At 60.3% G+C, this 55,072-nt stretch carries 58 protein-coding genes (2 of these 58 cut by a window edge); 37 read left to right on the top strand and 21 right to left on the bottom strand.

Going from position 1 to position 55,072, the window contains the following annotated elements:
- From K5K89_RS23145 to rluB, 5 genes are all read left to right on the top strand, one after another.
- On the top strand, window positions 1-442 hold the 3' portion of the coding sequence (locus tag K5K89_RS23145) for a PHP domain-containing protein (RefSeq protein WP_071489419.1). It extends 422 nt beyond the left edge of the window; only the last 442 of its 864 coding nucleotides appear in the window; its start codon lies off the left edge, out of view; the stop codon is at window positions 440-442.
- A 13-nt stretch (window positions 443-455) separates the two neighbouring features.
- Window positions 456-1,085: an L-threonylcarbamoyladenylate synthase gene (locus K5K89_RS23140; RefSeq protein ID WP_016975422.1), complete on the top strand. Its 630-nt coding sequence runs from the start codon at window positions 456-458 to the stop codon at window positions 1,083-1,085.
- A 120-nt stretch (window positions 1,086-1,205) separates the two neighbouring features.
- The gene (locus K5K89_RS23135; RefSeq protein ID WP_173668612.1) at window positions 1,206-1,904 is read left to right on the top strand and encodes a segregation and condensation protein A; all 699 of its coding nucleotides are present in this window, start codon (window positions 1,206-1,208) and stop codon (window positions 1,902-1,904) included.
- A gap of 12 nt (window positions 1,905-1,916) precedes the next feature.
- Window positions 1,917-2,834, top strand: coding sequence for an SMC-Scp complex subunit ScpB (scpB, locus tag K5K89_RS23130; RefSeq protein WP_071489421.1), 918 nt, complete (start codon window positions 1,917-1,919; stop codon window positions 2,832-2,834).
- Between the two features lie 187 nt (window positions 2,835-3,021).
- A complete protein-coding gene (rluB, locus tag K5K89_RS23125; protein WP_010208149.1) occupies window positions 3,022-4,233 on the top strand; it encodes a 23S rRNA pseudouridine(2605) synthase RluB in 1,212 nt (403 codons plus the stop codon).
- Window positions 4,234-4,427: 194 nt separating this feature from the next.
- Here the strand turns inward: rluB and K5K89_RS23120 are convergent, their stop codons facing one another.
- Complete coding sequence (locus tag K5K89_RS23120; protein ID WP_071489422.1) at window positions 4,428-5,387, bottom strand: leucyl aminopeptidase; 960 nt, start codon at window positions 5,385-5,387, stop codon at window positions 4,428-4,430.
- A 73-nt stretch (window positions 5,388-5,460) separates the two neighbouring features.
- On the bottom strand, window positions 5,461-5,598 hold the full coding sequence (locus K5K89_RS23115; RefSeq protein WP_003175756.1) for a hypothetical protein: 138 nt from the start codon (window positions 5,596-5,598) through the stop codon (window positions 5,461-5,463).
- A 638-nt stretch (window positions 5,599-6,236) separates the two neighbouring features.
- Between K5K89_RS23115 and K5K89_RS23110 the strand changes: the two genes are divergently transcribed.
- From K5K89_RS23110 to arfB, 3 genes are all read left to right on the top strand, one after another.
- A complete protein-coding gene (locus tag K5K89_RS23110) occupies window positions 6,237-7,658 on the top strand; it encodes an amino acid permease (RefSeq protein ID WP_222540337.1) in 1,422 nt (473 codons plus the stop codon).
- Window positions 7,659-7,759: 101 nt separating this feature from the next.
- Window positions 7,760-8,443 carry a pentapeptide repeat-containing protein gene (locus K5K89_RS23105; protein WP_071489424.1) on the top strand — a complete coding sequence of 228 codons (684 nt, stop codon included), beginning with the start codon at window positions 7,760-7,762 and terminating at the stop codon, window positions 8,441-8,443.
- Window positions 8,444-8,455: 12 nt separating this feature from the next.
- Window positions 8,456-8,869 (top strand): alternative ribosome rescue aminoacyl-tRNA hydrolase ArfB, encoded by a 414-nt coding sequence (gene arfB, locus K5K89_RS23100; RefSeq protein ID WP_222540336.1) that lies wholly within the window; start codon window positions 8,456-8,458, stop codon window positions 8,867-8,869.
- On the opposite strand, the gene K5K89_RS23095 is transcribed toward arfB, so the two are convergent.
- The 3 genes from K5K89_RS23095 to K5K89_RS23085 all read right to left on the bottom strand — a co-directional run bounded on the left by K5K89_RS23095 (window position 8,866) and on the right by K5K89_RS23085 (window position 11,013).
- Window positions 8,866-10,062: an MFS transporter gene (locus tag K5K89_RS23095; protein ID WP_071489426.1), complete on the bottom strand. Its 1,197-nt coding sequence runs from the start codon at window positions 10,060-10,062 to the stop codon at window positions 8,866-8,868. The genes arfB and K5K89_RS23095 overlap by 4 nt on opposite strands.
- Window positions 10,063-10,166: 104 nt before the next feature.
- Window positions 10,167-10,349, bottom strand: a complete 183-nt coding sequence (locus K5K89_RS23090) for a hypothetical protein (protein ID WP_222540335.1) — start codon at window positions 10,347-10,349, stop codon at window positions 10,167-10,169.
- A 352-nt stretch (window positions 10,350-10,701) separates the two neighbouring features.
- Window positions 10,702-11,013, bottom strand: coding sequence for a DUF962 domain-containing protein (locus K5K89_RS23085; RefSeq protein WP_071489429.1), 312 nt, complete (start codon window positions 11,011-11,013; stop codon window positions 10,702-10,704).
- A 160-nt stretch (window positions 11,014-11,173) separates the two neighbouring features.
- On the opposite strand from K5K89_RS23085, the gene K5K89_RS23080 reads away from it, so the two are divergent.
- Window positions 11,174-12,232, top strand: coding sequence for an AraC family transcriptional regulator (locus K5K89_RS23080; protein WP_071489430.1), 1,059 nt, complete (start codon window positions 11,174-11,176; stop codon window positions 12,230-12,232).
- Here K5K89_RS23080 and K5K89_RS23075 read toward each other — a convergent pair.
- From K5K89_RS23075 to K5K89_RS23045, 7 genes are all read right to left on the bottom strand, one after another.
- Window positions 12,189-13,643 carry a TrkH family potassium uptake protein gene (locus K5K89_RS23075; RefSeq protein ID WP_071489431.1) on the bottom strand — a complete coding sequence of 485 codons (1,455 nt, stop codon included), beginning with the start codon at window positions 13,641-13,643 and terminating at the stop codon, window positions 12,189-12,191. The two genes, K5K89_RS23080 and K5K89_RS23075, sit on opposite strands and share 44 nt — an antisense overlap.
- A gap of 175 nt (window positions 13,644-13,818) precedes the next feature.
- Entirely contained in the window at window positions 13,819-15,162 is a 1,344-nt protein-coding gene (locus K5K89_RS23070; protein WP_071489432.1) for an imelysin family protein, read from the bottom strand.
- 128 nt (window positions 15,163-15,290) lie between these two features.
- The gene (locus K5K89_RS23065) at window positions 15,291-17,342 is read right to left on the bottom strand and encodes a putative bifunctional diguanylate cyclase/phosphodiesterase (protein ID WP_222540334.1); all 2,052 of its coding nucleotides are present in this window, start codon (window positions 17,340-17,342) and stop codon (window positions 15,291-15,293) included.
- A 160-nt stretch (window positions 17,343-17,502) separates the two neighbouring features.
- Complete coding sequence (locus K5K89_RS23060; RefSeq protein ID WP_071489434.1) at window positions 17,503-17,718, bottom strand: hypothetical protein; 216 nt, start codon at window positions 17,716-17,718, stop codon at window positions 17,503-17,505.
- 129 nt (window positions 17,719-17,847) lie between these two features.
- Window positions 17,848-18,444: a superoxide dismutase gene (locus K5K89_RS23055; protein ID WP_003212997.1), complete on the bottom strand. Its 597-nt coding sequence runs from the start codon at window positions 18,442-18,444 to the stop codon at window positions 17,848-17,850.
- A gap of 178 nt (window positions 18,445-18,622) precedes the next feature.
- Entirely contained in the window at window positions 18,623-19,222 is a 600-nt protein-coding gene (locus tag K5K89_RS23050; RefSeq protein ID WP_092246970.1) for a LysE/ArgO family amino acid transporter, read from the bottom strand.
- 5 nt (window positions 19,223-19,227) lie between these two features.
- A complete protein-coding gene (locus tag K5K89_RS23045) occupies window positions 19,228-19,629 on the bottom strand; it encodes an ACT domain-containing protein (RefSeq protein ID WP_071489436.1) in 402 nt (133 codons plus the stop codon).
- A gap of 98 nt (window positions 19,630-19,727) precedes the next feature.
- Here K5K89_RS23045 and K5K89_RS23040 point away from each other — a divergent pair, with 98 nt between their 5' ends.
- The 10 genes from K5K89_RS23040 to K5K89_RS22995 all read left to right on the top strand — a co-directional run bounded on the left by K5K89_RS23040 (window position 19,728) and on the right by K5K89_RS22995 (window position 30,768).
- Window positions 19,728-20,621 carry a LysR family transcriptional regulator ArgP gene (locus K5K89_RS23040; RefSeq protein ID WP_071489437.1) on the top strand — a complete coding sequence of 298 codons (894 nt, stop codon included), beginning with the start codon at window positions 19,728-19,730 and terminating at the stop codon, window positions 20,619-20,621.
- 52 nt (window positions 20,622-20,673) lie between these two features.
- Window positions 20,674-21,672: an NAD-dependent epimerase/dehydratase family protein gene (locus K5K89_RS23035; protein ID WP_071489438.1), complete on the top strand. Its 999-nt coding sequence runs from the start codon at window positions 20,674-20,676 to the stop codon at window positions 21,670-21,672.
- Window positions 21,673-21,786: 114 nt separating this feature from the next.
- On the top strand, window positions 21,787-22,632 hold the full coding sequence (locus K5K89_RS23030; protein ID WP_071489439.1) for an ATPase: 846 nt from the start codon (window positions 21,787-21,789) through the stop codon (window positions 22,630-22,632).
- A gap of 115 nt (window positions 22,633-22,747) precedes the next feature.
- Window positions 22,748-24,007, top strand: a complete 1,260-nt coding sequence (locus K5K89_RS23025) for an AGE family epimerase/isomerase (RefSeq protein WP_222540333.1) — start codon at window positions 22,748-22,750, stop codon at window positions 24,005-24,007.
- A gap of 104 nt (window positions 24,008-24,111) precedes the next feature.
- Window positions 24,112-25,398: an ABC transporter substrate-binding protein gene (locus K5K89_RS23020; RefSeq protein ID WP_222540332.1), complete on the top strand. Its 1,287-nt coding sequence runs from the start codon at window positions 24,112-24,114 to the stop codon at window positions 25,396-25,398.
- A gap of 81 nt (window positions 25,399-25,479) precedes the next feature.
- Window positions 25,480-26,388 carry a carbohydrate ABC transporter permease gene (locus K5K89_RS23015; protein ID WP_071489442.1) on the top strand — a complete coding sequence of 303 codons (909 nt, stop codon included), beginning with the start codon at window positions 25,480-25,482 and terminating at the stop codon, window positions 26,386-26,388.
- On the top strand, window positions 26,381-27,226 hold the full coding sequence (locus K5K89_RS23010) for a carbohydrate ABC transporter permease (protein WP_071489443.1): 846 nt from the start codon (window positions 26,381-26,383) through the stop codon (window positions 27,224-27,226). Before K5K89_RS23015 ends, K5K89_RS23010 begins: the two co-directional genes overlap by 8 nt.
- 2 nt (window positions 27,227-27,228) lie before the next feature.
- On the top strand, window positions 27,229-28,389 hold the full coding sequence (locus K5K89_RS23005) for an ABC transporter ATP-binding protein (protein WP_071489444.1): 1,161 nt from the start codon (window positions 27,229-27,231) through the stop codon (window positions 28,387-28,389).
- Window positions 28,390-28,473: 84 nt separating this feature from the next.
- Window positions 28,474-29,820, top strand: a complete 1,347-nt coding sequence (locus tag K5K89_RS23000) for a carbohydrate porin (protein WP_222540331.1) — start codon at window positions 28,474-28,476, stop codon at window positions 29,818-29,820.
- 102 nt (window positions 29,821-29,922) lie between these two features.
- A complete protein-coding gene (locus tag K5K89_RS22995; RefSeq protein ID WP_071489446.1) occupies window positions 29,923-30,768 on the top strand; it encodes a D-hexose-6-phosphate mutarotase in 846 nt (281 codons plus the stop codon).
- 122 nt (window positions 30,769-30,890) lie between these two features.
- Here the strand turns inward: K5K89_RS22995 and K5K89_RS22990 are convergent, their stop codons facing one another.
- Window positions 30,891-31,751: a MurR/RpiR family transcriptional regulator gene (locus K5K89_RS22990; RefSeq protein WP_170856097.1), complete on the bottom strand. Its 861-nt coding sequence runs from the start codon at window positions 31,749-31,751 to the stop codon at window positions 30,891-30,893.
- 218 nt (window positions 31,752-31,969) lie between these two features.
- On the opposite strand from K5K89_RS22990, the gene zwf reads away from it, so the two are divergent.
- From zwf to K5K89_RS22975, 3 genes are read left to right on the top strand one after another with little or no spacing between them, the layout of a single operon-like run.
- The gene (zwf, locus tag K5K89_RS22985) at window positions 31,970-33,436 is read left to right on the top strand and encodes a glucose-6-phosphate dehydrogenase (protein WP_071489447.1); all 1,467 of its coding nucleotides are present in this window, start codon (window positions 31,970-31,972) and stop codon (window positions 33,434-33,436) included.
- Window positions 33,423-34,136 carry a 6-phosphogluconolactonase gene (gene pgl, locus K5K89_RS22980; protein WP_222540330.1) on the top strand — a complete coding sequence of 238 codons (714 nt, stop codon included), beginning with the start codon at window positions 33,423-33,425 and terminating at the stop codon, window positions 34,134-34,136. The genes zwf and pgl overlap by 14 nt, the downstream gene beginning before the upstream one ends.
- A gap of 17 nt (window positions 34,137-34,153) precedes the next feature.
- Complete coding sequence (locus tag K5K89_RS22975; RefSeq protein ID WP_026013852.1) at window positions 34,154-34,819, top strand: bifunctional 4-hydroxy-2-oxoglutarate aldolase/2-dehydro-3-deoxy-phosphogluconate aldolase; 666 nt, start codon at window positions 34,154-34,156, stop codon at window positions 34,817-34,819.
- 94 nt (window positions 34,820-34,913) lie between these two features.
- Here the strand turns inward: K5K89_RS22975 and K5K89_RS22970 are convergent, their stop codons facing one another.
- Both K5K89_RS22970 and K5K89_RS22965 read right to left on the bottom strand, forming a co-directional pair.
- Window positions 34,914-36,089 (bottom strand): aminotransferase class V-fold PLP-dependent enzyme, encoded by a 1,176-nt coding sequence (locus tag K5K89_RS22970; protein ID WP_222540329.1) that lies wholly within the window; start codon window positions 36,087-36,089, stop codon window positions 34,914-34,916.
- A gap of 9 nt (window positions 36,090-36,098) precedes the next feature.
- A complete protein-coding gene (locus tag K5K89_RS22965; protein WP_010208204.1) occupies window positions 36,099-36,335 on the bottom strand; it encodes a DUF3820 family protein in 237 nt (78 codons plus the stop codon).
- 205 nt (window positions 36,336-36,540) lie between these two features.
- On the opposite strand from K5K89_RS22965, the gene K5K89_RS22960 reads away from it, so the two are divergent.
- Complete coding sequence (locus K5K89_RS22960) at window positions 36,541-37,008, top strand: ferritin-like domain-containing protein (protein WP_010208206.1); 468 nt, start codon at window positions 36,541-36,543, stop codon at window positions 37,006-37,008.
- Window positions 37,009-37,070: 62 nt separating this feature from the next.
- Here the strand turns inward: K5K89_RS22960 and K5K89_RS22955 are convergent, their stop codons facing one another.
- Together K5K89_RS22955 and K5K89_RS22950 are read right to left on the bottom strand one after the other, a co-directional pair.
- A complete protein-coding gene (locus K5K89_RS22955; RefSeq protein ID WP_010208208.1) occupies window positions 37,071-37,541 on the bottom strand; it encodes a MaoC family dehydratase in 471 nt (156 codons plus the stop codon).
- 57 nt (window positions 37,542-37,598) lie between these two features.
- Window positions 37,599-38,543 (bottom strand): alpha/beta hydrolase, encoded by a 945-nt coding sequence (locus K5K89_RS22950; protein ID WP_222540328.1) that lies wholly within the window; start codon window positions 38,541-38,543, stop codon window positions 37,599-37,601.
- A 232-nt stretch (window positions 38,544-38,775) separates the two neighbouring features.
- Between K5K89_RS22950 and fadD2 the strand changes: the two genes are divergently transcribed.
- The 10 genes from fadD2 to K5K89_RS22900 all read left to right on the top strand — a co-directional run bounded on the left by fadD2 (window position 38,776) and on the right by K5K89_RS22900 (window position 49,836).
- Window positions 38,776-40,464 (top strand): long-chain-fatty-acid--CoA ligase FadD2, encoded by a 1,689-nt coding sequence (gene fadD2 / locus K5K89_RS22945; RefSeq protein ID WP_071489451.1) that lies wholly within the window; start codon window positions 38,776-38,778, stop codon window positions 40,462-40,464.
- A 395-nt stretch (window positions 40,465-40,859) separates the two neighbouring features.
- Window positions 40,860-42,551, top strand: a complete 1,692-nt coding sequence (gene fadD1 / locus K5K89_RS22940; RefSeq protein ID WP_071489452.1) for a long-chain-fatty-acid--CoA ligase FadD1 — start codon at window positions 40,860-40,862, stop codon at window positions 42,549-42,551.
- A 388-nt stretch (window positions 42,552-42,939) separates the two neighbouring features.
- Window positions 42,940-43,095, top strand: a complete 156-nt coding sequence (locus tag K5K89_RS22935; protein ID WP_156792150.1) for a hypothetical protein — start codon at window positions 42,940-42,942, stop codon at window positions 43,093-43,095.
- A gap of 68 nt (window positions 43,096-43,163) precedes the next feature.
- Complete coding sequence (locus K5K89_RS22930; RefSeq protein WP_315901965.1) at window positions 43,164-44,372, top strand: YcaO-like family protein; 1,209 nt, start codon at window positions 43,164-43,166, stop codon at window positions 44,370-44,372.
- Between the two features lie 13 nt (window positions 44,373-44,385).
- A complete protein-coding gene (locus K5K89_RS22925) occupies window positions 44,386-45,054 on the top strand; it encodes a TfuA-like protein (protein ID WP_222540326.1) in 669 nt (222 codons plus the stop codon).
- 7 nt (window positions 45,055-45,061) lie between these two features.
- Window positions 45,062-45,868 (top strand): aKG-HExxH-type peptide beta-hydroxylase, encoded by an 807-nt coding sequence (locus K5K89_RS22920; RefSeq protein ID WP_071489456.1) that lies wholly within the window; start codon window positions 45,062-45,064, stop codon window positions 45,866-45,868.
- The gene (locus K5K89_RS22915; RefSeq protein ID WP_222540325.1) at window positions 45,829-46,104 is read left to right on the top strand and encodes a MoaD/ThiS family protein; all 276 of its coding nucleotides are present in this window, start codon (window positions 45,829-45,831) and stop codon (window positions 46,102-46,104) included. The genes K5K89_RS22920 and K5K89_RS22915 overlap by 40 nt, the downstream gene beginning before the upstream one ends.
- A 1-nt stretch (window position 46,105) precedes the next feature.
- Window positions 46,106-47,269 (top strand): ThiF family adenylyltransferase, encoded by a 1,164-nt coding sequence (locus tag K5K89_RS22910; RefSeq protein ID WP_071489458.1) that lies wholly within the window; start codon window positions 46,106-46,108, stop codon window positions 47,267-47,269.
- Window positions 47,266-48,585, top strand: coding sequence for an MFS transporter (locus tag K5K89_RS22905; protein ID WP_222540324.1), 1,320 nt, complete (start codon window positions 47,266-47,268; stop codon window positions 48,583-48,585). Before K5K89_RS22910 ends, K5K89_RS22905 begins: the two co-directional genes overlap by 4 nt.
- A gap of 12 nt (window positions 48,586-48,597) precedes the next feature.
- On the top strand, window positions 48,598-49,836 hold the full coding sequence (locus K5K89_RS22900) for a cupin-like domain-containing protein (RefSeq protein ID WP_222540323.1): 1,239 nt from the start codon (window positions 48,598-48,600) through the stop codon (window positions 49,834-49,836).
- Window positions 49,837-49,880: 44 nt separating this feature from the next.
- Here K5K89_RS22900 and K5K89_RS22895 read toward each other — a convergent pair whose 3' ends face one another.
- Window positions 49,881-50,597, bottom strand: coding sequence for an autoinducer binding domain-containing protein (locus K5K89_RS22895; RefSeq protein ID WP_222540322.1), 717 nt, complete (start codon window positions 50,595-50,597; stop codon window positions 49,881-49,883).
- Window positions 50,598-50,745: 148 nt separating this feature from the next.
- Window positions 50,746-51,123, bottom strand: a complete 378-nt coding sequence (locus tag K5K89_RS22890; protein WP_016973105.1) for a hypothetical protein — start codon at window positions 51,121-51,123, stop codon at window positions 50,746-50,748.
- Window positions 51,124-51,323: 200 nt separating this feature from the next.
- Here K5K89_RS22890 and K5K89_RS22885 point away from each other — a divergent pair, with 200 nt between their 5' ends.
- The 3 genes from K5K89_RS22885 to def all read left to right on the top strand — a co-directional run bounded on the left by K5K89_RS22885 (window position 51,324) and on the right by def (window position 53,175).
- A complete protein-coding gene (locus K5K89_RS22885) occupies window positions 51,324-51,509 on the top strand; it encodes a CsbD family protein (protein ID WP_016973106.1) in 186 nt (61 codons plus the stop codon).
- A gap of 169 nt (window positions 51,510-51,678) precedes the next feature.
- Window positions 51,679-52,632: a YihY/virulence factor BrkB family protein gene (locus K5K89_RS22880; protein WP_058423207.1), complete on the top strand. Its 954-nt coding sequence runs from the start codon at window positions 51,679-51,681 to the stop codon at window positions 52,630-52,632.
- Window positions 52,633-52,635: 3 nt separating this feature from the next.
- Window positions 52,636-53,175 (top strand): peptide deformylase, encoded by a 540-nt coding sequence (gene def, locus K5K89_RS22875; RefSeq protein ID WP_092247002.1) that lies wholly within the window; start codon window positions 52,636-52,638, stop codon window positions 53,173-53,175.
- A 76-nt stretch (window positions 53,176-53,251) separates the two neighbouring features.
- Here the strand turns inward: def and K5K89_RS22870 are convergent, their stop codons facing one another.
- Window positions 53,252-54,070 (bottom strand): class I SAM-dependent methyltransferase, encoded by an 819-nt coding sequence (locus K5K89_RS22870; protein ID WP_102592894.1) that lies wholly within the window; start codon window positions 54,068-54,070, stop codon window positions 53,252-53,254.
- A 59-nt stretch (window positions 54,071-54,129) separates the two neighbouring features.
- Window positions 54,130-54,567 carry a GNAT family N-acetyltransferase gene (locus K5K89_RS22865; RefSeq protein WP_071489464.1) on the bottom strand — a complete coding sequence of 146 codons (438 nt, stop codon included), beginning with the start codon at window positions 54,565-54,567 and terminating at the stop codon, window positions 54,130-54,132.
- Window positions 54,568-54,868: 301 nt separating this feature from the next.
- Between K5K89_RS22865 and K5K89_RS22860 the strand changes: the two genes are divergently transcribed.
- Window positions 54,869-55,072, top strand: the beginning of a protein-coding gene (locus tag K5K89_RS22860) for a fatty acid desaturase (protein ID WP_093125349.1). 726 nt of this gene lie beyond the right edge of the window; only the first 204 of its 930 coding nucleotides appear in the window; its start codon is at window positions 54,869-54,871; its stop codon lies off the right edge, out of view.

The raw sequence follows: 55,072 nt of genomic DNA, 5'->3' as shown, positions 1-55,072 counted from the left end.
CGACTGGATGGTACGTGAAGGTTTTGTAAAGGACCGCGCCGAAGCGTTCCGCAAATGGCTGGGCGCCGGCAAGTTGGGGGATGTGAAGCAACACTGGCCGACCCTGGAAGACACCGTCGAGACCCTGCGGGCCTCCGGGGCCTGGGTCAGCCTGGCCCATCCCTGGCACTACGATTTCACCCGCAGCAAGCGCCGCAAGCTGATTGCCGACTATATTGGAGCGGGCGGCCACGCAATCGAAGTGGTCAACGGGCATCAACCCGCCGAACAGGTCGGCAGCCTGGCGATTCTTGCCCGCGAATTTGGTCTGCTGGTCAGCGCCGGCAGTGATTTTCATGGCCCAGGCGGCTGGTCCGAGATCGGCGAGTATCGCCCCGTCCCGGAAGATTTGCCGCTCTTGTGGGGGCGATTCAAGCATGACCCCATTATTGCCACCGTCTGAACAGGTAGAACACGTGAGTCAATTCTTCCAGATTCATCCGGAAAACCCCCAGGCGCGCCTGATCAAACAGGCCGTCGAGATCATCCGCGCCGGCGGCGTGGTGATCTACCCCACCGACTCGTCCTACGCCATCGGTTGCCAGATCGGCGACAAGGGTGCGGTCGAGCGGGTAAGACGCCTGCGTCAGCTGGACGACAAGCACAACTTCGCGCTGATCTGCAGCGACCTGTCCCAGTTGGGGCTGTTTGCCAAGGTCGACACCGGCACCTTTCGCCTGCTCAAGGCGCACACGCCGGGGCCCTACACCTTTATTCTCAACGCTACCCGCGAAGTGCCGCGCCTGCTGCTGCACCCCAAGAAACGCACCATCGGCCTGCGGGTGCCAGAGCACCCCATTGCCCTGGCGCTCCTCGAAGAGCTGGGTGAGCCGTTGATGAGCGTGTCGTTGATCATGCCGGGTGAAGACGAGCCGCTGTACGATCCTTACGAAATGCGCCGGCTGTTGGAAAAGCACGTCGACCTGATCATCGACGGCGGCTACGGCGGCAACAAGGCCTCCACCGTGATCAACCTGGCCGACGGCGAACCCGAAGTGATCCGCGTGGGTTGCGGCGATCCGGCTCCGTTCATGGTCGAGGCCTGAATGTCGGCCGTGGAAACCGTCGACAGCCAGGCGGGGGCCCAGCAGGAACTGCCGTTTGCCATGGTGTATGGCCAGGCGGTCATGGAAATGCCCCTGGACCTGTACATTCCGCCGGACGCGCTGGAAGTCTTCCTTGAGGCGTTCGAAGGCCCGCTGGACTTGCTGCTGTACCTGATCCGCAAGCAGAACATCAACATCCTCGACATCCCGGTGGCGGAGATCACCCGCCAGTACATGGGCTATGTCGAGTTGATGCAGTCGGTGCGCCTGGAGCTGGCCGCCGAGTACCTGGTGATGGCTGCCATGCTCGCCGAGATCAAGTCGCGCATGCTGTTGCCGCGTTCGGAGACGGTGGAAGCCGAAGAAGACGACCCACGCGCGGAACTGATCCGCCGCCTGCAGGAGTACGAACGCTTCAAGGCCGCCGCCGAAGGCATCGATGGCTTGAGCCGGGTGGGCCGCGACGTGGTGGTGCCCAAGCTGGATGCCCCCGAGGCCCGTGCGCGCAAACTGTTGCCGGACGTGACCCTGGAAGAATTGCTGATGTCCATGGCCGAGGTGCTGCGCCGTGGCGATATGTTTGAAAGTCACCAGGTCAGCCGCGAGGCGCTGTCCACCCGCGAGCGCATGAGCGACGTACTGGAGCGCCTCAAGGGCGGCGGTTTTGTGCCGTTTGTCGAGCTGTTCACCGCCGAAGAAGGGCGCCTGGGAGTGGTGGTGACGTTTATGGCGATCCTCGAACTGGTCAAGGAGTCCTTGGTCGAGCTGGTCCAGAATGAGCCTTTTGCGGCTATCCACGTGCGGGCGCGAGCCGAATAACGAGCTGAATCGATGAATCTGACTGAACCCCGCGAACTGGCACCGCTGCTGGAAGCTTTCCTACTGGCGTCGGGCAAACCGCAATCCCTGGAACGCTTGTTCGAACTCTTTGAAGAAGCCGAACGCCCCGAACCGCCGGTGTTCAAGAAGGCGCTGGAGATTCTGCGCAAGTCCTGCGACGGTCGTGCGTTCGAACTGCGCGAGGTGGCGTCGGGTTATCGCCTGCAGATTCGTGAGAAATTTTCCCCTTGGGTGGGCCGCCTGTGGGAAGAGCGCCCCCAGCGCTACTCGCGGGCGATGCTGGAGACCATGGCGCTGATCGCCTATCGCCAGCCCATCACCCGGGGCGAGATCGAGGACGTGCGGGGCGTGGCGGTCAACAGCCACATCGTCAAGACGCTGCTGGAGCGCGAGTGGATCCGCATCGTCGGCTACCGTGACGTGCCCGGCAAACCGGCGATGTTTGCCACCACCAAGGTGTTCCTCGACCATTTCAACCTGAAAAACCTCGACGACCTGCCGCCGCTGGCCGAATTGCGCGAGATGGAAGCCGAGCCGGTGCTCGACTTCGACGACGCCCCCGTCCCGGCCGGCCTGCAGGAACTGGCCGACGCCACCGCCGAGCCGGAAGAGCCGAAGGACGAAACCAGTTTCCATACCTTGCTGCTGGAACTGGACGACATGGAGCAGGGCATCAAGACCGACTTTGATGACTTGTTGCGTGACGGTGCGACTGAGGCAGAACCCCAGGAAACCGATCCCGAGCCAGAACCCGACCCTGAAGAAGACATCCTCGGCGTCGCTGAAGCCCGCGAAAAACTCCTGGCCGCCGTCGCCGCTCTCGAACAGCCGCCTTTGAGCGAGGAAGAAGACGAAGCCCGGGCCCTGGCCGAAGCCATCGAGGCCGAGCGTCGCCAGTTCGAAGATTGACACGGATCCCACATGGCTCACCGGTCGGCGGAAAAACCGACTGCCGGCCACTAATCGACTAGTCTCTGATGCGCAACGCGCGCCATGCGCGTATGATTCGCGACCCTTTGCCGAGCTATTCGGCCAAAGCCCCGCTTTCAACACTCTTCAGGCCATGCCTGAATCGACCCACCGGGAGGTGCTTAAGATGAACGACAAAGACCAGAACGACAGCCAGGAAATCGGCCCAGCAGGCGAAAAACTGCAAAAGGTGCTGGCGCGTATCGGCGTGGGCTCGCGCCGCGACGTCGAAGCCTGGATCACCCAGAAGCGCATCAAGGTCAACGGCGTCGAGGCTACCCTCGGCCAGCGCGTCGACCTGCACGACGCAATCACCATCGATGGCAAGGTCATCAAGCGTGAAGAGGCCGCCGAATCGGTGCGCCGCGTGATCATGTACAACAAACCCGATGGCGAGATCTGCACCCGTGACGACCCGGAAGGCCGTCCGACCGTGTTCGACAAGATGCCCAAGCCCAAAGAAGGCCGCTGGATCAACATCGGTCGTCTGGACATCAACACCACCGGCTTGCTGATGTTCACCACTGACGGTGAGCTGGCCAACCGCCTGATGCACCCGTCCTACGAGATGGACCGCGAGTACGCCGTGCGTGTACGCGGTGAAGTCGATGACGAGATGATCGAGCGCCTCAAGGCTGGCGTGGTGCTGGAAGACGGCCCGGCCAAGTTCACCGACATCAAGCAGGCACCGGGTGGCGAAGGTTTCAACCACTGGTACCACTGCGTGGTGATGGAAGGCCGTAACCGTGAAGTGCGTCGCCTGTGGGAATCCCAGGGCCTGGTGGTCAGCCGCCTGAAGCGCGTGCGTTTCGGTCCGGTGTTCCTCAACTCCGACCTGCCGATGGGCCGCTGGCGCGAAATGAGCCAGTACGAAGTCGACATCCTCAGCGCCGAAGTCGGCCTGACGCCGGTGGCGATGCCGCAGATGAACGCCAAGAGCAAAGACAAGCTTGAGCGGATGCAGCGTAAATCGTCGCGCCCGGTGGCGCGCACCGAGCGTGTTGCCCGCACCCTGCGACCTGCGTTGAATGCACCGGCGACTGGCGGTCGTATCTCCCGAGAGCCGCAGATCGAAGGTGAGCGCCGCCCAACCGCGCCGTCGCGTCAGGAAGGCGAGCGTGCGCCGCGTGCACCGCGTCCGGCCCCGGCCGGTGGTCGCAGCAACCGAGGTGAAGCGGATCGCCCAGCCGACAACGCCAGCACCAAGCGTCCAGCCAAGCCGGCGGCGAACAAGCGCCCTGGCCCGAAACTGGTCGCGGACGAGCCGTCTGGCAAGCGCCGTGGCGCACCGGCCGGTTCCGGCCAGCGTCCTGGTTTTGGTCGCAAGAAGCCGCAGTGATTTGATCGCCGCATAAAAAACGCCAACCCTCGGGTTGGCGTTTTTTTTGATCTGAATTTGAAATGCATTCAACTGTGGGAGGGGGCTTGCCCCCGATAGCGGTATGGCAGCCACCACATACATCAACTGACCGACTGCCATCGGGGGCAAGCCCCCTCCCACATTCAGATTTTCAGCGTTGGTTAACGCTTTGCTCAGAACGCAAAGGACCCGTCAAACACCGGCTTGTCATCCAGCGCCAACACCCCACTGGCAAAGATCAGATCCAGATGATGGCTGCCTTTCTGCCCACCTCCCAGTCCCAGGTGCAACCCGCAATGGCGCTCCTCGAACCCGGCGTTGCGCGCATACAGATCCTTCACCCCTTCATTGGTACCAATCCCCAACTCTTCCACACGCCGGTTCGACGGATTGGCATTCAGGTACTTGTTGAAATCATCGGCCAACCCCGGCACTTCACTGGCCACGCTGCAGATGGTCGAGTTCTCGATCCACAGCTCCAGCGGTGACTCCAGCACGCCGTATTTACGTGCGAACGGGATGGTGCTGAGAAAGGTGCCGACAAACCGCACCTGGCCATTGATCGCTTCGCTGTGGGTGGCGATCTCACCCGGCGCCAGGTCGTGGTTGCCGACGCCGTTGATATTGGTCCACTTCTTGATGCTGCTCATTGGCGCTTCCAGCCGCGAGCCATGTTTGTCGGTAAAGCTCAGCACGTTGGCCTGGGACATGCGCCGAATCAGCGTGGCGTTGAGGTCGGCGATGCGCTGCGGCTCGACGCTGAAGGTGTCGTAGAAATAGTCGCCGTAATCCTTGAACAGCAGGGATTTTTTCCAGTGTTCGGCCATCACGCCCTGCAGGGCACGGATGAAGTCCGGGCCTTCGGCGCGTGGGTTGGGCAGGGTAGAGGAGTCGTAGAGAAACAGGTACAGGTCGCAGGCTTCGATGGCTGTGGCCAGGGTGTCGCTGGCGGCCAGGTCCAGGCGCTGCACCTGGAAGTTGAAACGCGCGGCGCTTCCCTGGGTGATCGCCTGGGCGATGGCGTCGTAGCGCTCGGTATGGCCCAGCAGCACGGTGGGGCGGCTCAGGCCACTGAGGGCCGGATGGTGCGCGAGGTAGTAGAGAAAGTGTTCGACGGCGCGGGCCTTGTCCATGACGTACATCCTTCTGTGCCTTGGGTAAGGGAGCAGGTGCCGTGCACGGCACCTGCCGGGAGCGTGCCGGCTTTTAGAAAGGCCACATCGCGGTGCCAAATGGCACAACGGCGTCAGCTTGCATCATTTCAACGGCCGCCTCATGGGTCGGCGCTTCAAACCAGTCGTCGAGTTGCAGTTCGGTTTCCAGGTCGTTTTCCAGTGCTTGCATGGTGTATCTCCTAGAGGACGGTGTTTGAGAACGGCTTGCCAACGGGCTTCGTGGGCAAGTGGAAAGAACCTAGGAGAGAGTGTTTCAAAATGCAAAATTTTTATTGACACGGTTTCATTTGGATTTTTTGTTCTGTTTTCCCGGTTTGATTTTTTCTTCAGGAAAAACAGACAGCTGGCGCTGCTGAATTACGGGAAATTTCTGACCGCCATTTTTTATTCAGATCACAGCTGTAACGTGAATTTTCCATGCTGTAACGATTAATTTACGCGCAAATCACCACATTGTTGGCCGATTCTTTCCTGTAAGGATTACCTGACAGATCGTCGCACTCGCCTTGAGCAGGCGGCCCCAAGCTGTCGAGCGGTGTACAATGCGCCGCGTTTTACTGTGACCCCCTTGCGTATCCACGCAAAAGGCCAAGACCTCAGGGTTTACCCACCCTGATCACTCCGCCTGGCCACGAGCCGGACGGGTTCGATTTCGTCACAGATAAAAACAAACAGGTGACGCATGACCGTAAGAAAGACGCTGTACTCCTGGTGCCTGCGCTGGGGTTTGAGCGGCGCTGCTTGAGTCGTTGATTCAACGCAGCAACCTGCAGTCAAAATTCTCAAACCTTGCGTGAGACCCTTTTCATGAGTGGACCCCATTCCTCTTCAGGCGAGCTGAAACGCGGCCTGAAAAACCGGCATATCCAGCTGATCGCCCTCGGTGGCGCCATCGGTACCGGCCTGTTCCTCGGCTCGGCCGGGGTGCTCAAATCCGCCGGACCGTCGATGATCCTGGGTTATGCCATCTGCGGCTTCATTGCCTTCATGATCATGCGCCAGCTTGGCGAAATGATCGTCGAAGAGCCGGTCGCCGGTTCCTTCAGCCACTTTGCCCACAAGTACTGGGGTGGTTTCGCCGGCTTCCTGTCGGGGTGGAACTGCTGGATTTTGTACATCCTGGTGGGCATGTCGGAACTGACCGCCGTCGGCAAATACGTGCACTACTGGTGGCCGGAGATCCCGACCTGGGTCTCGGCCGCGGCGTTCTTCGTGCTGATCAACCTGATCAACCTGGCCAACGTCAAAGTGTTCGGTGAGGCCGAGTTCTGGTTCGCCATCATCAAGGTGGTGGCCATCGTCGGCATGATCGCCCTGGGCAGCTACCTGCTGGTCAGCGGCAGCGGCGGGCCGCAGGCGTCGGTGAGCAACCTGTGGGACCACGGTGGTTTCTTCCCCCACGGCGTCGGCGGATTGGTGATGGCCATGGCGATCATCATGTTCTCCTTCGGCGGCCTGGAGATGCTTGGTTTCACCGCAGCCGAAGCCGACCAGCCACGCACCGTGATCCCGAAGGCGATCAACCAGGTGATCTATCGCATCCTGATCTTCTACATCGGCGCCCTGGTGGTGCTGTTGTCGCTGACGCCGTGGGACAGCCTGCTGGAAACCCTCAACGCTTCCGGTGATGCCTACAGCGGCAGCCCGTTCGTGCAGGTGTTCTCGATGCTGGGCAGCAACACCGCCGCGCATATCCTTAACTTTGTGGTGCTGACGGCGGCGCTGTCGGTATACAACAGCGGCACCTACTGCAACAGCCGCATGTTGCTGGGCATGGCCGAGCAGGGCGATGCGCCCAAGGCATTGGCCAAGATCGACAAGCGCGGCGTGCCGGTGCGTTCCATCCTCGCCTCGGCGGCGATCACCCTGGTGGCGGTGCTGATGAACTACCTGATCCCGCAACACGCGCTGGAACTGCTGATGTCCCTGGTGGTGGCCACGCTGGTGATCAACTGGGCGATGATCAGCTTCTCCCACTTCAAATTCCGCCAGCACATGAACCGCACCGGCCAGGTGCCGCTGTTCAAGGCGTTGTGGTACCCCTACGGCAACTTCGTTTGCCTGGCGTTCGTGGTGTTCATCCTGGTGATCATGCTGATGATCCCGGGGATCCAGGTGTCGGTGTACGCGATTCCGGTGTGGGTGGCGTTTATGGCGGTGTGTTATGGGATCAAGAACAAACGCAAGGCACGTGCGGCCGTGAGCACAACGGGGGCAGTTCTGGAGTAGGACCTTTCCTCAAACAGCAGACCCGGCGCCGTGCCGGGTTTTTTGTTTGGGTGAGCAGGTTAGAATCGCCCCTGGTTTTTTCGAGCGTGCCCGGAGGTCCCATGCAACACATCGATATCGACGGCGGCGCCTTTCAGCGTGATGAGTTGGAAGACCTGATTGACCAGCACTCCGGCCCCTTGCGCCTCACTGGCGTGGACTTGAGCGGCGCCGATTTGTCGCGCATGACCCTGGATCATTGGGTGTTCGAACGCTGCATCCTGGTCCAGACTTCTTTCTTGGGGGCTCGCCTGGAAGGCACGCTGTGGAAAAGCTGCCGTGCCAGCCTTGCCATTTTCGAAGCGGCCAACCTGCTGGAAGCGCAATTCCACAACTGCGACCTGAACAACACCCGCTGGCAGCGCAGCAAGCTTTCCCAGGCCAGTTTTGAACACTGCAAGTTGACCGGCGCCAACTTCACCCATTGCGCCTCGCTGGGCCTGAGTTTCAGCGAAACGCGGCTGAACAGCGCTTTTCTGTCTGGATTGTCGTTTGCGCGGACCGTACTGAATAACCTGGATTTTTCCGACAGCGATTTGTCTGATGCCGACTTTCGCAAGGCTGAGCTGATCGATTGCAGCCTCGCCCATGCTCGCATCAATGGCGCCAACTTTGCCGACGCCGACCTACGCGGTGCGGATTTGAGCGGGTTTCGCCTCAATGATGCCAAACTGTTCAAAGGCGCCGTGATTTCCAAAGCCCAGGCGTCGATGCTCTTGTCTGAGTTGGGCTTGTCCGTTGCCTAAGGTTTTTGATTGATGCTGGTAATTTCCAACAACGTGCACCTGCCGGATGCCGAGGTCGAGCTGACCGCTATCCGCGCCCAGGGCGCTGGTGGGCAGAACGTCAACAAGGTGTCGAGCGCCGTGCACCTGCGCTTTGATATTCCCGCATCGTCGCTGCCGGACTTCTACAAGGACCGGTTGCTGGCGCTGCGTGACAGTCGCATTACCAGCGAAGGCGTGCTGGTGCTCAAGGCGCAACAATACCGGACCCAGGAGCAGAACCGCGCGGATGCGCTGGAGCGCCTGGTGGAGTTGATCCTCAGCGCTACCAAGGTGGAGAAAAAGCGCCGCCCGACCAAGCCGACCCTGGGCTCGAAAAAGCGTCGCCTCGAATCCAAGACCAAGCGCGGCAGCATCAAGGCTGGGCGTGGCAAGGTCGATTTTTAGTCGCCGCGTGCCTCACGGGCTTTCGGCGCTTGTCGGTACAGGTAAACACTGAGCAGCAAGCCACCCAAGGCGGCGAGGGCGGCGAACAGGAAGATCGACGCAAAGCCAAACCCCGCCGCCACGGCACCGGCGAGCGGGCCGGTGATGCCCAACGACAGGTCGATAAACAGCGAGTAAGCCCCCACCGCCGAGCCTCGGCTGGACGCCGGTACCAAGTTGACGGCTTCGACGCCCAAGGCGGGAAACACCAGGGAGAAGCCAAACCCGCTCAACGCCGCGCCGGCCAGGGCCAGGCTGGCATCCGGGGCGAGCCATAGCAACAGCAGGCCGAGGATCTCCACCGACAGGCAGGCAATCGCCACGCGAAACCCGCCGATCCGGTTGATCAGGTTGCCGAACAGCAGCCGTGCACCGATAAAGCTGGCGCCGAACAGGCTCAATGCCCACACCGCGTTATCCCAGTGCTGGGTGGTGTAGTACAGGGTGATGAAGGTCGCGATGGTGCCAAATCCAATCGAGCCCAGCGCCAGCGCGCAGCCGTGGGGCAATACCCGGCCCAGCACATTCATGAAGGGAAGGCGCACGCCGGCCACGATCGGTGCGGCGACCTTGTTCCAGGCCAACAGCAGGCCGACGATGGCCAGCAGGATGATGCTGACCCCCATGCTCCACAACCCGAAACTCTTCACCAGCACGACGCCCAACGGTGCACCGACCGCCAGTGCGCCGTAGCTGGCGATGCCGTTCCAGGAAATGACCTTGGCGGTGTTCTGCGCGCCGACCCGGCCGATGCCCCAGCCGATGGCGCCCGAGCCCACCAGGCTTTCCGCGCTGCCCAGCACCAGGCGGCCGATCAACAGGCTGCCCAGGCTCAAGGCCGGCAGGCTGGAGAACCACGCAGCGAGCAGCATGAACACGCCGCTCAGGCCGCAGCCGGCCAGGCCGATCAGCACGGCGCGCTTGCTCCCCAGGTTGTCGATGATCTTGCCCGCGTACGGGCGGCTCAGCAGGGTAGCCAGGTATTGCACACTGATCACCAGGCCGGCAATCACCGCGCCGTAGCCCAGTTCACTGTGGACATAGCCCGGCAACACGGCCAGGGGGATGCCGATATTCAGGTAGCCGATGAAGGTGAACAGGACGATGGAAACAACTTGCAGCGTGACCGCCATGGGGCGCTGGGTATCGAGCATGGGAGGGGTCCACTGTCGCAGCAGGTAAAGATAGGTTGCTAATGATACCGGTGGTTTGCTTCGCGCAGGGCGCTAAAACACAAAAACCTCGGATCAAAAAGACCTCAGGCGCGCGCAGGGGCCAGCAGTTGGGTGGTGACCAGGGCGGCCAGCGCGTTTTCCTGGGTGCCGAAACGCTTGAGCAGTACGGCCTGTTTCTCCGCGCTGAGGCGGTTCCACACCTCGACCATCTGCAGGGCTGCGTCGAGTACAGCGGTGTCCGGGTCGTCGGGGAGGGTATCGGTCATGGCGGGGCCTCGATTCATTCAGGCAGTGTGGAAAGCGCTTAACGTTGCGCTTTCCACACGGTCTGGTACGGCGTCAGTCCTGGCTTTTGCTGTCGACTGGTTTGGCTTCTTTTTTGGCCTCAGGCTGTTTATCGCTGGCCTGCTGCGGTGTTGGCTGCTCTGTAGGGTGCAGGCTTGGGAAGGGGAGATTAGGTATCTCGTGCATCGTCGTCGCTCCTCGCAAGGTCTGTTTTTTCAATCGCAGGTGATTCCGCGCTCTCAAAAAGCCTTGGCAGGATACAGCACCGCAAATGACAAAAAGATTTTTATGTCGCCGGATGCAGGAACTTTTATCGTTTAAACGGTCGTTCGCCTAGAACGGCACCTTGCCCAGAATCATGTCGCGGTACATCACAAAGTCCCCCAACAAGCTGTAAAACGGGTGCTGAAAGGTCGCCGGGCGGTTCTTTTCGAAGAAGAAGTGGCCGACCCAGGCAAAGCTGTAGCCGGCAATCGGCAACGCGACCAGCAAGCCCAACGAACCCCGGCCGATGGCATACGCCAGAATGCCGATTACCAGCGTGGTACCGATGAAATGCAGGCGCCGGCAGGTACTGTTGGCGTGCTCGGCCAGGTAGTAGGGGTAGAACTCAGCAAAGCTATTGAATCGCTTGATGTTTTCCACAGTGGCTGGCCCTTTGATTGTTATGCCGCCCAACAGATGTTCGGCGGGGAGCTTATTTGAGTCTAGAGTGATCAGTAGTAACAGCCAGTGACAATAGATGCCACTTTAGTATCCTTGGCTTCCTGGCTGTCGTTTGAGCCTGCTTTATTAAGAAGACGCCATGAGCGAACGAACAACTTCTGCAAGCTGGGCGATGGGGATAGTCAAGGCACTGGAAATGGACGGCCTGGATTGCCGCGCCTTGTTCAGGCAACTGGGCCTGGACTACGCCGCCCTGAATGACCCCGATGCGCGGTTTCCACAGGATTGCATGACCCGCCTGTGGCAGCGCGCGGTGGAGCTGTCGGGCAATCCGGCGATCGGTCTGAACATGGGCAAAGTGGTGCGGCCGGCGTCGTTTCATGTGGCCGGCTATGCGCTGATGTCCAGCAACACCCTCGCCGAGGGTTTTATGCGCCTGGTGCGTTACCAGCGCATCATCGCTGAAAGTGCCGACCTGAGTTTCCGACTGATCCCCGAAGGGTATGCGCTGATTCTGACGGTGCACGGGGATCACCTGCCGCCGACCCGGCAAAGCGCCGAAGCCTCGCTGGCCAGTGCCCTGGCGCTGTGTGGCTGGCTCACCGGCCGCACCCTGCAGCCGCGCAAGGTGGTGCTGCAAGGTGATCAGCCGGCGGACCTTGGCCCGTACAAACAAGCCTTCCACGCACCCCTGGAGTTCAACGCGCCCTACGACGCGTTGATTTTCGAGCGGGCCGACATGGAAGCGCCGCTGCCCACGGCCAACGAGGCCATGGCGCTGTTGCATGATCGATTTGCCGGTGAATACCTGGCGCGTTTCTCGGAAAGCCGCGTGACCCACAAGGCGCGGCAAGTGCTGTGCCGGCTGTTGCCCCAGGGCGAGCCCAAGCGTGAAGTGGTGGCGCAGACGTTGCACCTGTCCCAGCGCACCTTGCAGCGGCGGCTACAAGAGGAGGGCACCAGCTTCCAGACCCTGCTCGACGACACCCGACGCGAACTCGCCGAGCAATACCTGGCACAGCCGAGCATGACCTTGCTGGAAATCGCCTACCTGTTGGGTTTTGCCGACCCGAGCAACTTCTTCCGTGCGTTTCGTCGCTGGTTCGATGCCACGCCCGGCGAATACCGGACGCGGTTGTTGGAAACCTCGGTTGTCAGTGACGCCAAAAAGCCGGAATACACAGAACAAAGACCGTAATGATCTCGAGTCGACCGAGCAGCATGCCCAATGACAGGATCCATTTGGCCGCATCCGGCAGGCTGGCGAAGTTGCCCGCCGGGCCGATGGTTTCCCCCAGGCCCGGGCCGACACCGGACACCGTGCTGGCGGCGCCGGTCAAGGCGGTCATCCAGTCCAGGCCCAGCAGCGACAACGCGAGGGCGATGGCGCAGATGGTGATGGCAAAGAAAAACGAAAACGTCAGGATCGAACGCACGATCTCTTCATCCAGGCGGTGGCCGTTGTACTTTTGCTTGATCACCGCGCGCGGGTGAATCAGCTGGTTCAAGTTGGCCTTGAGCAGGATGTAGGCGACCTGGAAACGGAAGATCTTGATCCCGCCGGCTGTCGAGCCCGAGCAACCACCGATAAACCCCAGGTAGAAGAACAGCATCAGTGAGAAGTTGCCCCACAGGCTGTAGTCCCCCAACGCGAAACCGGTGGTGGTGACCACCGAGGTCACGTTCAACGCCACATGGCGCAGGGCATCGAGCCAATGCAGGTTGGTGGTCCACCAGTACCAGGTACCGAGCACCAACCAGGTCACGATCAGCAAACCGAGCAAGCCTTGTACCTGCTGATCCTTGATCAGTGCCTTGCGGTTGCCGCGCAACGTGGCCACATACAGGGTGAACGGCAGGCTGCCGAGAATCATCACCACCACCGCCACCCAGTGCACCGCCGGTTGTTTCCAATGGGCCAGGGACTCATCCGAGGTGGAGAAGCCGCCGGTGGAAATCGCCGACATTGCGTGGTTGATTGCATCGAACAGGCCCATGCCCGCCCACCAGAACGCCAGGCTGCCAAGGATGGTGATACCCACATAGGCCGCCACGATCAGCCGCGCCACCATGTGCGAGCGGGGCATGACTTTTTCCGAGCGGTCCGAGGACTCGGTCTGGAACAGGCGCATGCCACCGATGCGCAGCAGCGGCAGGATCGCTACCGCCATGCCGATAAAACCGATACCACCGAGCCAGTGCAGCAGCGAGCGCCACATCAGGATGCCAGGCGACAGGGTGTCCAGGCCGCTCAACACCGTGGAGCCGGTGGCGGTGATGCCGGACATGCTTTCGAAGAACGAGTCGGTGTAGCTGATGTGCTGGGTCAACAGAAAGGGCAGCGCGGCGAAGACACACACCACCACCCAGCTGCTGACGGTCAGCAGGTACATGTCCCGCGGGCGCAGGTGCACATGCTCGGGGCGACCGGGAATCACCAGGGCCAGGCCGGCGAGAAAGGTGATCATGCTGGCCCACAGGAACGAAGGCAGGTCGCTGGTGCGTTCGAAAATCACCAGGGTGGCCATGGGCACGACCATGGCGATCGCGAGGGTGATCAGGAAGATGCCGATGATGAAACCGATGATACGCAGGGTCGGCAACGCCATGAAATTCGCTCGAGGTAGGGCAGAGGCGCCATTCTACCTGGGGTGCAAGGCATGTAAACCGGGGTTTGAGGCAATGCAGTCAAATGTGGGAGGGGGCTTGCCCCGATGGCGATGTGTCAGTAAACATGTGCTTCACTGACACATCGCCATCGGGAGCAAGCCCCTCCCACCTGGATCAGAACTCGTGATCAGCGTTATCCGGGTTCAGGTCGCTGATACCCAGCTTGCCCGCTGCCGCTTCGATCGAGCCAGTCTGCTTGACCAGTGCGGCGATGGCGTCGCGCACGATCTGGTTGCCTGCGTCATTGCCGGCTGCGATCAACTGGTCGTAGTGCTCACCCTTGTTGGCGTGGTCCACCATGACCTGGATCTTCGCTTCGGTTGCCGCCAGGTCCGCTTTCAAGGCGGTGTCGGCAGCCGGGTCGGCCTTGGCCACCAGGGACGACAGGCTGGCGCCGGTCATTTTGGTGCCGTCGACGCGGGTGTACTCGCCCAGGTAGACGTTGCGGATGCCCTTGGCGTCGTAGAAGTGCGAGTTGTGCGTGTTGTCGCTGAAGCAGTCCTGTTCGTCTTCCGGCGAGTTGGCTTCCAGGGACACCTTCATGCGCTCACCGGCCAGCTCGCCCAGGGACAGGCTGCCCATGCCGAACAACATTTTGCGCAGGCCGTCGGTGGCAGGTTCCGCCTCCAGGGTGGCGCGGTAGTTGTCTTCGACGTTGGGTTTCCAGTTGCCGACCATTTCTTCCAGGTCGCTGACCAGCAGTTGGGTCACGGCACGCAGGTAAGTGCGGCGGCGCTCGTTGTGGCCACCGGTGGCACCGTCGCCCGTCAGGTAGTCCGACGCCGGACGGTTGCCGGCGCCTGGGCCGGTGCCGTTCAGGTCCTGGCCCCACAGCAGGAATTCGATGGCGTGGTAGCCGGTGGCGACGTTGGCTTCGGAACCGCCCAGCTCATTGAGGCTGGCGAGTTTTTCCGGCGTGATGTCCTTCACGTCGACCTTGTCTTCGCCGACCTGGATCTGGGTGTTGGCAATGATATTGGCGGTGGCGCCCGGGTTGCCCAGGGCGTGTTCGTAGGACTTGTCGACGTAGTCGATCAGGCCTTCGTCCAGCGGCCATGCGTTCACCTGGCCTTCCCAGTCGTCGATGATGGTGTTGCCGAAGCGGAACACTTCGCTCTGCAGGTACGGGACGCGGGCGGCGATCCAGGCGGTACGTGCGGCTTTCAGGGTTTCGTCGTTCGGCTTGGCGAGGAACGCGTCGATCGCGGTTTGCAGGGTTTTCGCGGTGGACTCGGCATCGCTGTAGACCGCAAATACCATGTCTGCGTAATGCGCGACCACGGCCTTGGCGGCCGCTTCGTCGACCTGGCCGGCAGGGGTGGCAGCCGCTGGAGCGGTAGTGCTGGCAGCCGGGGTCGGCGCCTGTGGCGCTGCGGCCTTGTCTTTACCTTCGCCACAGCCGGCGAGAGAAATGGCAATGGCCAGCAGACTGGCGGTGGCCAGGGGCATACGAATCATGGCAAACATCCTGCTTCGGTTGTTGATGGGGCGCGCGGGGGGAGCGCAAAAACTGCGACATAATGCGAAAGATTTGCATTTTGTGTAAAGGGTTATACGCGGGAAATATTCAGTATCGTTTTGGCCGGTCAAAGAATGACGGCGTTGTTACGCTCCGACTGCTTGAGAAATGCCGCCAGCTCCCTGGCCTGCAAGGGTTTGCTGTAGTGGTAACCCTGACCCTCATGGCAGCCCTCGGAGATGATGTAGGCCTCCTGCTCAGCGGTTTCCACGCCTTCGGCGATCACCTGCATGCCCAGGCTTTTGCCCAGTTGGATGATCGCGCGCACGATGGTGGCATCGTCGTCATCGTCCAGCAGGTCCTGGACGAAGCTCTTGTCGATCTTGATCTTGTCCAGGGGCAGGCTTTTCAAGTAGCTGAGGGATGAGTAACCGGTGCCAAAGTCATCAATGGCAATCAACGCCCCGGAACGACGCAGGCTCAGCAGATGCTGGGCCGCGGTGCTGATGTCTTCCATCAGGCCGGTTTCGGTGACTTCCAGTTCCAGGCTGCGCGGCGGCAGGCGGTAGATCTGCATCAGGTTATTGACCACCCGTGGCAGTTCGGTGTGGTGCAGTTGCACGGTGGACAAGTTGACCGCCATGCGCAGGTCGGTGAAGCCCAGGTCGTGCCATTCGCGCAATTGCCGGCAGGCCTGGTCCAGTACCCATTCGCCAATCGGAATAATGGTGCCGTTCTGCTCGGCCAGCGGGATAAACAGGTCCGGCGGTACCAGGCCATGCTCTGGATGCTGCCAGCGGATCAGCGCCTCCACACCGACCACGCGGTGATCGCGGTAGCTGATCTGCGGTTGGTACACCAAATGGAATTGGTTGCGACTGAGCGCTTCGCGCAGGTCTTTTTCCAGCTCGCGGCGGCGGCGCATTTCGCTGTCGACGCTGGCGATATAGAACTGATAACGGTTGCGCGAACGGGTCTTGGCCAGGGTCATGGTCTGTTCGGCTTTTTGCAGCAGCTTTTCGGTGCTGTCGCCGTCTTCCGGGAACAGGGTGATGCCGATGGTGGCGCGCAGGCGGATGCCTTCGTGGTCGAGAGCGAACTCCGCCTCCAGGTCGTCCAGAATGCTTTGTGCCAGCTCGGCGGCCTCGTAAGGCTGGTCGATATCGGCCTGCACCAAGGCGAACTGGTCGCCGCCCAGTCGGGCGAGTGCGCCGAGGCGGCCGCTGTGGGCACGCAATCGGTCGGCCAAGGCCAGCAACAATTTGTCACCGGCCTGGTAGGTGAACTGTTCGTTGACGCTCTTGAAGTCATCCAGCCCCACGCACAATACCGCTACGCGCCGTTGTCGACGGCCGGCGTCGATGAGAATCTTGTCCAGTTGCTCCTGCAGTTTCTGGCGGTTCGGCAGGCCGGTCAGGAAGTCGTACTGGGCCATGCGCAACAGGCTGCTTTCGGCCTCATGACGCAAATGGGTGTTACGTTCGATGGATTCGAGCAATTGGTTGGCGGTGTTGATCCACAGCCCCAACTCGTTGCGCTCGTGGCCCTTGAGCTGCGGGATCTTGTGTTCGCTGGGCCGGTCCGGGTTGATCGACGTCAGGTGCTCGATGATCCGTGACAGCGGCTTGGTCAGCAGCCAGTGATAGACCAGGTACAGCACCAGGCCCATGGCCAGGGCGCGCAACACCCCGGAAATGAAGATGATCACCGAGTTGACGATAAAGCCCTGGCCATAAGTCGCGGTGTCGAGGGTGATGCTCAGGTCGCCGTAATACTCGCTGTAGGGGCCTTTGCCCACCAGCGCCGTGGTGAAGGTGCGTTCCCGGCCAAGAATCAGGTCGGTCAACCAGCGGCTGGGCGCTTGCTGCAAGGCACGGCTTTTTTCTGCCAGCATGGTTTCGTTGGGGTGGCCGATGGACGCCATGCGCACGGCGTCATCCTGGAACAGGCCCTCAATCACTTGCATGCCCATCTCGCGGTCCAGGCTGTAGACGGCCTGGGTCGAGGGGTCGCGAAACATGTCGAGGATGCGCTGGGCATCGCCGGCTACGGCCTGGCGTGTCTTGTAGGCATCAAAGACGATCTGCGCCACGCTCAGCACGACGCCCACGATCAATGCCGACAGCAGCACAACCCGTAGCAACTTCACCGACAAGCTGTTCTTGAGTTCCAGCTTCAAAGGGTCATTCCTTGTTCCATGCGGGTAGCCTCAATATGCCATGAGTATTGGCAATCTGGTGAGGGCAGTCAAAGGAACATTGGGGTTAACCGGGTTTGAAGGAGGGGAGCGAGGCGGATTGCTGTCCGCCCGCCCGTTACGAGCCGCGGCGGCGGGTCGTTTAAAACTTCAGCGTGCGGTTTCCTAATTCCAGTGTGTTCGAATAATCAACCGATTTTTTGGTGGGTTCGAAAGCCTGGTCAAGCATTTTCCCCAAAGTCTTGGCTGCCACGTCAGCAAAGGGTTGGGCAAGCGGTAAGAGGGACTTGGTGATGTCGCCAGCGGTTTTAACAACGTCGCCAACGATAGGCAGAGCTGCGAGTGCGCCAATGGTCATTGTGATTTCTCCGACAGATAAGAGAGGCTGATTCCTCCAGAGACTGCGTGGCAAAGGCCTGTCACTCAGTTCCATCACGCACAAAAAAGCCCGGCATTCGCCGGGCTCTTTTTTTTCTGCAAGCAGTGCTTAGGCAGTGAAGGTCTTGCCTTCGAATTGCTCAGCCACGAACTTCCAGTTGACCAGGTTCCAGAACGCTTCCACATACTTTGGACGCACGTTGCGGTAGTCGATGTAGTAGGCGTGTTCCCACACGTCGCAGGTCAGCAGCGGGGTGTCGCCGCTGGTCAGCGGGTTGCCGGCGCCGATGGTGCTGGCCAGGGCCAGGGAACCGTCAGCCTTTTTCACCAGCCAGCCCCAACCGGAGCCGAAGGTGCCGACGGAGGTCTTGGTGAACTCTTCCTTGAACTTGTCGAACGAACCGAACGCCGCGTTGATGGCTTCAGCCAGCGCGCCGGTAGGTTGGCCGCCGGCGTTTGGCGCCAGGCAGTTCCAGTAGAAGGTGTGGTTCCAGACCTGGGCAGCGTTGTTGAAGATACCGCCCGAAGAGGATTTGACGATCTCTTCCAGGGTCTTGCCTTCGAACTCGGTGCCTGGCACCAGGTTGTTCAGGTTCACGACATAGGTGTTGTGGTGCTTGTCGTGGTGGTATTCCAAGGTTTCCTTGGAGATGTGCGGCTGCAGGGCATCGTGTGCGTAGGGCAGCGGCGGCAATTCGAAAGCCATGATAAATCTCCTAATCAGGTCAGTTGCGGTGAGCGCAAGGCCGATCACGGGCGGCCAAACAAGCGCCGGGGAGTTTGTACTCTTTGCGGCGCAGGGTCAGGATCATAGCACCGGGGTTGTGGCAAAACCACGCAACAACTGTGTGGGATAGAGGTTCCAGAGCGTTTTGGAATATTCCTCAGGCACTGATCAATTGATAGGCCACGCTGAACATCATCACCGCCACCAACAGGTCCAGCAGGCGCCAGGTGGCCGGGCGTGCCAGCCAGGGTGCCAGCCACGCCGCGCCGAGCGCGAGGGTTGCGAACCACAGCAGCGACGCACTGGCCGCGCCGGCGACGTAGGCGCCGGGTTCGGTTTGTTGGGCGCCGAGTGAGCCGATCAGCAACACGGTGTCCAGGTACACGTGAGGGTTGAGCAGGGTGACGGCCAGCGCGCTCAGCAGCACCGCGCGCAGCGAGCGCACCTGCAGGTTGCCGCCCTGGTCCAGGCTCTGTTTCGAACAGGCCCGGCGGAGTGCGCAGGCCCCGTACCAGATCAGGAAAGCTGCGCCGCCCCAGCGTGCGATCGCCAGCAGTATCGGGCTCTGCGCCAGCACTGTGGCCAGGCCGAATACCCCGGCGGCCACCAGCAGCGCATCGCACACCACACACAGCGCTGCCACGGGTAAATGATGTTCACGGCGCAGGCTTTGCGCCAAGACAAAGGCATTCTGGGTGCCGATGGCCATGATCAGGCCGAGGGCGACCAGCAAACCATTCAGGTAGCTTTGCCACATAGGGTCTACTCCGCGTTTGCCGCCAGTTGCTGCAACACGTGCATGGCACGCTGGGCATCGGCACGGCCGACGAACAGGTGGTCGTGGTAATAGCCGGCAATCACGTTGCAACTGATGCCGGCCTTGCCCAAGGCACTGGCGAAGGCGGCGGTCAGGCCCACGGCCTCCAGGGCCGAGTGCACATTCAAGGTGATCCACGCGGCGACGTAGTCGAAGGCCAGCCCAGCCTGTTCCGCTTGTTGGCGTTCGACGATCAGGGTCAGGCCTTCTTGTTCGCGGAAGCTGCCGATCACCTCGCAACCGGCAGGGATACGCTGATCAGGCAGGGTGCAGAATACGTAGTCGCCGTCATTCAGATGAGGGCTCATGCTGCGCAGCAGGGTAGCCAGGGCGGTTTCGCCAGCCATGGGAGGTTCCTTATAAAGAGAGAAGCGATGCTGGCTATTCTCATCGCGCAGGCTGTATAAGAAAAACCAATATTGCTGATCGCTCATTAGAGAAACTGATGTTCGACTATAAATTGCTTTCCGCTCTGGCGGCGGTGGTGGAGCAGGCGGGCTTCGAGCGCGCCGCCCAGGTGCTGGGGTTGTCGCAGTCGGCGATCTCCCAGCGCATCAAGTTGCTGGAGGCGCGTATCGGCCAGCCGGTACTGGTGCGGGCCACGCCGCCGACACCCACCGATATCGGCCGTCGCCTGCTCAACCATGTGCAACAGGTGCGCCTGCTGGAGCGCGACCTGCAAAGCCAGGTGCCGTCCCTGGATGAGGAAGGCATGCCCGAGCGCCTGCGTATCGCGTTGAACGCCGACAGCCTCGCCACCTGGTGGGCCGAGGCCGTCAGTGGTTTTTGCGCCGAGCAGCATCTGCTGTTGGATCTGGTGGTGGAGGACCAGACCGTAGGCCTCAAGCGCATGCGCGCCGGTGAAGTGGCGGCCTGTATCTGCGCCAGCGAGCGCCCGGTGGCCGGGGCACGTAGCCTGCTGCTGGGGGCCATGCGTTATCGCGCGTTGGCCAGCCCGGCCTTTATTGCCCGGCACTTTCCCGACGGCGTGCGCGCCGACCAACTGGCACGCACCCCGGCATTGGTTTTTGGCCCGGATGATTTCCTGCAACACCGCTACCTGGCATCCCTCGGCGTGGATGGCGGCTTCGAGCACCATTTATGCCCATCGTCCGAAGGCTTTATTCGCCTGACCGAAGCGGGCCTGGGTTGGGGGCTGGTGCCGGAATTGCAGGTGCGCGACCAACTGCAAAAAGGCCTCTTGGTCGAGTTATTGCCAGATAAGCCCATCGATGTGCCGTTGTACTGGCATCATTGGCGCAGTGGCGGGCAACTGCTGGGCTTGTTGACCGACCATCTGGCCCAGGCATGCGGGCAGTGGTTGGTGCCGTTGGAGTGATGGCGTGCGTCAAGGCAACAGCGATGAAAAACGAAAGCACACGGGGTAATACATGAAGATTCTGGTCACCGGCGCAAGCGGCTTCATCGGCGGGCGCTTTGCGCGTTTCGCCCTGGAGCAGGGCCTGGACGTGCGGGTCAACGGGCGACGTGCCGAAGGTGTGGAACACCTGGTCAGGCGCGGCGCCGAGTTTATCCAGGGTGATTTGAATGACGCCGACCTGGTACGCGATCTCTGCCGCGATGTCGAAGCCGTGGTGCATTGCGCCGGCGCCGTCGGGCTGTGGGGCAAGTATCAGGACTTTCATCAGGGCAATGTGCTGGTCACCGAAAATGTCGTCGAGGCCTGCCTCAAGGAGCGCGTGGGCCGTCTGGTGCACCTGTCGTCGCCGTCGATCTATTTCGATGGGCGCGATCACCTGGGGCTGACTGAAGAGCAAGTGCCCAAGCGCTTCAAGCACCCCTATGCCGCCACCAAGTACCTGGCCGAACAGAAGGTGTTCGGTGCCCAGGAGTTCGGCCTCGAAGTAGTGGCCCTGCGTCCGCGCTTCGTCACGGGCGCCGGTGACATGAGTATCTTCCCGCGCCTGCTGAAAATGCAGCGCAAGAATCGCCTGGCCATCGTCGGCGATGGTCTGAACAAGGTCGACTTCACCAGCGTGCACAACCTCAACGAAGCGCTGCTCAGCAGTTTGCTCGCCACGGGCTCGGCGCTGGGCAGGGCCTACAACATCAGCAACGGTACGCCAGTGCCGGTGTGGGATGTGGTGAACTACGTGATGCGCCAAATGGAGTTGCCGCAGGTGACGCGGTATCGGTCCTACGGTTTGTCCTACAGCGTGGCGGCACTCAACGAAGCGTTTTGCGCGATGTGGCCCGGTCGTCCCGAGCCGGCGTTGTCGCGCCTGGGCATGCAAGTGATGAACAAAGATTTCACCCTCGACATCAGCCGCGCCAGGCATTATCTGGACTACGAGCCCAAGGTCAGCCTGTGGACCGCCCTCGACGAGTTTTGCAGTTGGTGGAAGGCCCAGGACCCTGGGTTGAAGTAAGCACACAACAGGCAACACTTCGGGAACCGAATTCGGCGTTCCGGGTCGATCAGGGCGTCGGGAACGCGGTTTATACTCCCGTCGCTCGCCACCTCACCGATTCAGGGTTGATACATGCGCAACGATGCTAAAGACGATTTCGACAACGTTCCCAGCCTGCGGGCGGATGTCGGGGATGACGATGACTTCGAACCTACCCCGGCCACCTCAGTGCGTTCGCGTAACACCAAGGTGGTCAAGGTCAAGAGCGCCAGCACCGGCCCGTTGTGGGCCTTGATCGGCGCGCTGCTGATCGCCTTTGCGGGCCTGGCCTGGTGGAGCTTCCAGCAGATCTCCCTGATGGGCCAGCAGTTGGTGGCCACCCAGGAGAGCTTTGCGCGCATCAGCGAAGAAGCGGCGGGGCGCCTGCAGGATATTTCCGGCAAGGTGGTGGCCAGCGAGGCCAGCGTCAACAACGGCAGCGAAGCGCTGAAACTGCAGATCAAGCAGCTTGAAAGCCAGTTGCTTGAGCAGGGTAAACAGCAGATCGGCGTGGCCGGCCAGGCCACCGAGCTGGACAAGCGCCTGGCGCAAATGACCGCCAGCACCACCGACCTGTCCAACGCCAACAGCAAGCTGCAAGGCCAGGTCCAGGCGTTGACCGACGCCGTGGCGACCCTAAAGGCGGCGCAGGTTGACGCCGGCAAGCGCGATACAGAGATCAAGGAACTGGCCGCTGATGTGGCCGCCTTGAAGAAACAGGGCAACCCCAGCGCCGCCATCGCCCGGATCGAACAGGACCTCGTGGTGCTCAAGAGCGCCCAGGACAACGCGTCGGCCAACAGTGACGCGCCTACCAACAAGGAGTTCGACGTGTTCCGCATCCAGACCACGCGTAATATCACCACCTTGCAGAGCCAGGTGCAGAACCTCAACCAACAACTTAACGCGCCGGCGAGAGTTACCCCGCTCGGGCAATGAGGTCTCTTGTAGAAATGTCACCACTCGGTGACATTTCCCATCCCCTTCGTTACTTGCTCCCAGTGCGCCCTTGTTTAGACTCCGGTCATCCCACAAACAATAATAAGGGCCACCCATGACCACCCAACCACTGCCTGCCAGCAGTTGGCTGAACGCGCCTGCCCATCACGCCTGGCTCGCTGCCGAAGGCCAGCGCCTGCTGGCGTTTGCCAAGGCGTCTCGACTGCCCGATGGCTTTGGCAACCTGGACGACAAAGGCCGGCTGCCGGCCGATGCCCGCGCTGAAACCATGAACACCGCCCGCATGACTCACAGTTTCGCCATGGCCCACGCCATGGGGTTGCCTGGCTATGCCGAACTGATTGAACACGGGGTTGCCTCCCTCAACGGCCCGTTGCGCGACAGTGAGCATGGCGGCTGGTTCGCCGCACCCCACGCCGTCGACGGCAACCGTGGCAAGGCCGCGTACCTGCACGCCTTCGTGGCCCTGGCCGCCAGCTCTGCAGGGGTGGCGGGCGCTCCCGGCGCGCAACACTTGCTGAATGACGCCATCCATATCATCGACCAGTTCTTCTGGAGCGAAGAGGAGAGCGTGATGCTCGAGTCCTTTGCCCAGGACTGGAGCGGCGTCGAAGCCTATCGCGGCGCCAACAGCAACATGCACGCCACCGAAGCCTTCCTCGCCCTGGCCGATGTGACCGGCGATACACGTTGGTTGGACCGTGCGCTGCGGATCGTCGAGCGCGTGATCCATACCCATGCCGCCGGCAACCAGTTCATGGTGATCGAGCATTTCGATACAGGCTGGCAACCCTTGCTCGGTTACAACGAAGACAATCCCGCCGATGGCTTCCGCCCCTACGGCATTACCCCCGGCCATGGCTTCGAGTGGGCGCGGCTGGTGCTGCACCTTGAGGCCGCGCGCCTGCAAGCCGGGCTCGCCACCCCCGAGTGGCTGGTGACCGACGCCAAAGGCCTGTTCGCCAGTGCCTGCGAGTACGCCTGGGCGGTGGATGGTGCCCCCGGCATCGTCTACACCCTCGACTGGAACCACCGCCCGGTGGTACGCGAGCGCCTGCACTGGACCCATGCCGAAGCCAGCGCCGCTGCCCAGGCCCTGCTCAAACGCACCGGCGAATCGCATTACGAAACCTGGTACCGGCGCTTCTGGGAATTCTGCGAAACCCACTTCATTGACCGCATCAACGGCAGCTGGCACCACGAACTCAGCCCGCATAACCAACCCAGCAGCAAAATATGGGGTGGCAAGCCGGACCTGTACCATGCCTGGCAAGCGGTAGTGCTGCCTGCACTGCCCTTGGCACCCAGCATGGCCAGTGCCATCGGGGCTGGGCGCTATGTCACCAACTGGTGACATTTGTGCATCCCTTTGTTACCTGCGCCTCAAAAAACCCTGTTTAAACTCCGTGCAGCGCAAGCCTAAGACTTGCATGCATAACAACAAGAAAAGGTACTCAGATGAACGCGATTAATCGCCTCGCCGTCGCTATTTCCATTGCCTCGTTGTTTCCCCTCAGTGCATTTGCCGCCGACTCGAAAGGGACGGTTGAAGTTGTGCATTGGTGGACCTCGGGTGGTGAGAAGGCGGCTGTAGATGTCCTGAAGGCCCAAGTTGAGAAAGACGGCTTCACCTGGAAAGACGGTGCCGTCGCAGGTGGCGGTGGCGCCACGGCCATGACCGTGCTGAAAAGCCGCGCAGTCGCCGGCAACCCGCCAGGCGTTGCCCAGATCAAAGGCCCCGACATCCAAGAATGGGCGTCCACCGGCCTGCTCGACACCGACGTGCTCAAGGACGTCGCCAAAGAAGAAAAGTGGGACTCCCTGCTCGACAAGAAAGTCTCCGATACCGTGAAGTACGACGGTGACTACGTTGCCGTGCCGGTCAACATCCACCGCGTGAACTGGCTGTGGATCAACCCGGAAGTCTTCAAGAAAGCCGGTATCACCAAGAACCCGACCACCCTCGAAGAATTCTACGCCGCTGGTGACAAGCTGAAGAAAGCCGGCTTCATTCCGCTCGCCCATGGTGGCCAGCCTTGGCAGGACAGTACCGTGTTCGAGGCGGTGGTGCTTTCTGTGATGGGCGCCGATGGCTACAAGAAAGCCCTGGTCGACCTGGATAACGCTGCGCTGACCGGCCCGGAAATGGTCAAGGCCCTGACCGAGCTGAAAAAAGTCGCGACCTACATGGACGTTGACGGCAAAGGCCAGGACTGGAACCTCGAAGCAGGCAAGGTCATCAACGGCAAGGCCGGCATGCAGATCATGGGTGACTGGGCCAAGTCCGAATGGACCGCCGCCAAGAAGGTCGCCGGCAAAGACTATGAGTGCGTAGCCTTCCCGGGCACCGACAAAGCCTTCACCTACAACATCGACTCCCTGGCGGTGTTCAAGCAGAAAGACAAAGGCACTGCGGCGGGTCAGCAGGACATTGCCAGAGTCGTGCTGGGTGAAAACTTCCAGAAAGTGTTCAGCATCAACAAGGGTTCGATCCCTGTGCGTAACGACATGCTGAACAAAATGGAATCGTACGGCTTCGACTCCTGCGCCCAGACCGCTGCCAAGGACTTCCTGGCAGACGCCAAGACCGGCGGCCTGCAGCCAAGCATGGCGCACAACATGGCCACGACCCTGGCGGTGCAAGGTGCATTCTTTGACGTCGTGACCAACTACATCAACGACCCGAAAGCCGACCCGGCCGATACCGCCAAGAAACTCGGCGCTGCGATCAAGTCCGCCAAGTAACGGTTGACCTTATGGGGGGGACTCCCTTGCCCCCCATAAGGCGTGTTCCTGTAGTCCTTTTTCCCTGTACTGGATTTTCCCATGAGTTCTGTTGCTGTGTTCAGCAAAGCCTCGCCGTTCGATGCACTGCAGCGCTGGCTACCCAAACTGGTGCTGGCGCCCAGCATGTTCATCGTGTTGGTGGGCTTCTACGGCTACATCCTGTGGACGTTTGTACTCTCGTTCACCAATTCCACGTTCCTGCCAAGCTACAAATGGGCGGGCCTTGCGCAATACGCGCGGTTGTTCGACAACGACCGCTGGTGGGTGGCGAGCAAGAACCTGGCGGTGTTTGGCGGGATGTTCATCGGCATCACCCTGGTGATCGGGGTGACCCTGGCGATCTTCCTCGACCAGAAAATCCGTCGTGAAGGCTTTATCCGCACCATTTACCTGTACCCGATGGCGCTCTCGATGATCGTCACCGGTACGGCCTGGAAATGGCTGCTCAACCCGGGCATGGGCCTGGACAAACTCCTGCGTGACTGGGGCTGGGAAGGCTTCCGTCTCGACTGGCTGATCGACCCGGACCGCGTGGTCTACTGCCTGGTGATCGCCGCTGTATGGCAAGCCTCGGGCTTTATCATGGCGATGTTCCTCGCCGGCCTGCGTGGCGTGGATCAGTCGATTATCCGTGCCGCCCAGATCGACGGCGCGAGCCTGCCACGCATCTACTGGAGCGTGGTTCTGCCCAGCCTGCGTCCGGTGTTCTTCAGTGCGGTGATGATCCTGGCGCACATTGCGATCAAGAGCTTCGACCTGGTGGCGGCAATGACCGCCGGCGGCCCGGGCTACTCGTCCGACCTGCCTGCCATGTTCATGTACTCGTTCACCTTCAGCCGTGGCCAGATGGGCATGGGTTCGGCCAGTGCGATCCTGATGCTCGGTGCGATCCTGGCGATCATCGTGCCTTACCTCTACTCCGAGCTGAGGACCAAACGTCATGACTAGTCTCGCCTCCAAATCACCTGTCAGCCTGAGTCGCATCGCGATCTACGCGGTGCTGATCCTCGCCGTGCTGCTGTACCTGGTGCCGCTGGTGGTGATGCTGCTGACCAGCTTCAAAACCCCGGAAGACATCAGCACCGGCAACCTGCTGAGCTGGCCGACCGTGGTCTCCGGCATCGGCTGGGTCAAGGCCTGGGCCACTGTGGACGGTTACTTCTGGAACTCGATCAAGATCACCGTTCCGGCCGTACTGATCTCTACCGCCATCGGTGCGTTGAACGGCTATGTGCTGTCGTTCTGGCGCTTCAAAGGCTCGCAGTTGTTCTTCGGCTTGCTGCTGTTCGGTTGCTTCCTGCCGTTCCAGACCGTGCTGCTGCCGGCGTCGTTTACCCTCGGCAAGATGGGCCTGGCCAGCACCACCACCGGCCTGGTGTTTGTGCACGTGGTCTATGGCCTGGCGTTCACCACACTGTTCTTCCGTAACTACTACGTGAGCATCCCGGACGCGCTGATCAAGGCGGCACGCCTGGACGGTGCGGGTTTCTTTACCATCTTCCGTCAGATCATCCTGCCGATGTCGACGCCGATCATCATGGTCTGCCTGATCTGGCAGTTCACCCAGATCTGGAACGACTTCCTGTTCGGCGTGGTGTTCTCCAGTGGCGACTCCCAGCCCATCACGGTGGCGCTGAACAACCTGGTCAACACCAGCACCGGGGCCAAGGAATATAACGTGGATATGGCGGCGGCGATGATCGCCGGGCTGCCGACCCTGCTGGTCTATGTGATCGCAGGCAAGTATTTCGTGCGCGGCCTCACGGCCGGCGCGGTCAAGGGGTAATCATGGCTACGCTTGAACTTCGCAATGTAAACAAGACCTATGGCGCCGGCCTGCCCGACACCTTGAAGAACATCGAACTGTCGATCAAGGAAGGCGAGTTCCTGATCCTGGTCGGCCCTTCAGGGTGCGGCAAATCCACGCTGATGAACTGCATCGCCGGCCTTGAGACCATCACCGGCGGCGCGATCATGATCGGCGACCAGGACGTGAGCGGCATGAGCCCCAAGGACCGGGACATCGCCATGGTGTTCCAGTCCTACGCGCTGTACCCGACCATGAGCGTGCGCGAGAACATCGAGTTCGGCCTCAAGATCCGCAAGATGGCCCAGGCGGATATCGACGCCGAAGTGGCGCGGGTTGCAAAACTGCTTCAGATCGAACACCTGCTCAACCGCAAGCCGGGCCAGCTCTCCGGCGGCCAGCAACAGCGCGTGGCCATGGGCCGTGCCCTGGCGCGTCGGCCGAAGATCTACCTGTTTGACGAGCCGCTGTCCAACCTCGACGCCAAGCTGCGCGTCGAGATGCGTACCGAAATGAAGCTGATGCACCAGCGCCTCAAGACCACCACGGTCTACGTGACCCACGACCAGATCGAAGCGATGACCCTGGGCGACAAAGTGGCGGTGATGAAGGACGGCATCATCCAACAATTTGGTACGCCGAAAGAAATTTACAACGACCCGGCCAACCTGTTTGTGGCAAGCTTTATCGGTTCACCTCCCATGAACTTCGTTCCTATGCGCCTAAAACGCAAGGAAGGTCGTTTAGTCGCGCTGCTCGACAGCGGCCAGGCCCGTTGCGAATTGCCATTAGGCATGAACGACGCAGGTCTGGAGGACCGTGATGTGATTCTGGGCCTGCGCCCGGAGCAGATCGTGTTGGCGGCGGGTGAGGGCAACGGCTCGTCGAGCATTCGTGCTGAAGTCCAGGTCACCGAACCGACCGGTCCGGACACCCTGGTGTTCGTGCAGCTCAATGACACCAAGGTCTGCTGCCGTTTGGCGCCGGATGTGGCGCCCCAGGTCGGCGAGACCCTGACCCTGCAATTTGATCCGGCCAAGGTATTGCTGTTCGACGCCAACACTGGCGAACGCCTAGGCACTGCTTCTTCATTGCCCGCACAGGGGCATGCCGACAACGTGGCCCAATTCAAAGGCCGCTGAAGCAGCTAAGTTGTTGTTTCAAATAAAAAAGTAACCCGCGTTAGATAAAAACAGTTTAATAACAATAAAGACGAGGATGTAGGGATGAAAAAGCAACACAAAAACACTCGGCTGATCTGCCAAATGTCAGCTGCAGCAGCCCTGGTTTTGTCCGCCAATGCGATGGCGGCCGATGCATTCAGTGCTGATTCGAAGTGGATGACCGGCGATTGGGGTGGTGAGCGTACCAAGCTGATCGAGCAAGGTATCGACATCAAGGCTGACTACGTTGGGGAGATGGGCTACAACGCCAAGGGCGGTTACAACCACGACAAGACCGGTCGCTACTCTGACCAGTTCGGTCTCGGCGTGGCACTCGACCTGCAAAAACTGTGGGGCTGGGATAACACCCAGGCCAAGATCCAGTTGACCAACCGTAATGGCCAGAACATCTCCAACGACCGCATCGGCGATCCGCGTGCCGGTACCTTGAGCTCGTCTCAAGAAGTGTACGGCCGTGGCCATATGGTGCGTCTGACCCAGTTCTGGATCCAGCACCAGATGTTCGACAACAAGTTGGACGTGAAGCTTGGTTACTTCGGCGAAGGCGAAGACTTCAACACCTTCCCGTGCGACTTCCAGAACCTGTCGTTCTGCGGTTCGCAAGTGGGTAACTACGTCAACACCTGGTACAACTGGCCGGTCAGTCAGGCCGCGATCCGTGTGAAGTACAACATCACGCCTGAGCTGTATGCGCAGATCGGTGCGTACAACCAGAACCCCTCGCAGCTCGAGCACGGTAATGGCTTCAAGCTCAGCGGCAGCGGTACCAAGGGTACCGTGATCCCGGTGGAATTGGTCTGGTCGCCGAAGGTCAACAACCTGCCGGGCGAATACCGTGTGGGTTACTACAAGAGCGCGGCTGATGCCTCTGACGTCCGTGAAGACATCAACGGCAATGATGCTGCGACCACCGGCGCCGCCTACCGTACCCGCAGCAGCAAGAAAGGCTACTGGTTCGTTGCTCAACAGCAACTCACCACCCATAACGGCGATGCCTCCCGCGGCCTGAACATCGCGGCCAACGCCACCTTCCACGATAAGGAAACCAACCTGGTCGACAACTATCAGTCGCTCATGCTGGTGTACAAGGGCCCATTCGACGCGCGTCCGAAAGATGACGTCGGCATTGGTGTCGCGCGCCTGCACGTCAACGATGACGTGAAGAAAAACTCTGAACTGCTCAACGCCGCCAATGGTGTGAGCGACTATGACAATCCTCTCTACACGCCGATCCGTGAGACCGAGTACAACGTTGAAGTCAACTACGGTTTCCACGTCACCAACTGGCTGACCGTGCGTCCTAACCTGCAATACGTTGTCCAGCCTGGCGGCGTGGACAAAGTCGACAACGCGTTGGTGGCGGGCCTGAAAATTCAGTCTACGTTCTAACGCTGTTGCGATAAGCTCCTTCTCTCTGTGCGCATTTTGCGGGTAGCCATGGCTACCCGCTTTTTTTGGGTCGCACTGTGAAGACAATCAGGACCGTGGCACATGCATGAGCAACCGCTGCAACGCTTTTTCAAATCCCTGCGCGAGCGTCCGGTGTTCGCCTGGGAGCGTTTTCAGATGCGTGATGTGTTGGTGATCGATCATCCGCTGTGCCAGGCGGTGTTCAGTCGCCAGGGCGCGCAATTGCTGCACTTTCAGCCTACCGGCCAGAAACCATGGTTGTGGTGTGCCGCCAAGTGGCCGCAAGTCGGCGCCATCCGTGGAGGCGTGCCGGTGTGCTGGCCGTGGTATGGCCGCCACCCGAGTGAAAATGCCTGGCCATCCCATGGCTGGGCGCGCTTGATCGACTGGAAATTGCTCGACAGCAGCACTGACGACGACGGTGTGCGCCTGCACTGGCAATTGCAGCTGTGCGACTGGCAGGTCGACCTGCACGCGCACCTGGGCGAAACCTTGGAGCTGCGCCTGAGCACCGAGCATCAGGATGAGTTGCCGTGCCAACTGAGCCATGCATTGCACGCTTACTGGCGTATTGGTCATGTTGATGAGATAGCGCTGTCTGGGCTCGACGGTGCGCAAGGTTACGACCAGCTCAACCGGCAGGTCTGCCAGCAGGAGGGTGAGTTGCGGGTAGAAGGCGGTTGCCAGCGGGTGTTCCAGCACGAAGGCGAATTGCAACTCAAGGACCACGCCTGGCAGCGCGAACTGTGCATCGACACCGGCGACAGCGCCGACACGGTGGTGTGGCATCCGGGCAGCCGCCCGCTGTTGGGCGTGAGCTTCAACGAGGCGTCGGGGTTTGTGTGCGTGGAGTCGGCGATGGCCGGGGCGAGCCTGGCGCCGGGGGAGAGGGCGCATCTGAGCCTGCAGGCCAGGGCTGGGGTTTAGCGGGGTGGTTGATGGCCTCATCGGGGGCAAGCCCCCTCCCACATTTTGAATGTATTCACAGGTCGAAGTGTGTGAGGGGGCTTGCCCCCGATGAGGCCAGTACAGCCAACACAAAGGCCGGCTCAGTTGAATTCATCCCCCACCGGATACCGGCTGTCATTCAAGCTCTCTTTGATCTTGCGCAAATGCGGCTGGAAATCCACCCCGCGACGCAAGGTCATGCCGGTGGCCAATACGTCCAGCACCGTCAACTGGATGATCCGCGAGGTCATCGGCATGTAGATGTCGGTGTCTTCGGGCAGTGGAATGTTCAGGCTCACCGTGCTGGCCTTGGCCAGCGGCGAGTTTTCGGCGGTCACGCCCAACACTGAAGCGCCGTTTCCACGGGCGATGCGCGCCACTTCCACCAGCTCACGGGTACGCCCGGTGTAGGAAATGATCACGAACAACTCGCCGGTGTGTGCCACCGAGGCGATCATGCGCTGCATCAGCACGTCGGCATGGGCGGTGACCGCCAGGTTGAAGCGGAAGAACTTGTGCAGCGCATCCATCGCCACCGGGGCCGAAGCGCCCAGGCCGAAGAAGTGGATCTGCCGCGCCTGGATCAACAGGTCCACGGCCTTGCTGATCAGGGCCGGGTCCAGGGCCTGGCAGGCGCTGTCGAGCGACGCGATGGCGCTGCCAAAGATCTTCTGGGTGTAGGCCTCGGGGTTATCATCGGCTTCCACTGCGCGGCTGACATATGCCGCGCCGCTGGCCAGGCTTTGCGCCAGCTGCAATTTCAGTTCAGGGTAACCGCTCACGCCGAACGAACGGCAGAAACGGTTGACCGTCGGTTCACTGACCGAGGCGGCCTGGGCAAGGGCGGCGATGGAGAAGCGGGTCGCCTGCTGCGGGTTGAGCAGGATGACCTCGGCAACTTTTTTCTCGGCCTTGTTCAATTCTTCGAGGCGGTTCTGGATCTGTTCCAGAAGATTTCGCACGCGGTCCATTCAGTCTTTCCTTCGGGCGACGATGCAAATTAGGGTGGCAACCAATCGACGAGTGGCCTTTTGCGGTGGCCTATCCTACTGAGGGTAGCTGAACACCACCACTCGGAATGCGTATTTCGGGAAAATGTTGTGGTTATTACTACATTTTTCCTTGAGTGATGCCTTGAAAAAAGGTATTTGTAGCTTAACTTGATAAAAGAACAAACATCATGCCTTCGATAACCGTAGAACCCTGCACCTTTGCCCTGTTTGGCGCCTTGGGTGATCTGGCGCTGCGCAAGTTATTTCCTGCCCTCTATCAACTCGATGGCGCCGCGCTCCTGCACGACGACACGCGCATCCTGGCCCTGGCCCGCGAAGCCGGTTCCGAGCAACAGCACCTGGCGCACATTGAAAAAGAACTGCGTAAATACGTCGGCAAGGAACTGGACGAAACTATCGCCCAGCGTTTCCTGGCGCGCCTGACCTATGTTCACGTCGACTTCATGAAAGCCGATGACTACGTGGCCCTGGCGGAAATCGCCGGCACCGAACAACGCTTGATCGCCTACTTCGCCACACCGGCGGCGGTGTACGGCGCTATCTGCGAGAACCTGTCCAAGGTCGGCCTGGCGGACAACACCCGCGTGGTGCTGGAGAAACCGATTGGTTCGGACCTGGAGTCCTCGCGCAAGGTCAACGACGCCGTGGCCCAGTTCTTCCCGGAGAACCGCACCTACCGCATCGACCACTACCTGGGCAAAGAGACCGTCCAGAACCTGATCGCCCTGCGTTTCGCCAACAGCCTGTTCGAAACCCAGTGGAACCAGAATTACATCTCCCACGTGGAAATCACCGTGGCCGAGCAGGTCGGTATCGAAGGCCGTTGGGGCTACTTCGACAAGGCCGGCCAGTTGCGCGACATGATCCAGAACCACTTGCTGCAGCTGCTGTGCCTGATCGCCATGGACCCGCCGGCGGACCTGTCCGCCGACAGCATCCGTGACGAGAAGGTCAAGGTGCTCAAGGCCCTGGCGCCGATCAGCCCGGACGGCCTGACCACCCAGGTGGTGCGCGGCCAGTACATTGCCGGCTACAGCGCCGGCAAGCCGGTGCCGGGGTACCTGGAAGAAGAGAACTCCAACACCCAGAGCGACACCGAGACCTTCGTTGCCCTGCGTGCCGATATCCGCAACTGGCGTTGGGCCGGGGTGCCGTTCTACTTGCGCACCGGCAAGCGCATGCCGCAGAAGCTGTCGCAGATCGTCATCCACTTCAAGGAACCGTCCCACTACATCTTTGCCCCCGAGCAGCGCCTGCAGATCAGCAACAAACTGATCATCCGCCTGCAACCGGACGAGGGCATTTCCTTGCGCGTGATGACCAAGGAGCAGGGCCTGGACAAGGGCATGCAACTGCGCAGCGGCCCGTTGCAATTGAATTTTTCCGACACCTACCGCAGCGCCCGTATCCCGGATGCCTACGAGCGGTTGTTGCTGGAAGTGATGCGCGGCAATCAGAACCTGTTTGTTCGCAAAGATGAAATCGAAGCCGCGTGGAAGTGGTGTGACCAGCTGATCGCCGGGTGGAAAAAATCCGGTGATGCGCCCAAGCCGTACGCGGCCGGGTCCTGGGGGCCGATGAGCTCGATTGCACTGATCACGCGGGATGGGAGGTCGTGGTATGGCGATATCTGATTTGAAACTGCCCCAGGGCGTAACCCCGCACGAGTACCGCACCCCGGTGCTGTTGGCGGAAGGCCTGGCCAATGACGTGGCCGAGCAACTGCGCACGGCCATCAGTGCCCGTGGCGAAGCGACCCTGGTGGTGTCCGGTGGCCGCAGCCCCGTGGCGTTTTTCCAGCACCTGGCCAAGCAGGGCCTGGACTGGTCCAAGGTCACCATCACCCTGGCCGACGAGCGCTGGGTGCCGGTGGAACATGCTGACAGCAATGCCGGCCTGTTGAAGCAGCACCTGCTGCAAGGCCCGGCGGCCAAGGCCAGGTTCTTGAGCCTGTACAGCGCCGCGGCCAATCTTGAAGACGCAGCCGAGCAGGCCGATCGCCTGCTGGCCGAATTGCCAGCCATTGACGTGCTGGTGCTGGGCATGGGCGATGACGGCCACACCGCATCGCTGTTCCCCGACAGTCCCAACCTGGGCGAAGCGTTGAAGGCCAACGGTACCCGCCGTTGCTGGCCGATGCTGGCGCCGACCGTGCCGCACCAGCGCCTGACCATGAGTCGCGCGCTGCTGGCCACGGCGAACTACACCGTACTGTCGATTTCCGGCAGTTCGAAATTGACCACCTTGAGCGCCGCGCTGGTCAGCGATGACGTCGCTGCCATGCCGATTCGCGCGTTTCTGCAACCTACATTAGAGATTTACTGGTGCCCATGAGCCAAGGATCAGCCGCTATGAAAAGCCCTCAACCGACCGTGTCCATGGCGGATAAAGTTGCCCTGATCGACAGCCTCTGCGCCAAGGCGCGGATCCTGCCGGTGATCACCATCGCCCGCGAACAGGACATCCTGCCGCTGGCCGATGCCCTGGCAGCCGGCGGTTTGACCGCACTGGAAGTGACCCTGCGTTCGGAGTTCGGCCTCAAGGCCATTCAGGTACTGCGCGAACAACGCCCTGAACTGTGCACCGGTGCCGGCACCGTGCTGGACCGTCACATGCTCGAAGCAGCCGAAGTGGCCGGCTCGCAATTCATCGTCACCCCCGGCATTACCCGCGACTTGCTGGAAGCTTCGGTACACAGCCCGATCCCGCTGCTGCCGGGCATCAGCAATGCCTCCGGCATCATGGAAGGCTATGGCCTGGGTTATCGCCGCTTCAAGCTGTTCCCGGCGGAAGTCAGCGGCGGCGTGGCGGCGATCAAGGCCTTGGGCGGCCCGTTCGGCGAAGTGAAATTCTGCCCGACCGGCGGCGTGGGCCCGGCCAACATCAAAAACTACATGGCGTTGAAAAACGTGATGTGCGTGGGCGGTAGCTGGATGCTCGACCCGGAATGGGTCAAGAACGGCGACTGGGCCCGTATCCAGGAAGTTACCGCGCAGGCGCTGGCCCTGCTGGATTGATCTGCTTTTACTGAATCGTTGTTGCTGTGCTTGACGGCATTTTTGCGGTGCACTTGGTCGGTGTACCGCTTTTTTTTGTCTGTAGAAAAGGCGCTTAGCCGACGCTCAACTCGGTGATGGCTTTGATCAGCACGGCGATCTCGGTTGCCGACGTCACCAGCCCCGGTGTCACCCGGATACAGGTGCCGAACGACGCACCGGTTCGGGTAGTGACAAACAGGTTGTAGTCCTTGAGCAGTCTATCGACCATCGCCTGCTGATCCCGCCCGCTGAACTTGAACGCCGTAATCCCGCAATACACCCTCGGATCATCCGGCGTCAGCACCTCGATCCCCGGCAATGCCCGCACTTGGCTGACCCACAGGTCCCGCAGGTAATTCACCCGTGCGCCTTTTGCCGCCGAGCCACCTAATTGGCGATGCTCTTCAAACACCAGCGGCAAGGTCATCAGCGCCGGAAAGTTCGGCGTGCTGTAGGACGTACGCGCACGCACATCGGTGGCGTGGTAGTGAAACTCACCCATGTCCGGGTCGATATCGGCCAGGCGCTCCGGGGCGATGTACAGGAAGCCCAGGGTCAGTGGCGCGCCGATCCATTTGTGCAGGTTGAAGCCGGCAAACTGAATGCCCAGCTCGGCCAGATTGAACTCGATCTGGCCCAGGGCATGGGCACCGTCGAGGATCACGTCCACGCCATGCTCACGCGCCGCCCTGGCGACCGCTTCGACGGGCATCACCAGGCCGGTGCGGTGGGTGACGTGGGTCAGCGCCATCAGCTTCAGACGTGGGTACTGGACGAACGCATCAAGATACGTCTGCACCAGGCTGTCGAAACTGGCCGGGTGTACGTGGGACAGTTCGATCACCTCCACCCCGCGAACGCCGGCCAGCCAACGCATGGCACCCTTGACCGTGTCGTACTCCAGGTCACTGATCAGCACCTGGTCGCCCGGTTGCAGGCGGTTGTAGTTGCGGATCAGTGATTGCAAGGCTTCGGTGGCGTTGCGGGTAAAGGCCACCGACTCCGGGGCCACATCAATCAGCTCGGCCAGTTGCCGACGAATCTCGACGTTCTCGCCTCGCTCGAAGCGCTGGCGCACATGCAGCGAATTACTCTGGTTGATAAACGCAACCTGATCCAGGTAATGGGATTGCACCGTTCGGCTCATACGCCCGAAGTAACCGTTTTCCAGGTTGATCGGGCCGGGTTCCAGGGCGTAGCGCTCGGAAACAGCCTGCCAATGTTGTTCGTTGTCAGCATTGCGTGGCATTGGGGGCTCTCAATGGCGCGGGGCGGGTTTGCCGTGTTTGGCGCGTAGCGGTTCGAGCAATTCAGACAACCCGTTGCTGTCGATTTCCTGCATCAACGCCAGCAGACCACCCAGTTCGCCGTGGGGGAAACCTTCACGGGCGAACCAGTTGAGGTAGGGGCCGGGCAGGTCGGCGATGATCCGTCCCTTGTATTTGCCGAAGGGCATTTCGCGGGTGATCAGCAGTTCGAGTTTTTCGGGATTCATGAAGGCTCGGAGGGTTGAGTCGAGACCTTGGAAAATACAGGCATTCTGCATGAAGGCCAAATGACAGATCATGCAAATAACATACATACAGATGGTTCAATTAATCTTAAGTTATTGAAATATATATTGATTTTGTTTTTTGAAAACCTGGCACGGGCGCTGCAATCACTAATACAACCTTCTAACCCGTACAAGGAATTGAAAAATGACTGACATCAATAAAGAATCGATCTCCGTACTGAACGACCTGATCGAAACCAGCATCGACGGCCAAAAGGGTTTCAAGGAGTGCGCTGAAGACATCAAGCACCCAGAGCTCAAAGCCCTGTTCGCCAAGCGTTCCGCTGACTGCGCCACCGCTGCCGCCGAGCTGAAAACCGCCGTGCGTGCCCTGGGTGGCGATCCGGAAGATTCCGGCAGCGTTGCCGGCGCTTTGCACCGTGGTTGGGTCGACGTGAAGTCGATGCTCACCGGTAAAGATGAAGAAGCGGTGCTGAACGAAGCCGAGCGCGGTGAAGACCACGCACTGAAGGCTTACAAGGAAGCGATCGAGAAGATCAACAAGCACAACCTGCTGGGCATTCGTGACCTGGTTGAGCGTCAGTACCACGGCGTGCAACGCAACCACGACCAGGTGAAAGCCCTGCGTAACCAGGCTCGCGCTCAGTCGTAAGCCCTGCGCTGTAAAAGAATGTGGGAGGGGCTTGCCCCTCCCACATTTTTTTTGCGCAGACTTTAGCCAATGCTGATCGGGGGCAACTCGGTCAGCGTCACCACCTGCTGCTTGCGCGGCGCCAGGATTTCCGCCTCGCCATCCACTACCAACTCATCGCGCTGGTTGAACACGCGTGTGGCGATGCGCACGCGGAACTTCGGCAGCTTCTCGAGGATTTCCAGGCGCACGGTCAGGGTGTCGCCGATTTTCACTGGCTTCTGGAAGCTCATCTGCTGGCCGATGTAGATCGTGCCCGGCCCAGGCAGCTCGCAGGCAACGGCCGCGCTGATCAGGGCACCGCTGAACATGCCGTGGGCGATACGCTCCTTGAACATGGTCGCCTTGGCGTACTCGGCATCCAGGTGCACCGGGTTGTGATCGCCGGACATGGCGGCGAACAGCTGGATATCACGCTCTTCCACCAACTTGCTGTAACTGGCGGTCTGGCCGACTTCGAGGGCTTCGTACGGGGTGTTGGTTACCTGGGTCATCTAAACGTGCATCCTGTGGCTAATCGGTAATTTAACTGACTGATTTTAATCGAAAATTTATTCGCATCGCGTCGGTCTGCGCAAGATCAGGGCCTGGTCGAGCCAGCTCAGTACATCCGCCGTGACTTCATCACGGTTGGTTTCGTTGAACACTTCATGGCGCGCCTGCGGGTAGATATTCAGTTGCAAGTGCTGGCAGCCCGCTTCACGCAGGGCGTCGGCCAGGCTGTTGAGACGCTTGCCTTCGCTCACCGGATCACATTCGCCGCCCATCACCAGGATCGGCAGGCCCGGGTCGATCTGCGCGAGATTGGACGCTTTGCTGATTTGCTGCAAGCCGCCGAGCAAGTCGATCCACAGCTGGTTGGTGCAGCGGAACCCGCACAGCGGGTCGTTGATGTACTTGTCCACCTCGGCCGGGTCGCGACTGAGCCAATCGAAAGCGGTGCGATTGGGTTTGAACGCCTTGTTGAACGATCCAAACGACAGGAAATCGATCAGCGCACTGCGCCCGCGCAATCCCTGGCGCAGTCGTTCGATCCGTGCGATCAATCGCGCCGCGCGGTACAGCGCCACCGGCTGGAAATTCGAACCGCTGAGAATCGCCCCATCCAGGCTGGCACTGTGGTGCAGCAGATAGGCCTGGGCGATATAGCTGCCCATGCTGTGCCCCAGCAGGATGATCGGCAACCCCGGCTGCTGCTGGCCGATGTGCTGGTTGAGGCTGGCGAGGTCGCCCACCACCTTGTTCCAGCCGTCGTGCTCGGCGTACAGGCCCAGGGTGCCTTCGTCGGCGGTGCGGCCGTGACCCCGTTGGTCCGGCGCATATAAACCGTAGCCAGCGTCGCACAGGGCCTGCGCCAGGCGCGCATAGCGCCCGCTGTGCTCGGCCATGCCATGGGACAGCATCACCAGCGCCCTGGGCGGACCGTCGGGCATCCATTGATTGACGTACAGGCGGCTGCGGTCATTCGCGGTCAGCCAGAAGGAGGTGTGGTTCATGGCGGTTCCTTTGCTCAAGGTCTGCTCAAGGTCTGCTCAGCGTCGTTGCAGTGTATAGCTCATCCGCACGGCTGCGTCTGATCAGTGCGAAGCCTTGTAGGAAGATTCACGCAATTAATGACGCTCTTTCCTGTATTTGCCTGGTTGGCCATAGCTGCTAACGTCCCCAAAGCTCCGCTTTTCATAGCAGTCAGAAAGCGGCCGGACACACTCAGGTAAGAGGACAAGAATAATGCAACCTGATTTCTGGAATGACAAACGCGCAGCGGGCGTTCCCAACGACATTGACCTCTCTGCCTACAAGTCGGTGATCGAAGTCTTCGAGCGCTCCTGCAAGGCCTTCGCCGACCGTCCGGCATTCAGCAACATGGGCATCACCCTGACCTACGCCGAACTGGAACGCCAGAGCGCCGCGTTCGCCGGCTACCTGCAGCAGCACACCGACCTCAAGCCGGGCGAGCGCATCGCGGTGCAGATGCCCAACGTGCTGCATTACCCGATTGCGGTGTTCGGCGCCTTGCGCGCCGGGCTGATCGTGGTCAACACCAACCCGCTTTACACCCCGCGCGAGATGCGTCACCAGTTCAAGGACGCCGGCGTGCGTGCGCTGGTCTACCTCAACCTGTTCGGTTCGCGGGTGCAGGAGGTGTGCAGCGACACCGAGATCGACTACCTGATCGAAGCCAAGATGGGCGATTTCATGCCCGCTGCCAAAGGCTGGCTGATCAACACGGTGGTCGACAAGGTCAAGAAGATGGTGCCGGCCTACGACCTGCCGCGCGCGGTGTCATTCAAGCGCGCCCTGCACATGGGCGCGGGCCTGGGCGTGACCCGCCACCCCGTCACACTGGACGACATCGCGGTGCTGCAATACACCGGCGGCACCACCGGCCTGGCCAAGGGCGCGATGCTCACCCATGGCAACCTGGTGGCGAACATGCAACAGGTGCGCGCCTGTATGTCCCAGACCGGCGATGACGGTCATCCGCTGATCAAGGAAGGGCAGGAGGTGATGATCGCGCCGCTGCCGCTTTACCATATCTATGCCTTCACGGCGAATTGCATGTGCATGATGGTCTCGGGCAATCACAACGTGCTGATCACCAATCCGCGAGACATCGGCGGCTTCATCAAGGAACTGAAAAAGTGGCGGTTCACCGGGCTGCTGGGGCTCAACACGCTATTTGTGGCGTTGATGGACCACCCGGACTTCAAGACCCTGGACTTCTCCCACCTCAAGCTCACCAATTCCGGCGGCACTGCGCTGATCAAGGCCACGGCTGAACGCTGGCAGCAGATTACCGGTTGCGCGATTGGCGAGGGTTATGGCCTGACAGAAACCTCACCGGTGGCCAGCACCAACCCCTACGGCAGCAAATCCCGCCTGGGGACGGTGGGCATTCCGGTGCCGGGCACGGCGATGAAAGTGATCGATGATCAGGGTGTCGAGCTGCCATTGGGCGAGCGCGGTGAACTGTGTATCAAGGGCCCGCAGGTGATGAAGGGCTACTGGCAGCAGCCGGCCGCCACCTCCGAGGCGCTGGACGCCGAAGGCTGGCTCAAGACCGGTGATATCGCGGTGATCGATGACGATGGCTTTGTGCGCATCGTTGACCGTAAGAAAGACTTGATCATCGTCTCGGGCTTCAACGTGTATCCCAACGAAATCGAGGATGTCGTGATGGCCCACCCGGCGGTGGCCAACTGCGCGGTGATCGGCGTGCCGGATGAACGCACGGGGGAGGCGGTGAAGCTGTTCGTGGTGGCGCGTGCCCAAGGGGTGAGCCTTGAAGAGTTGAAGGCATACTGCAAGACCAACTTCACGGGGTACAAGGTGCCCAAGCACATCGTGTTGCGCGACTCGTTACCGATGACGCCGGTGGGCAAGATCTTGCGGCGTGAGTTGCGCGATATCGCTTGACCTGAAATATGCTGAAAAAAAAGTGGGAGGGGGCTTGCCCCCGATGGCGGTGGGTCAGTCACCAGATGCGTAGACTGAACCACTGCCATCGGGGGCAAGCCCCCTCCCACATTTGTACTGTGTTGTTCTGAAAGCCCCGTTCCAGAGCCATCTATGCCGCTATTTCAGCTTGGTTTAAAGTGTGACCAAATATTGTAGGACAGTCGTGTTTATGACCGTGACCCCCTCTTTTGGCTCTAGGCGGCCTTTGGCAAAGCTGCTACTCTCGGCGCGCTTTGTGACGTCTCGGCCTGCTTGAAAGCGCCAGATTCACCTAAAAAAACATACACCAATAATAATCGCATCAAATGCGATGATGAATTCGCGTCGCTGACGTCGCTGAGGAGTGGGCTTCCATGAACGAAGACTTTTGGAAGGATAAGTACCCCGCCGGGATTGCCGCAGAAATCAATCCAGACGAGTATCCGAATATTCAGGCGGTACTGAAGCAGTCCTGCCAGCGCTTCGCCAACAAACCGGCTTTCAGCAACCTGGGCAAGACCATCACCTACGGTGAATTGTACGAACTGTCCGGCGCCTTCGCCGCGTACCTGCAACAGCACACCGACTTGAAGCCCGGCGACCGAATCGCGGTGCAACTGCCCAACGTCCTGCAATACCCGGTCGCCGTGTTCGGCGCCATCCGCGCCGGCCTGATCGTGGTCAACACCAACCCGCTGTACACCGCGCGGGAAATGGAACACCAATTCAACGACTCTGGCGCCAAGGCCCTGGTGTGCCTTGCCAACATGGCGCACCTGGCGGAAAAGGTCGTGCCCAAGACCGCCGTCAAGCATGTGATCGTCACCGAAGTCGCCGACCTGTTGCCGCCGCTCAAGCGCCTGCTGATCAACAGCGTTATCAAGTACGTGAAGAAAATGGTCCCGGCCTATCACCTGCCCAAGGCGATCAAGTTCAACGACGTGCTGGCCAAGGGGCACGGCCAACCGGTCAGCGATGCCAGCCCGGCCAGCAGCGATGTGGCCGTGCTGCAATACACCGGCGGCACCACCGGCGTCGCCAAGGGCGCGATGCTCACCCATCGCAACCTGGTCGCCAACATGTTGCAGTGCAAGGCGCTGATGGGCTCCAACCTAAATGAAGGCTGCGAGATCCTGATCACGCCGCTGCCGCTTTACCACATTTACGCGTTCACCTTTCATTGCATGGCGATGATGCTGATCGGCAACCACAACATCCTGATCAGCAACCCGCGCGACCTGCCGGCGATGGTCAAGGAACTGTCGAAGTGGAAGTTCAGCGGCTTTGTCGGCCTGAACACGCTGTTTGTGGCGCTGTGCAACAACGAGGCGTTCCGCAAGCTGGATTTCTCTGCGCTGAAAGTCACCCTGTCCGGCGGCATGGCCCTGCAACTGGCGGCGGCCGAGCGTTGGAAGGCCGTGACCGGCTGTGGCATCTGCGAAGGCTACGGCATGACCGAGACCAGCCCGGTGGCCACGGTCAATCCGATCCAGCATATCCAGATCGGCACCATCGGCATCCCGGTGCCGTCCACCGTCTGCAAAGTCATCGCCGACGACGGCACCGAACTCGCACTGGGTGAAACCGGCGAGCTGTGCGTCAAAGGTCCGCAAGTGATGAAGGGCTACTGGCAGCGCCAGGACGCCACCGACGAGATGCTCGACAGCGAAGGCTGGCTCAAGACCGGTGACATCGCGATCATCCAGCCGGACGGCTACATGCGCATCGTCGATCGCAAGAAAGACATGATCCTGGTCTCGGGCTTCAACGTGTACCCCAACGAGCTGGAAGACGTACTGGCGGGCCTGCCGGGCGTGCTGCAGTGCGCGGCCATTGGTGTGCCGGACGAGAAGTCCGGGGAGCACATCAAGCTTTTTATCGTGGTCAAGCCGGGTGCCACCCTGACCAAGGACCAAGTGATGGAGCATATGCGCGCCAATGTCACGGCCTATAAAGTGCCCAAGGCTGTCGAGTTCCGCGATGCCCTGCCGACCACCAACGTAGGCAAGATCCTGCGGCGTGAGCTGCGTGATGAAGAATTGAAAAAGCTGGGCGTTAAAAAGTAAAAAGCCATTCGTTTCATGCAAACCCGTACTTCGGCGAAGTACGGGTTTTTTATTGGCTGCTGTTTGTTCGAGTGCTTGTGTTGATTAGTTGCATAGGGCCACTACTGCGGCGAATAGATATACAAATCGGCCTTTTTTGCCCCTCGGTACATAAATGCAAAAGTTGCCGGTGTACCGACTTTCCGCCAGCCCTGTTGGACGTGCGCGCCTGTTGAACCGATTTACACCCGTGGACCTACCAAATCTTGTAGTTGAGCGTAATCGCCATGTGCTCTAAAACTCTCAGGGCTGTTTTAGGGGCGACACAATGTCGCATTTGTTTATTGAATGCGTCAGCCCCCGAAAAGTGATAGCCGATAACGGCATTCAAATATTCGAGGAAATCACTATGAATAACGCAACTAACGAAACATTCGCACTTGATGCTTCTGCTGTAGATGCGTTTGCCGACATCCTGAACGATGAAGGTCAAATGCGTGCTGGCTTCGTTATTCACGAATCCAACAACAATATCTCCGCTGATATTGAAGACGCCGGTAAGTAACACGCTGCGTGCTATTCGATTGTTCGGATAGCACGCAACTAGCGATCAGTATTTCAACGGGCTTCTTTATGTATCGCATGACCTCAAGTTTGCGTAAGGCCTCATTGTCCGACACGTTGACCCACGCCAGGAAACTTGCCGTGGAGTTTGGTATCACGCGTGTCACCAATACCACGTGGCTGGACAAGATTGGTATTCCCGTATTTGCCAGTATTCGACCCGATGCGGTTGAGGGCTCGCTCTGTGTCAGTGCCGGGAAAGGCATGCGCATGGAAGAGGCACGCGTGGGTGCCTACATGGAGGCCATCGAGTTTGCCATCGCCGAATACCGCAATAGAAACATCGACGTATTTGTCTCCACGCCTCGCAAGGTCGCGGCACAAGCCGGCTTTGTCCACGATTTCGTTGATTTCTGCCCGATCCTCGGGGCGCCGATCGATCCCGACGGGCCCTTGGCGTGCGTCCATGCGCAGGACATCGCCACCGGACAGACCTTCGCCGTACCGGCCGAGCTGATTTTTTCACCGTTCAGCGAAAACCAGGGGCAGCGTATTTTCGGCACCAGCACCAACGGTCTGAGCTCTGGCAATACCGTGGACGAGGCCAGCGTGCATGGCATCGCCGAAATCGTCGAGCGCGACGTGCAAGCGTTCAATTTCATGAAAGACACCTCGCGCCTGATCTTGCGCGATTGTGCGGTGCAAACCCTGGACCCGTTGTTTACCAGGGTCGAGGCCGCCGGATTGAGCGCCGTCGTACGCTACACCCCCAGCGTGATCGGGCTGCCCTATGTCCAGGGGTTCATCATGGAACCGTCCGACGATGCGCCCATTGCCATCTCTTGCGGTTCGGGCTTGCACCTGTGTCGCGACATTGCTGCCGTTCGGGGACTCGCCGAGGCCGCGCAGTCACGGCTTTCCTACATACACGGTGGCCGGGACGATCTGATCGAGCGTTTCAAGTATTTCAGCGCGAGTGATCGCCAGGCCGAGCTTGACGCCGTTGCGCGCTTGCGCGGTCACGTCAACGACGCGCACCAGGCCATTGCCTACTCCGACATCGAGGATGCCAACTCGCAGATCCATAGCATTGATTCAGCGTTGGAGTGCCTGCTCGATCGCCTGCGCAGCGCAGGGTTTGGCCAGGTGCTGCGGGTGGTGCTGAGTAAAAATGATTCACCGTTAGCGGTGGTCAAGATCGTTATCCCAGGCATGGAGTCGTTCCAGCCGGCACTCAAGCGCGCAGGTCCTCGCCTGTCCCGCTATATCGCACGCTAGGGTAGGAGCACGCATGAAGCTGCATTTATTCGTAGGGCCGACGGCATCCGGGATGGAGCAGGTCTTGGCCGGGCACGCTGACGTAGTGGTGCATGCGCCGGCCAGGCGCGGTGACATCCAGGCCCTGGTCGCACAGAACCCGCAGCCGGGCTGTATCGCCATCGTGGATGGTACGTTCCACAGCTTCCCTTCCGTAGGGCATATCGAAATTCGCCGTGCGATCCAGAATGGCTGGCAGGTATGGGGCCTGGCTTCCATGGGGGCGATCAGGGCCGGCGAAATGCGCTTTCTCGGCATGCAAGGCTATGGAGTTGTTTATGGTCATTACCGTGACGACCCGGAGTTCGACGACGATGAGGTCACGCTGGTGCATGAAATTGACGCACCCTATCGCGCGATGTCCGAGCCACTGATTCATCTGAGGGGGTTCGTCAGCGCCCTGCAGGACCAGCAGAAGATTTCCACGCATCATGCACAGGCCATCATTCAGGAGCTCAAGGAACGTTGGTACGCCGAGCGAACCTTGTCGCGGTTGAAGAAACTGTTGTTGGCGACCGGTCAGATGACGCGCCAGGACGTGGATGAGGCCCTGGGTGGCTTCAACGGATACCGCGTCAAAAGCCAGGACTTGCAAGGCTTCCTGGCGTCTCGCTGCTGGCGCGCCGAAAAAGCGGTGGGTTGAGCGGCCTATGACCCCGGACACGTTTTTCCACACGATTGGCGGCCTGCCTTTTATCAATGAAGGTGTGCGGCCGGCGACCTTGCTGACCGCTGTTGCCTGTAGCCGTCGTAACGCGGCGCCGCAGGCCCATGACGCGTTGACCGATTACCTGGAGCCGGTCAATGCCCGTGCGCTGTTCAAGCGCTTGGCCGCCAGCCAGGTCGAGGAATTCGACTCGACAGCCTGTTCGGCCGTGGAGCAACAGAGCATCCAGTCCGCCACGGCCAACATCTGCCGGGTGAGCCCCGCCTGGCGCAGCTTTTTCAACATTCCCATTCGCTACTGCAAGTTGTTGCAACCCATGAGCAGCTCCACCAGTGCGTTGATCCCCCAGACCATTTACCTGGGCGAACAAGCCTTCGACTCGGCCATTCCCCTGGAAGAAACCCTGGTGCATGAGCACGCGCATATCTGGCTGAACTTCGTGATGGAGGTTTATGACCTGCAAACGTCGCAGGCGCCCAGGGACTATGTGCTGCCATCGGGCACCCGTGGCAAGACGTTGCGTGGCGTGATGGCGGCCGCGCACTTTGCCGCCGCGGCCTTGAGGTATTACCGCGATGTGTCCGGCGCGGCGGCAGGCACCCCGCGCCAGGTGTACCTGCAACGTTATCTGGCCGGTTGCCTGGAGATTGCCGCCGAACGCCCGTATTTCACGCCGATGGGCCGCTTGGTGTTCAACGCACTGAGTGACTGCCATCACGACCTGATTGTGTCCTCGCAAGGAAACCCGACATGCCCCAAATCGTTATTGCCAGCCAGTTCGCCGACCTGACCAATGGTCGGAAAACCTGGACGCTGCCCTGTGCAAACGCTCTGCAACTGATGGAAGGCCTGCGCGCTGACGAGCCCCTGCTGTATAGCGCCATCGTCGAAGGCGAATACCGCCTCAAGCCTTTTATCAGCCTGGTGATCGATGACATCCCTTACGCCGATGAAGAACAGTGGAGTGAAATCCCCCTGAGCGCGCATTCCACTGCCCTGATCATCAGCGCTGTGGCGGGAGGCTGATATGAGCGACGAACGCTTCAGCGGCGACGAACAGGCCCACTACGCGCGGCATTTTCTGGTCAAGGGCTTTGGCCCCGAAGGCCAGGCCCGTCTCAAGGCTGGCAAGGTGCTGGTGGTGGGCGCTGGAGGGCTTGGCTGCCCCGCGCTGATGTACCTGGCGGCGGCCGGTGTCGGTCACATCGGCATTGTCGAGGATGACACCGTCGACGTCAGCAACCTGCATCGGCAGTTATTGTTCGGCGTTGGGGACATCGGCGCGCCCAAGGGAGCCGTGGCTCGGCAGAAGCTGCTCGATAACAACCCGCACATCGACATCCGGCATTTCGCCGAACGGCTCAGCCAAAGCAACGTACTGGCCTATGTGCAAGGCTATGACGTGATTGTCGACGCCACGGACAACTTCACCACCAAATATCTGCTCAACGATGCGTGCTACCTCGGTGGCAAACCCCTGGTGTATGCCTCGATCAGCCAGTTCGAGGGGCAGGTGGGTGTTTTCAACCTGACGGATGCCGAGGGGCGACGCTCGACCAACCTGCGCGATATCTTCCCTGAACCACCCCCGGCCGGCCTGGCGCAAAATTGCGGCGAGGCCGGTGTGCTGGGTGTGCTGCCGGGGATTGTCGGCTCGATCCAGGCGCTGGAGGCGATCAAGATCCTGGCCGGAGTGGGCGAGCCGGCGGCCAACCGCTTGATGTTGTTCGATGCCTTGAGCCTGCACCTGCGCCAGGTGTCTGTGCGTCACCGGGCGAGCAACCCCTTGAGCGGCGAGCGGCCTTCGATCCTCCAGCCCCGTGAAATTGAAGCGAGCTGTGCGGTGGCCGTCGGCGAGCGGTATGCCATTTCCCCTCTGGCGCTGGAGCGACGGTTGCGCAGTGATGTTCCCGTGCAATTGATCGATGTACGGGATGAGCACGAGCATCTGGCGATTTCCCTGGGCGGGATCAACATGCCCTTGAACCAGTTGCCACAGCGCCTGGCCCAGGCGGCGCCCGCCGTCGACACGGTGATCTACTGCAAAAGTGGTGTGCGCAGCTTGAAAGCCCTGAGCGCGATCAACGCCATAGTCGGTGACGGGCAATGCCGCAGCCTGACCGGAGGGCTGGATGCCTACCTGGCCGCCGGTTGCCTGGCGCGGTTGAGCCGTGACGGGGTGCCGCAATGAGTGGCTCGTCCCTCAATGGCCTGGGGCGCGATTTCTACCTCATCCAATGGGCGGCCTTCCTCAACGCCGTGGGCACGCGCTGTGGGCAGTTTGCGATCGCCTGGTGGGTGCTGGGCAAGACCGCGAATCCGCTGACCTTTGCAGGCTTTGTCGCGGTTGCGACCCTGGCGGATGTGCTGTCGCGTGCCCTGTTTGGCTGGTTGGGCGACCACTATGATCGCCATCGCCTGCTGGTGGGCTGTTACGTCCTCAGCGCAGCGACCACGCTGGTCCTGGCGGGCCTTGGCACACTGGACCTGTACCTGCCCTGGCTGATCGCCGGTTGCCTGGCCGTGTCGGGCGTTGCCATCGGCATCCGCGATCCGCTCCAGATGAGCCTGACGCCGGCCCTGGTCGCTACCCACAGGGTCAGCGATGCGGTGCGGCTGAGGAGCATCGTCGGTTCTTCGTCGGCGTTGATGGGACCATTGGCCGCCGGCATTCTACTGGGGCCGCTGGGGGGCTTGGGCACGCTCTGGCTCAACGCAGCGGCAGTGCTGGTGGCGTTGGTGCTGATCGGCATGGTCAGGACGCCTGCCGCCAACCCTGTGGGGGGCGCGCGACAGCTTTCCTACCTGACGGCCTGGTACACACGCACCCGTGAAGGCTTCACCGCTCTCTACCGGGTCAAGCCTGAATGGAACCTGAGCCTGCTGGCGTTCATCGTCAACTTTTCGTTGTACCCGCTGTTCGCCGTGCTGTTTCCGGTGTTGATCAACCGCTATTTTCCGCAGGACCTGTGGTTGATCGCCGTGACGGAAGGCGCTTTTGCAGTGGGGTTGCTGCTCGGCAGCCTGTTTCTGGTCAAGCGGGCCAACGGGCGCTGGGGCAGGCCCGGCGTCGTATTTGCCGGTTTCCTGCTGGTCGGGTTGGCGATGCTGGGCTGTGGACTTTTCAGTCAGTTTTTCCACGCCCGGCCCGGGTGGTTCGCCAGCGTCACCGTACCCCTGTTGTTCATCGGCGGGGTTGGCCTGGTCATGGTCACGGTCAACACATCGACGGTGCGCATGCTGGCCACGCCCGACAATTACCGCAACCGGATCGGTTCGGCGACCTCGTTTGTTTCCGGCATGGTCATTCCGTTTGGCGCGCTGGTAGGAGGGGCATTTTCCGGCGCGCTGGGCGTGAGCTACGCCATGGCCGCGTTGGGTTTGCTCATTGTCCTGGCCGTTGTCCCGTGCATGTTCAGTGCTGCCCTGGTGCGTGTCTTGGGCATGAGCGATGACCAGATCAAAAACGTCTACAAGGATTTTTACCCAGATGCTTTCCCGGACTGAAGGTGACGAACGATGACTGCCACGACCCGCAACGCTAACAATACGCCGACGGTACCGGCGGTTTTCTGGGAGCGTTTCGTCAGTCTCTCCCAGGACAAGTCCCTACCGGTGGTGATGGGGCAGGACGTACTGCGCGAGCCGCTCATGAACCTTGAGGACGTTTTTGAACTGGCGCGCAACGTGGTCGAGTCAGGCGACATGACCGTCAATGCGGACGGCCAGATGCTCAAGCAACCGGCAGTGCCCGGGTTTCCCCAGGCATTTGACGGGTTCGAGCAGTTTGTCCGGGACTTTGCCGCCCTCAATAACGCTGAGGGCATCACGTTCACCCGCGACTACTGCCTGAAGCATTCCAGTACCGTGGCCACCCGGTTGCGCGCATTCACTCACGGTTACATTGAGCGCTACGGCATGCCTTATCCGGGGGCCAACGCGGTCTTTATCGGTGGGCGCTACCGTTCCACATGGATCGGCCTGCATAACGATTCGTGCGATACCTTTTTGTTTCCGTTGTATGGCCGCAAACGCATGATGATCTGGCCGCCGGCGTATTTCGATGAAATGGCCCTGGAGAAAAAGTCTGCGTTGAATGGTGTGTGCTTCGGCCATATCGACGTCAGCCCCTATGTCGGCGATGCCACGATTTATGAGGTCGAGGCCGGTGAGATTTTCTTCATTCCCGCCGGTTGGTGGCACTACAACAAATTGGAGGCGTTGGAAACGACTCTCACCGTGTCGGTGGGCATGTTCAGTCACGGTACGGCGCAGGGCTTCTGTGAAAACCCGATCAAGGCAGCCATTGCCTCGAGCGCCGGTAGTGCCCAGACCGGCGCTATCACCCCTGTGCCCGGTGGCGTGTTCGACTCGTTGGCCGATGTAGAACTGCCGGTGCAGGTTGCCAGGTTTGTCGACACAATCCGGGATAACAGCAAAATCCAGATGCTGCTCAAGTTGTCTGCCAACGGGATTATTCGTGATCGCGCCGTGGGGCGCTCGGCCGTGGTGGATTGGTCGCAGGCCAGGTTCCAGGCAAGAGCCGATAGCCCGTTGTACCTGCTGGCACTGAATGAACAGGCAGGATTGCTGTTTGCGGCCGGGGCGATGTTGCGAGTGCAGGAGTTGAGTGCCGTGCGTGACTTGATCGGCGTATTGCAGGGGGCGGGGCCGGTGCGGGTGCAGGCCGATGGGGATGAGGTGCAAAACGTGGTGCGCTGGCTGTATGAGCAGGCTGCCATTGATACGTTTGCGTGACAGGCGGCTGGCGTAGCTGCTGACTTCAGCTACGCCGCTATAGCCTATATGTGGCCTTGGGCTACTGCATAGGTGACCGCCTGAACTCGATTGCAGGCCCCCATTTTCTTTTGAATGTTGCGCAAGTGGAAGTTCACCGCATCGGCGGTCACATTTAATATGCGGCCTATTTCTTCCGATGTTTTTCCATCAGCGGTCCAGCGCAGCACTTCTTTCTCTTTTTGTCCAAGTTCGATATCCAACGTATTGGCCAGCGCATCTTCCAGTTCGAAGATGCGGTAGCCAACGGTTTCGGAGAAAGCTTTGATTAACGGTTTGAGCGCTTCCCACTCGGGGTCTTGAATAGAGGTGTTTTTTCTGGCCAGGGAAAGTAACGCGATATAGCCACGGGCATTGAAAGAGGGTTGGGTGATGCCAACGTTTAGTTCGAAGGCTTTGGCATCTGTCCACAGTTGCGGACACGTCTCAAACAAGGCACTGCACCAGCGCACAGGCTCAGACGAGACTTTGCAATGGCGTATGGTCGGGTCAATGACCGTATAGTTCTGTTCTTTATATCGATGCAGCCATTGACCGGGGTAGTTGCCAAATACATGGATCTTCGGACGCGTGAAGGGCGTGGTTTCACACACGGAGTAGGAGAAGAATTCGAAGCCTAGTGTGTGGCTGAATAACGAGGCTGATTCAATAAATTCCTCAAGGGTTTGAGGTGTTTCAGCGCGCTGATTGAGTTGTCGTATCCATGACAAATACCGCTCCATATACCGAACTCTCCATTTTCGAAAAATGCAGGCTAGTATAGTTACATTTTGAAATATATGTAAGCAAGAAGGTCTCGCGACGGCGTCAATACAGTCGCGAGATCACTTCAGGCATTCATTAGTTGGGCAGGGTTTGCGGCACAGGCAATTAAAGGGCGAACTGCGCGAAGCTCACGCCAGCCCCGGCAGGGCGCACATCTTTCAAGAACGAGTCCTTGTCCGCGCTCAGCTCCAGGGTGATCTCAGGCTTGCGCTTGCCCGCATTGCGCACCACCAGGCCTTCGAGCTTTTCACGCAGGAACACTGTCGGCACCTTCAGGTGCAGCAACTGATCGGTCTCGGCGTTGTGCATCAACAGGTGGATCCACTCGTACTGGCCCACGGCAATCCGGCCCACCGGCAGGTCGAACCACCAGATGTTGCGCTTGCGGTCCAGGTCGGTGAAGTGGCAGTTGTTGACGCCGAGTACGGCACCGCCCAGTTCGGTGTTTCTGCGGGCGATGGCCTGTGCTTTATTGAGTTTCATAACCTTCCTACGGGATCTGTGCTTCAGCGTTACAGCCTGAATGTGCCGGGCATTCTCGTGGGTTGGCCGCAAAACATAAAGCCAAACCTGCGGTCGGCGATGAAATGCCTGACGAAAATAATTGAAACTCTGCCGAACGGCCCCGGGTCAATCTTTAGGTAATGACCAAAACCCTTTGATTGTTCTTTCGGAGAAATACCATGGGCAGCACAGCGGATAAGGCAAAAGGCTTGAAAGACGAGGCCGTCGGCAATATCAAGCAAGGCGTCGGCAAAGTCACCGGTAATGACAAACTGCGCGCTGAAGGCGTGGTGCAGGAAAAGAAAGGCCAGGTGGAAAAAGCCGTCGGCGATACCAAGGATGCGGTAAAAAAAGCGACCAAATAGGCCTGCTTTTGCGCAACCTGACGGCCATCCACGGATGGCCGTTTTTATGTCACATGGCGTGATTAAAGTTTCGAAATTGTTTCAAGGTCGCCAAATAGGCTACCTTGATGTAGAAAACGGCCCCTGAGTCGCCCACAAACTCAACCTTTATGCGGCGAAAGGAGACGCTATGATTTTTCCGGTTCTCGATGGTCTGAAGCTGCATAAAGTGCTGTTGCGTACCGTCAAGGAATTCGTCGATGACGAAATGCCCACCTACGCTTCGGCACTGGCCTACCAGATGCTGTTCTCGCTGTTCCCCTTCCTGCTGTTCCTGATTGCCCTGATCGGTTTCCTGCACCTGCCGGATTTCTTCACCTGGCTGCGCCTGCAATCGGAGCTGGTGTTGCCGCCCCAGGCCCTCGAGCAGGTCAACCCGGTGATCGACCAGTTGCAGCAATCCAAGGGTGGCCTGCTGTCGGTGGGTATCGTGATTGCGCTGTGGACCGCCTCGGCCGGTGTGCGCCTGATGATGAGCGCGATGAACGCCGCCTACGACGTGGTGGAAGGTCGGCCGATCTGGAAGCGCTTCCCGCTGTCGATTTTCTACACCGTCGGCATCGCCGGTATGTTGCTGGCCGCGGCCGCGCTGATGGTCCTGGGCCCGCAAGTGATGGAGTGGCTGGCCGGGCAGATCGGCATGCAGGAATTCGTTGTGACCCTGTGGACCATCCTGCGTTGGCCGTTGATCGTGATTTTGCTGATGTTCGCCGTGGCCCTCATGTACTACGTGATGCCGGACGTCGAGCAGAAATTCCGCTTCATCACCCCAGGCTCCGTGCTGGCGGTGGTGGTGTGGATCGTCGCGTCCCTGGGCTTTGGCTACTACGTCAAAACCTTCGCCGACTACAACGCAATGTATGGCAGTATCGGTGCGATCATCGTGCTGCTCCTGTATTTCTATATTTCCGCCGCCGTGCTGCTGCTGGGGGCGGAAATGAACGCGGTGATCGAACACATGTCCGCCGAAGGCAAGGACCCGGGTGAGAAGGAATTCGATCAGTCCGCGCCGCCTGTCGGCGAAAAACAGCACGTCTCCGGCCTCGGCCGGGACCACTCCAAGCCCACCCCTGACGAAGTCTGATCGATGATCCGTGAAATCCTGAAAATGGGCGACGAGCGCTTGCTGCGTATCGCGCCTCCGGTTCCGCCGGAAATGTTCGACAGCCCCGAGCTGTGGCAATTGATCGATGACATGTTCCAGACCATGGAACACGTGGGCGGCGTAGGCCTGGCCGCACCGCAGATCGGCGTGGACCTGCAATTGGTGATCTTCGGCTTCGAGGCCAGCGAACGTTACCCGGACGCGCCACCGGTGCCGCAGACGATCCTGATCAACCCGTTGATTACCCCCCTCAGCCCGGTGTTGGAAGAGGGGTACGAAGGTTGCCTGTCCGTACCCGGTATGCGTGGTGCAGTGAACCGCTATCAGCAGATTCGCTATGAAGGGTTTGATCCCAAGGGCGAGCCGATTGTGCGGTTTGCCGACGGTTTTCATGCGCGGGTGGTGCAGCATGAGTGCGATCACCTGATCGGCCGGTTGTACCCGTCGCGGATCACCGACTTCAGCAAGTTCGGGTTTATCGAGGTGATGTTCCCGGACATGGACCCCACCGCCGACGACTAACTCTCAGACATACTGAGATCACCCTGTGGGAGGGGGCCAAGCCTCCTCCCACAGGGTGACTGTATTTCAAGGCGGGTTATTGGGTCGGTTTGACGAACCGCAACGTCATCCGATCCGACTCGCCAATCGCCACATACTTCGCTTTGTCCTGCTCTCCCAATTTCAACGTCGGCGGCAACGTCCACACGCCCGCCGGGTAATCCTTGGTGTCCTTCGGGTTGGCATTCACCTCGCTCTGTCCCGCCAGCTTGAACCCGGCATCGGTCGCCAGCTTCACCACCTGGGCGGTGGTCAGGTAGCCGCTGTCCTTGATTGCCTGCAGATCCGCCCCGTCCTTGGCCCGGTGATCTTCCACACCCAGCACACCGCCCGGTTTCAGTACCCGGTAGAACGCACTGAAGGTGGCCGGCGCGGTGCCTGCCGCTACCCAGTTATGCACATTGCGAAACGTCAGCACCGCATCCGCCGAAGCGGGTTTGCCGAATACCGGCGCCTTGGGATCGAACTCCACCACCGAGGCCTTACCGTAGCGCGTAGGGTCGGCCGCGAATTTCTTCTTCAGGTTCTCTTCCGACGTGCGCGCGTAGGCGCTGCTGCTCGCGGCCTGCACGGCGGCGATGTAGTGCCCTTGATCCTTGAGCAACGGCGCCAGTACTTCGCTGTACCAGCCGCCGCCCGGGGTGATCTCGATCACGGTTTGCCTGGCGCCCAGGCCAAAAAACTCCAGGGTCTGTTGCGGGTGGCGATAGCCGTCGCGGGCACTGTTGGCCGGGTCGCGCCAACTGCCGGCCAGCACGCTTTGGTACTGCCGGGCGCTGATCGGTGCGTCGGCGGCCTGGCTCAAGGCCGGGGCGAGCAGGGCGGTGAGGGAGAGGGCTGCGAGCGTCGTTTTCATGATCATCCTGTAAAGGGCCATTGAGCCGCCGAGGCTAGCATGGGCCCTGTACATGCTGATCACACATTATCGGTGGTCGACCTCACCAAACGATCTAAGCCCATCGCGATCATCGGTTTGTTGCGCTTGTAGCGCACCAGCCGTTCGTTGAGCGACTGCGGCAGCAGCGTGTCCTGGGTGAAGCCCATGCGCCGGTACATCCCTTCCAGTTCCGGATGGCACAGCAACCACAACGTACCGTTCACATCGGCCGCAGCCGCCGTGATCAGCCGCGCCGCCAAGCCTTGGCCGCGATAGGCCGGGTCAACGAACACCCCGGTCAACCACTGCCCGCCAACCACGGGCGTGAGGCACAGGCCGGCGACAATCTCGCTGTCGCGCGCCACCCACAAGCGCCCGCCCTTGAGCGCTTTCATCGACGAATTGTGGCTGCGGTAAAACTTGTTCAGCAGGGGCCACAAGGGCTCGGCCAGCGGTTCGATGTGCAATGGGGGCATGGTCTTCAGGCAGCGTGATCAAGGGCCGGGGATTATAAACGCCTTGTGCGAGGCAATAGGTGGTATACCCATGACTGCATCCCCTTAAAGTGGAGTACGCATCATGGCCAAAGGTATGGATTCAAAGAAAGCCGCGAAGAAAAAACCGGCGAAGACCGCGGATGAAAAACGCGCCGACAAGAAAGCCAAGAAAACCGAGACAGGCCTGTTCGGTCACTGAGTTACAAGCTTATAGCCAAACGTTCTGCAAGATTTTCCCGCGCCATTGCACAGAGCAGGAAACACCTGCTCTGAGCTGCCGATGGCCCACTACCTTGATCCTGCCCAACGCCGGGAAATCGAAACCCTGGCCCAATGCTTTACCGCCAGAACCGAATGGCCGACCTGGCTGCTGTTGATCGGCGTATACGCCGGCTGGTTTGCCGTGATCCTTGGCAGTCACTGGCTGGGCCCGTGGTTGAGCACACTGCTGTTGATCCCGCTCGTGACGCTGTGGTTGTCGGTC

The sequence above is a fragment of the Pseudomonas sp. DR208 genome (genome assembly GCF_019823005.1).
In the GTDB taxonomy this organism is placed as follows: Bacteria; Pseudomonadota; Gammaproteobacteria; order Pseudomonadales; family Pseudomonadaceae; genus Aquipseudomonas; species Aquipseudomonas extremorientalis.
This window is presented reverse-complemented; position numbering and strand designations above follow the sequence as displayed.

Excerpts from the sequence above, each read along its gene's own strand:
- K5K89_RS23075 (WP_071489431.1), bottom strand. The coding sequence starts at position 13,643 with ATGGCGTTGCCGACCCTGCGTATCATCGGTTTCATCATCGGCATCTTC.
- K5K89_RS22930 (WP_315901965.1), top strand. The coding sequence starts at position 43,164 with ATGTATCGCATGACCTCAAGTTTGCGTAAGGCCTCATTGTCCGACACG.
- K5K89_RS22915 (WP_222540325.1), top strand. The coding sequence starts at position 45,829 with ATGCCCCAAATCGTTATTGCCAGCCAGTTCGCCGACCTGACCAATGGT.
- arfB (WP_222540336.1), top strand. The coding sequence starts at position 8,456 with ATGCTGGTAATTTCCAACAACGTGCACCTGCCGGATGCCGAGGTCGAG.
- K5K89_RS23015 (WP_071489442.1), top strand. The coding sequence starts at position 25,480 with ATGAGTTCTGTTGCTGTGTTCAGCAAAGCCTCGCCGTTCGATGCACTG.
- pgl (WP_222540330.1), top strand. The coding sequence starts at position 33,423 with ATGGCGATATCTGATTTGAAACTGCCCCAGGGCGTAACCCCGCACGAG.
- K5K89_RS22885 (WP_016973106.1), top strand. The coding sequence starts at position 51,324 with ATGGGCAGCACAGCGGATAAGGCAAAAGGCTTGAAAGACGAGGCCGTC.
- K5K89_RS22865 (WP_071489464.1), bottom strand. The coding sequence starts at position 54,567 with ATGCCCCCATTGCACATCGAACCGCTGGCCGAGCCCTTGTGGCCCCTG.
- K5K89_RS23035 (WP_071489438.1), top strand. The coding sequence starts at position 20,674 with ATGAAGATTCTGGTCACCGGCGCAAGCGGCTTCATCGGCGGGCGCTTT.
- K5K89_RS22895 (WP_222540322.1), bottom strand. The coding sequence starts at position 50,597 with ATGGAGCGGTATTTGTCATGGATACGACAACTCAATCAGCGCGCTGAA.
- fadD1 (WP_071489452.1), top strand. The coding sequence starts at position 40,860 with ATGAACGAAGACTTTTGGAAGGATAAGTACCCCGCCGGGATTGCCGCA.
- K5K89_RS22970 (WP_222540329.1), bottom strand. The coding sequence starts at position 36,089 with ATGCCACGCAATGCTGACAACGAACAACATTGGCAGGCTGTTTCCGAG.
- K5K89_RS23005 (WP_071489444.1), top strand. The coding sequence starts at position 27,229 with ATGGCTACGCTTGAACTTCGCAATGTAAACAAGACCTATGGCGCCGGC.
- K5K89_RS22910 (WP_071489458.1), top strand. The coding sequence starts at position 46,106 with ATGAGCGACGAACGCTTCAGCGGCGACGAACAGGCCCACTACGCGCGG.
- def (WP_092247002.1), top strand. The coding sequence starts at position 52,636 with ATGATCCGTGAAATCCTGAAAATGGGCGACGAGCGCTTGCTGCGTATC.
- K5K89_RS23110 (WP_222540337.1), top strand. The coding sequence starts at position 6,237 with ATGAGTGGACCCCATTCCTCTTCAGGCGAGCTGAAACGCGGCCTGAAA.
- scpB (WP_071489421.1), top strand. The coding sequence starts at position 1,917 with ATGAATCTGACTGAACCCCGCGAACTGGCACCGCTGCTGGAAGCTTTC.
- K5K89_RS23105 (WP_071489424.1), top strand. The coding sequence starts at position 7,760 with ATGCAACACATCGATATCGACGGCGGCGCCTTTCAGCGTGATGAGTTG.
- fadD2 (WP_071489451.1), top strand. The coding sequence starts at position 38,776 with ATGCAACCTGATTTCTGGAATGACAAACGCGCAGCGGGCGTTCCCAAC.
- K5K89_RS23040 (WP_071489437.1), top strand. The coding sequence starts at position 19,728 with ATGTTCGACTATAAATTGCTTTCCGCTCTGGCGGCGGTGGTGGAGCAG.
- K5K89_RS22880 (WP_058423207.1), top strand. The coding sequence starts at position 51,679 with ATGATTTTTCCGGTTCTCGATGGTCTGAAGCTGCATAAAGTGCTGTTG.
- K5K89_RS22925 (WP_222540326.1), top strand. The coding sequence starts at position 44,386 with ATGAAGCTGCATTTATTCGTAGGGCCGACGGCATCCGGGATGGAGCAG.
- K5K89_RS23080 (WP_071489430.1), top strand. The coding sequence starts at position 11,174 with ATGAGCGAACGAACAACTTCTGCAAGCTGGGCGATGGGGATAGTCAAG.
- K5K89_RS22900 (WP_222540323.1), top strand. The coding sequence starts at position 48,598 with ATGACTGCCACGACCCGCAACGCTAACAATACGCCGACGGTACCGGCG.
- K5K89_RS23120 (WP_071489422.1), bottom strand. The coding sequence starts at position 5,387 with ATGGACAAGGCCCGCGCCGTCGAACACTTTCTCTACTACCTCGCGCAC.
- K5K89_RS22890 (WP_016973105.1), bottom strand. The coding sequence starts at position 51,123 with ATGAAACTCAATAAAGCACAGGCCATCGCCCGCAGAAACACCGAACTG.
- K5K89_RS22965 (WP_010208204.1), bottom strand. The coding sequence starts at position 36,335 with ATGAATCCCGAAAAACTCGAACTGCTGATCACCCGCGAAATGCCCTTC.
- K5K89_RS22995 (WP_071489446.1), top strand. The coding sequence starts at position 29,923 with ATGCATGAGCAACCGCTGCAACGCTTTTTCAAATCCCTGCGCGAGCGT.
- K5K89_RS22960 (WP_010208206.1), top strand. The coding sequence starts at position 36,541 with ATGACTGACATCAATAAAGAATCGATCTCCGTACTGAACGACCTGATC.
- K5K89_RS23025 (WP_222540333.1), top strand. The coding sequence starts at position 22,748 with ATGACCACCCAACCACTGCCTGCCAGCAGTTGGCTGAACGCGCCTGCC.
- zwf (WP_071489447.1), top strand. The coding sequence starts at position 31,970 with ATGCCTTCGATAACCGTAGAACCCTGCACCTTTGCCCTGTTTGGCGCC.
- K5K89_RS22950 (WP_222540328.1), bottom strand. The coding sequence starts at position 38,543 with ATGAACCACACCTCCTTCTGGCTGACCGCGAATGACCGCAGCCGCCTG.
- K5K89_RS22870 (WP_102592894.1), bottom strand. The coding sequence starts at position 54,070 with ATGAAAACGACGCTCGCAGCCCTCTCCCTCACCGCCCTGCTCGCCCCG.
- K5K89_RS22975 (WP_026013852.1), top strand. The coding sequence starts at position 34,154 with ATGAAAAGCCCTCAACCGACCGTGTCCATGGCGGATAAAGTTGCCCTG.
- K5K89_RS23010 (WP_071489443.1), top strand. The coding sequence starts at position 26,381 with ATGACTAGTCTCGCCTCCAAATCACCTGTCAGCCTGAGTCGCATCGCG.
- K5K89_RS23045 (WP_071489436.1), bottom strand. The coding sequence starts at position 19,629 with ATGGCTGGCGAAACCGCCCTGGCTACCCTGCTGCGCAGCATGAGCCCT.
- K5K89_RS23060 (WP_071489434.1), bottom strand. The coding sequence starts at position 17,718 with ATGACCATTGGCGCACTCGCAGCTCTGCCTATCGTTGGCGACGTTGTT.
- K5K89_RS22920 (WP_071489456.1), top strand. The coding sequence starts at position 45,062 with ATGACCCCGGACACGTTTTTCCACACGATTGGCGGCCTGCCTTTTATC.
- K5K89_RS23000 (WP_222540331.1), top strand. The coding sequence starts at position 28,474 with ATGAAAAAGCAACACAAAAACACTCGGCTGATCTGCCAAATGTCAGCT.
- K5K89_RS23095 (WP_071489426.1), bottom strand. The coding sequence starts at position 10,062 with ATGCTCGATACCCAGCGCCCCATGGCGGTCACGCTGCAAGTTGTTTCC.
- K5K89_RS23030 (WP_071489439.1), top strand. The coding sequence starts at position 21,787 with ATGCGCAACGATGCTAAAGACGATTTCGACAACGTTCCCAGCCTGCGG.
- K5K89_RS23115 (WP_003175756.1), bottom strand. The coding sequence starts at position 5,598 with ATGCAAGCACTGGAAAACGACCTGGAAACCGAACTGCAACTCGACGAC.
- K5K89_RS22935 (WP_156792150.1), top strand. The coding sequence starts at position 42,940 with ATGAATAACGCAACTAACGAAACATTCGCACTTGATGCTTCTGCTGTA.
- K5K89_RS23050 (WP_092246970.1), bottom strand. The coding sequence starts at position 19,222 with ATGTGGCAAAGCTACCTGAATGGTTTGCTGGTCGCCCTCGGCCTGATC.
- K5K89_RS22905 (WP_222540324.1), top strand. The coding sequence starts at position 47,266 with ATGAGTGGCTCGTCCCTCAATGGCCTGGGGCGCGATTTCTACCTCATC.
- rluB (WP_010208149.1), top strand. The coding sequence starts at position 3,022 with ATGAACGACAAAGACCAGAACGACAGCCAGGAAATCGGCCCAGCAGGC.
- K5K89_RS23070 (WP_071489432.1), bottom strand. The coding sequence starts at position 15,162 with ATGATTCGTATGCCCCTGGCCACCGCCAGTCTGCTGGCCATTGCCATT.
- K5K89_RS22955 (WP_010208208.1), bottom strand. The coding sequence starts at position 37,541 with ATGACCCAGGTAACCAACACCCCGTACGAAGCCCTCGAAGTCGGCCAG.
- K5K89_RS23090 (WP_222540335.1), bottom strand. The coding sequence starts at position 10,349 with ATGACCGATACCCTCCCCGACGACCCGGACACCGCTGTACTCGACGCA.
- K5K89_RS23020 (WP_222540332.1), top strand. The coding sequence starts at position 24,112 with ATGAACGCGATTAATCGCCTCGCCGTCGCTATTTCCATTGCCTCGTTG.
- K5K89_RS23055 (WP_003212997.1), bottom strand. The coding sequence starts at position 18,444 with ATGGCTTTCGAATTGCCGCCGCTGCCCTACGCACACGATGCCCTGCAG.